Consider the following 48,946-nt stretch of genomic DNA (forward strand, 5'->3'; position numbering starts at 1 on the left):
TGCCGATTTATTTCCGACCCTGCCGCATCAAAGCCAATTCAATCGTCATGCTCGCCGCCTGTGTGGCCTGCTTGAACCATTACGCCAGTCGTGGCTCCGCTCCTGGGCAACCATTACTCGTCCGCAGGTCATTCTGGATACCAAACCGATTCCCGTGGTTGGGTATGCCCGCCCCAAAACCCGCAGCGATTTTGCTGGCAGTGCCAGCTATGGGTACTGTGTTAGCCGCAAATTGCATTATTTTGGCTATAAACTGGTCATGCTCACGACCCTGGATGGCATTCCCGTCGCCTATGATCTCGTTCCTGCCCATACCGATGAGCGAGCCGCTGCGGACGAACTACTCGACCGAATCACGAATGCCGATGTCTGGGCGGATAAAGGCTTTCTTGGTCAACAATGGCAGCAGGCGGTGCGGAACACGACTACGAATCGCATCTGGACGGCCAAACGCCACAATCAACGACGGAATCCCGCGCCATTTGATGCGCTCCTCGGGTCGATCCGTGAACGGATCGAAGGGACGTTTCATGAACTGCAAAACACCGGACGGCATGTCGAGCGCTTGTTGGCCAAAACCGTAGAAGGCTTGGCGACCCGTATTGCGAGCAAGGTGACCCATCTGGTCTTAAAAGCCGTGTTGCGTGCACGCTTTGGGATCGATGTGCTCACCTTCACCATTCTTAAAGAAGCCTAACTCACATCAAGCGTACCATATGCTGCGCAATACGAACCACGCTACGCCAAGCCATAGCCCAATAATCAAGCCCGCAGCAATATAACTCACGGGCTTGGTTGGTACTTGGCTTTGTTGAACTTTGAGGCTATATTCGTGCCAAACCTCGGTTGGAATCAGCTTGATTGTTAACATAATGCCGAGCGGCAGCAGCAGCAAATCATCCACATAGCCCAAAACCGGAATGAAATCGGGTATCAGATCGATTGGGCTGAATGCATAGCCAAGCGTGCAAAGCGCTAAGGCTTTGGCATACCACGGCACCCGTGGATCAGGCCATGCAAGCAGTAGTACGCTTAGTTGTTGTTTAAGCTGGCGCGCTCGCTGTTGCCAGGTGGCAAATTGCTGCTTCATTCTTGGGGTTGCTCAGGGTGCACATTCAGCAAATTGAGGTAAATCTGCTCATCAAGTCGAGCTTGACGTAACTGATCGCCCCAAAGAATTGGCTGAATGCCCCGCCAACGCTCCTGCAGAAAAGCTTCAATAGCGGCAACGCTCTGTTGTGGGTCGGCAACCTTGGCTTCGTAGGCCAACGCGGCAGTGCGCATGGTGCAAAATCCGCCTTGGCATGGCCCCATGCCAATCCGCGTATCGCGGCGCAAATCGTCGATGCTGGTTGCCCCTGCTTGCCATGCATCAAGCAGCCGTTGGCGCGTCACCAACTCGCATTCACAAATTAAATCGCCATAGCTTTGTTCGGCTTCGATAGTTGCCAGCGGGGCGCCAACCGTAAACAAGCGGCGTTGATCAGGCGCTGGAATCGCTTCGTCGGCAGTACGACATGGCATCGTATTGCCAAGCTGCTTGGCAACTACATCAACCGTGCGTTCGGCCATCATTCGATAGGTTGTGTATTTGCCGCCCACGATTGAGACAAAGCCAGCCACGCCGTCGCGTTGGACATGATCGAGCACCTTGAAATCGCGGCTAAGCTCGCGATCATCGGTGGTAATTTGTTCGCGATAGAGTGGGCGCACCCCAGCCCAAGCGCGGAGCATGCGGGCCTGAGCCAAGCCAGGAATCAAAATCTCGCCTTCATCTAAAACGGTGGCAATTTCATGGGCCAACATCGAGCGATCATCAGGGTCGGGCACGCTTTCATCGGTGGTGCCAGCAACGCAGACCGTGCGCACTGGCACAATAATATCGCCATCGCCTGGCTGCTTGCAGCGATTGATCACACTATTAACCAGGCGATGATTGAAGGCCACCATCACGCCTTTGCCCGCCACAATATCGACCGCAACCCCAGCCATTGCGGCGATGCGCCCAGCCCAAGCTCCAGCAGCATTAATCACGGCACTGCAAGCTAGATTAAATTCCTCGCCAGTCAAATTGTTGCGCAAGCGAGCGCCAACAACTGTGCCTGCCTCGACGATTAAATCAACAACTTCGTGATAGAGTAAGGTCTGCCCACCATACTCACGCGCTGAACGGACATTGGCCTCGACGGTCAAAAAGGCATCAGCTGAGCCATCGGCAACCTCGAACGCATGCGAAATGCCGCGATTGAGTGCTGGCTCGCGTTGCAAGAGCGTGCTGACCCGCACTTGTTGGGCTGGCACACCTGCGGCAAAACACAAGCCCAAAAATTCCTCTGCATAGCGTTTGGGGTCGTGGGGAGTTGACACAAAATAGCCACTGGTATCTTCGATGCAATGCGGAATAATGCGGCGCAAAATCTGGTTTTCGATCGCGCAATCGCGGGCGGCTTCGCGGTCGCGGCCAATATAGCGTGCCCCAGAGTGGAGTAAGCCGTGGTAGCGTCCGGTTGTGCCATCGGCCAAATCGCGGCGCTCGACCAATGTGCAGCGCAAGCCACGCATTGCCAAATCGCGCAAGACCCCAGTGCCAGTTGCGCCGCCGCCAATGACTAAAACATCAGTTGAACTAGGCATGATCGAACATCCTTGTAGCAGGTTAAACACCACGAAGATTTAAAGCAGCAAGCGCGTTAAATCTTCGTGCGAAGCAGATTAATTGGGTAATTAAGCCTTACCAGCGGCCAATTTGTGGGCCAGCAGGGAACATCGCGCCGACCGAGATCCCAGTGTGAATCCGTTGAATGACTTCGCCCAAGAGCGGCGCAACCGATTTGACTACCAAGGCTGGCCAGCGTTTTTCTGGCGGCAAGGTGATGGTGTCGGTGGTGACAAAGCGCTCAATTGGGCTATTTTTAAGCCGTTCAACCGAATCGCCATAGAACAATGGATGGATACAGCAGGCCCGAACCGAACGGGCGCCGCGCTCCATCAACAGCTCCGAAACTCGAATCATGGTGTGGCCAGTCGCAACTTCATCATCGACGATCACACAATCGTGGCCTGCAACATCGCCCAAAATTGCCAAATGGCCAACCGTGCCATCGTGGTGGTTGATGCGGCGTTTTTCGACCAAGGCAAGGGGCATATTAACAGCTTCGGCAAAGTTGCGAGCTTTTTTGGCAAAGCCCAAGCCAGGCGAAACGATGATGCCATTTTCCAAGCCCCACGATTTGACCTCGTTGGTCAGTAAGTGCATGGTGCTCATTTCATCGACTGGAACGCTGAAGAAGCCTTGAACTTGGCCTGCATGCAAATCGAGGGTCAGCACCCGTTGCGCGCCAGCAGCTACAATCAAATCGGCCAACAAACGGGCGGTAATTGGCACCCGAGGTTGGTCTTTTTTATCGGTACGGCCATAGGCAAGGTAGGGAATAACGGCGGTAATGCGACCAGCAGAAGCCCGTTTGAAGGCATCGAGCATAATCAACATTTCCATAATCAGGTGGTTAAGCGGAGAACCTAACGATTGCACCACGAACACATCTTGTTCGCGGACACTCTCTTCGATTTTGACAAAAATATTTTCATTAGGAAAAGTATGGATGCTCAGTTCACCGTGGCGGATGCCAATGTACGAGCTGATCGCCTGCGCCAGGGTTGGGTTGCCCGACCCACTAAAAATGCGCATTTCATCAAAACGGCTCACGCGGTGTTCTCCTTATACTTGCAATAGCTGCTGGCTGGCTGCATTGCCAACCAGCAATCTGCGAGAAATGCTATAACGTAATAGCGTGTTCAAACTCAGCGGCCTCTGCATGAGGGCCAATAATTGCTAAGTATAAGTTATCTGGGCGAATTAGGCGCTGCGCCACCCGTTGAATGTCTTCCAAGGTCACGGCCTCGATCCAAGCAACAATTTGCTCGACGGGAATAACTTCGCCGTAGCGTAGTTCGTGGCGGGCATTGCGATTGGCAACCGACCATGTATCCTCAAGCCCAAGCAACATGCCACCTTTAACTTGCTCTTTGATGCGGTGCAATTCTGCTGGCGTAACCCCGTTATCGCGTAATTTGCGCAACTCTGCGACGACGGCGCTAATTGCATCGACGGCCTTGCTGACTTCCACGCCACCGTAGATGATCCACTTGCCAGCGTCGTCGTATTCGGCGGTGTAGGAGCCGACGCTATAGGCCAAGCCGCGTTCTTCGCGAATTTCTTGGAACAAGCGCGACGACATGCCGCCGCCAAGGATACTATCGAGCACGCTCAAGGCCCAGCGGTCGCTATCGCCATAACCAAACGATTTCAGCCCGAGCACAAAATTGGTTTGTTCGGTCGGTTTATTCAACAGATGCACAACTGGAGCGTTGCCAAAACTGTTGGTTGCAATTGGCTTGGGCACTTCAAGGCTGCGATAACTGCCAAAGAGGCTGGTTAAGCGATCGACAATTTCGGTGCTATTAAAGTTGCCAGCCAAGGATATGACCGTATTGCCAGCAACATAATGCTGATCGCGATAGGCTAAAAGATCCTCGCGGGTAAACGACCCAACACTTTCGAGCGTGCCAGCAATATCGCGGCCAATTGGCTGGTCGCCCCACATTAATTCATCGAGCAGTTGATGGACCCATTGGGCGGGTACATCGAGCGACATTTTAATTTCCTCTTGAATCACCCCGCGTTCTTTTTCGATTTCTTTTGGCTCGAATAAAGCAGCGTTGAGCATATCAGTTAATACATCGATGCCACGTTCGGTATGAATATTGGCAACTTTACAGTAATAACAAGTTGTGTCGTAGGACGTGGCGGCATTGATATAGCCGCCAATGCCTTCGATGGCATCGCTTAAATCTTTGGCAGTGGGATATTTGGCGGTGCCTTTAAAAAACATATGCTCTAAAAAATGCGAAATCCCAGTTAGGCGGGCATTTTCGTAGCGCGAACCAACTTGAGTAAAAATACCCATCGAAACCGAATGGGTATGAGGCATTTCATCGGTATAAATCCGCAGACCATTTGGCAAAACTACTTTTATAGGGGCCATGGTATACTCCTAAAACCTGGTTAAATCATCACATTTCGCAATGGTTTAGGTTAATCATAACACGGCATTTTGTGCCAAGAAACAGCTCTTTTGGTGGTGATATGCACCACCCTTGCATCCAGAAACGTAGCCATGGAAGAAGTTGCGCTATTGCCTCTTTTTGAATCAATCGCTCCATTGCAATAGCCAAGCGCGGTTTAACAAGGCTGCATAGCGGTCATGTCCTATCAATGGTTGATTGGTCATCCAACTGGATACACTGCGATTAACCTAATAATCACCCCTTAATCAGTTCTTCATCAAAGAGAGAGTGTGGTATAATACAGAGCATCAATCACCAATTAGTCCCGCTTTTTTAGTCCCAATCAGCGCCTTATGGGCGTGAAATCCCAAGCTCTCCCCACATCGGTTGTACTATTTTCAGCCACGGGGTTCTCTCTGCAATCATCTGCCAAACTCTGTTTTAGATGGGTTTGGTTCAGGCTATAGATTGATATGCGAATTAAGGCACTGTCGATAAGGAGGTTGATTTTCGTCGTTGTATTCCCAACTCGCCCAGGTCTGAATTCGATATAGCTGAAGGAGTAACTGGTAGTGAAACATCGTTACACTCGTTTAGCAACGGTCTTAGCGTTGTTAACCATGTTAGCGGGCAATTTAAGCGCTAACAACGTCACGCGGGCAGCAGAACCCCTCAAGCCCAGTGTCGAAACGGCAACTGATTCGCTGCAAGTGAATCAAAGCACTGCTAACCGTTCAAACAAACCCACTCTTGCCCCATTGTATGGTGAATTTGCCAAGTCTGGCTCGGTTAAAGTTATTGTTCAGTTCCACGAAGCTCCGTTGGCAACCTATGCTGGCGACGTTAATGGTTTGAAGGCCACTGCCAATGCGCAAACTGGCCGTAACAAACTCGATGTCAAGACGGCTGATTCCCAAGCCTACTTGAAGTATCTCGATGGCAAGCATGCAAGCTTCCTGAAAGATGTCCAAGCCAAATCAAACCAAATCAAGCAACTTGCCGATTATCAAGTAGCCTTGAACGGGATGTTCTTGGAAGTTGATGTTTCAGCAATTACCGTATTGCGCAATCACCCTGAAGTTGCTTCGGTTGAAGTTGCTCCAGTCGAAAAGCTCGATACCGATAGCAGCAACCAATTTATTGGCACTGCTAGCTTTTGGCAAAATCTTGGCGGTGGCAACACTGGCACCAATGCTGGTGAAAACATTGTGATTGGGGTTATCGATAGCGGTATCTACAACCCTTCAAGCACCTTTACCACCACTGGTATCCACCCATCATTGCGCGACCCATCACCAGTTGGTGGCGATTACAGCGCATGGCCAGGTGGCTACAAAGGGATTTGTGCTACCAATCCTCCTGCGAATCAAGTATCACCAGACAACAGCTTTGGCGCTTGTAACGACAAGCTGATTGGGGCTTGGTGGTACAACGGCGGTGGGATTGCTAACCCTGGTGAAGCGAAATCACCAATGGACCAAAGCGGTCACGGCACCCACACCGCTACAACTGCTGGCGGTAACGGTGGCACCGTTTCACCATTCGGCACCGTTTCTGGGGTTGCACCTCGCGCCCGCATTATCGCCTACAAAGTCTGTTGGGAAGAAGATCCAACCGATACTGAAGACGGCGGTTGTAACGGCGGTGACTCAGTTTCAGCTATCAACCAAGCCTTGATCGACGGCGTTGATGTGTTGAACTACTCGATCAGCGGCGGCAACTCACCATGGACTGATGGCGTTGAAGTTGCGTTCCGTAACGCCAACGCTGCTGGCGTGGTTGTTAGCGCCTCAGCTGGTAACGCTGGTACCGTTGGTAGTGTTGCTCACAACTCACCATGGTTGATCACCGTTGCTGCTAGCACCCAAGCTCGCGAATTCAAAGGCTATATTAGCAACTTAAGCGGTGGCACTGGTGCTGCTCCAACCCCATTGGTTGGTGCGTCACTCTACCCAGGCTCAGTTACTGGCCAAATCAAATTGGCTCCACCCCAAGCAGGTGAAACTGTTGCCCCAAGTTTGTGTGTATCGCCCTATGCCCCAGGCACCTTCCAAGCAACCGATATTGTGATTTGTCGCCGTGGTAACAATGCCCGCGTGCTCAAATACGCCAACGTGTTTGCTGGCGGCGCTGGTGGCGGGATTATCGTTAACGCTACCGACAACCAAGGGATTGTTGCCGACTACTGCGCCAAAGTCTGTGTTCACCTCGAAAAGAACGCAACCTTGGAAAGTGCAGCTGGCGAAGCTTTGGTAACCTACGTTCAATCAGGCACCGTCACCGGTAAAGCCGATGGTGGGGTCAAAGTTACTGGCCCTGGCGATAAGATGGCTGGCTTCAGCTCAATGGGTCCTTCGCCAGTCAAAAACTTGATCAAACCAGACGTAACCTTGATTGGGGTTGATGTTAACGCAGGCCATACTGCTGATGTTTGGGACAACGATTTCGTCGATGGCGAATTGTTCCAAGTTATCGGTGGTACCTCAATGTCAAGCCCGCACAACGCTGGCGTGACCGCCTTGATGCGCCAAAAATACCCAACTTGGACTCCATTTGAAATCAAATCGGCCTTGATGACGACTGCTAAGACCAGCGTTGTCAAGCCAGATGGCGTAACCCCAGCTGATCCATTCAACATGGGTGCTGGTCGCGTCGATTTGACCAAAGTATTCAGCGCTGGTTTGGTGCTGAACGAAACTGTTTCAAACTTCGTTGCAGCAAATCCATCAGCTGGTGGCAACCCTGCAACCTTGAACATTGCCAGCGCCGCCAACGACGCATGTGCAATTGAATGTACGTGGACGCGGACTGTCAAGAATACCTTGAGTGTTGCAACAACCTGGACGGTCAGCGGTTCAACCTCGCCAGTCACGGTTACTGCAACTCCTGCAAGCTTGAACTTGGCTCCAGGTGCAACCGGCACCATCACGATCAAGGCTAATGTTGCTGGCCGCCCAATCAATGGCAACTGGATCTTTGGTGAATTGCGCTTGACTGAATCAGCCAACCGCGCACCAGCAGTCCACTTCCCAATTGCAGTCAAGGCAACTTCAGGTGGCGTGCCCGCTAACGCTTCGGCAACCACCCGCCGCGATAGTGGCAAGGTGACTGTTGGTGGCTATAACGCTATCAATGTTACCAACTTGACCATCCGCGAATTTGGTTTGACCAAAGGTCTGCAGGTTACTGAAGTTATCACTGGTGACAGCGATGACGGTTCAGTCTATGATGACATCAATGATGGTACCTTCTACGAATCGTTTGTGATTCCTGCTGGCGCAAGCAAATTTGCCGCCCGCATCGCTGAAACGACCTCAGAAGATGTCGACATGTACATTTTCCGCGATACCAACGGCGATGGCATTCCTCAAGAAAGCGAAGAAATTGGTACCGCAACGACCCCATCAGCCTTAGAAACCTTCACGTTGGCTAACCCAGCTGCAGGGACCTATATTATCTTGGTGCAAAACTGGGCCGAATCAGTCAATGCTCCAGATCCAATTACGCTCGAAGCCTACTATATTCCAACCACCAACCTTGGTAACTGGGATGTTGTTGGCCCAGCCAACGTTTCAGGCAGCGCTCCATTCAGCGTTGATATTTACTGGGACGAGCCAGCTCTCGAAGCTGGTGATGTTTGGTTCGGCGAATTTGACCTTGGCACTAGCCCAGCCAACCCAGGTAGCATTGGCCGCACCACCTTCCGGCTCGAAGTCTTGGAGCCAGAAGTGAGCGTCAATGTGAGCGATACAACGGTTGATGTTGGCGAATACGTCACCTATACCTTGACGATTTCCAACGCTGCCGCGATGGACGATACCTTCTACATTACCAACACCTTGCCTGTCGGCTTGGAATTAGATGCAAGCAGCTTGCCTGCTGGCGCTAGCTACAACGCTGGAACCCGCACCATCACTTGGAGCGGCGTGGTCGAAGGTGCTGAAACAGGCTATACCTTCAGCGATAGCCGCAACGGTGGCATAGCATTCGATAACTTCGATGTTTCAGCCGATGCGAACGCTACCGCCGTTTGTGCCGAAGCTCCATTCGCCTCATGTGATGAAGCACTCATTGGCTTTGATATTGCACCATTCAATATTCGCGCCTTTGATGTCAATCACAGCGACGTGCTGATTAGCTCAAATGGTACCTTGCACCTTGCCGAGGTTGGGGCCAACGATGAGCTGTTCACCGCACAGCAAATGCCTGATCCAACCGCTCCTAACGGAACGTACTCAGGTTTGTGGACTGACTTGGACTTGAACGGTACCTCAGCATCCGATCCAGGCGCAGGCGAGTTCTATGTCTTGATTGTTGATGGGGTCAATCCAAACGAGCCTACCGCACCTTATGTCGCAATCGAATACCAAGGTGCTCAACAATTTGGTTCAGCCACTTCGAACCTTAACTTTACCAATTATGCCCGCGCTGATGGTGAAGTATCAGAGTTCTGTACTGTCTATGGTACGCTCACTGGCAACTTAACCACCTTCCCTGATGGTGTTGCAGTTGGGATCGAAAACCTTGATGGTACACTGGGCTCAAGCTACTACTACAGTGGCGATAGCGCAACTAGCGCCAACGTTCCAACCGCTGGTACAACCATCTGTACTTCGGTTGGCGCAGGCGAACCAGGTACGCTGACCTTGACCTACCGCGCTCGCGCAACCCAAGCTGGCACCTTAACCAACAGTTTTGTCTTTAGCTCAGCTGCTGATCGCAACCAAGCAAATGTCGACGTTGCAATCGAAGCAGTTCAAGCTGTGTTCAAGATGTTCTTGCCATTGGTTAACAAGACGTCGTAAGTTCTGACCAATTGTCGGTTACAATGCCCTCACTCATTGCGAGTGAGGGCATTTTTTATTTGAGATTGCTCAATGTTGTATGATCTTGCAGCGTTTTTTAGCCAGGCTGCTGCACCATTGCAGCAACGCATGACGTGGTTGATGCACTATGCAGCTGAGCAGCGTTTGGCCTGTTATGTGGTTGGTGGCTGTGTCCGCGATTGGTTGCTGGCGCGCCCAGTTGGCGATATTGATCTTGTGGTTGAGGGCGATGCAATTGCGCTGGCCGAGGCTTGGACCACAGTCTGGCCTGATCAGCTGCACACCCACCCGCCATTTGGTACCGCTACCGTGAGTTGGTTGGATGCTGGCGCGCTGGTCAGCTTGGATCTGATTTCAGCCCGTCGTGAATCCTATCCCCAACCTGCGGCCTTGCCAATCGTTCAGTTTGCGCGCTTAGCTGATGATTTGGCGCGGCGCGATTTTACCATTAACTGTTTGGCCTTGCAGCTTGCCAACCAACCAACCAACGTAATTGACCCACACAATGGGTTGGTAGATCTGCAACGTGGTTTGATTCGAGTCTTGCATAAGCGCAGTTTTATCGATGACCCAACCAGAATCTTGCGCGCCTTGCGCTTTGCAGCACGTTTAGAATTTAGGCTTGAGCCATCCACTGCCGAGCTGTTGCAGCAAGGCTTGCCATGGCTCGATCAGACCACGCCTGCTCGTTTGTGGAATGAATTGGGCTTGCTGTTAAGCGAGCCAAGTGCGTTCAAAGCGTTAAGTTTGGCTGATGAGTGGGGTGTGTTGCAACAACTATGTGGCTGTGCTTGGCCACAAGCCCTCAATCACCAAGCCCAATGCTTGCTTCCAAATTTGCCAAACGAGCAATTGGCCATTAGCTGGTTGCTGTTGATGAGCCAGCTTTCTCCAAACGCTGCTCAAGCTCAAACCAAACGCTTTGGCCTGCCCAAGCCCATTCGCCAAGCAGTTGGGCAATGGCATGCGTTAGCAACTACTGCTGCTATGCTGAACACTACGCTCTCTGCGGGCAAGCTTGATCGCTTGCTTAGCCCGTTTGAGCCGTTGGTTTTGCAGGTTTGGGCCAGTACCCAAACACCTCTCGTTCAACAGCAAATAGCCTACTATTTGCAGGCGTTGCGGCCAATTGCCAGCCAGCTAAGCGGGCGTGATTTGCAGGCCCAAGGGATTAAGCCAGGCCCAGAGTATAAAACGCTGCTTGCCGCTGCGCGTGAACGCCAACTTGATCAATTTGCAGCTGAAAATCCTAATCTTTGCTAAGATAGATGTGGATGAGCCAAGGCGATCATCAGCTGTTTCGGCCCGAGCAGAATCGCTCTTGAACTAGGAGTAATGCCAATGACGACATTCGATTTAAGTGGCAAGGTGGCAATTGTAACTGGTGCATCACGGGGAATTGGCGAGGCAATTGCCCACCATTTTGCCCAAGCAGGAGCCAAGGTTGTGGTTTGCGCGCGCAAATTAGAAAGCCTGCAAACCGTCGCCGATAGCATTAATCAAGCTGGTGGTACGGCGTTGGCCGTAGCATGCCACACTGGCAAGCGCGAGCAAGTGCAAGCGGTGGTCGCCCAAACCTTGGCCGAATGGGGCCGAATCGATATTGTGGTCAATAATGCAGCAACCAATCCGCATTTTGGCCCGTTGCTCAACTCCGATGGTGCCCAATGGGATAAAACCTACGAGGTCAATGTTAAAGGCTATTTTTGGTTGATCCAAGCGGCAGCTGAGGCCATGCAAGCCCAAGGCGGTGGCTCGATTATCAATGTGGCTTCGGTGGCAGGCTTGCAACCAGCAACCGCAATGGGAATTTATAGCATTTCTAAGGCGGCTGTGATTGCCATGACCAAGCAGTTGGCTCAAGAATTAGGCCCGTTCAATATTCGAGTTAATGCTTTGGCTCCAGGCTTGATCAAAACCAAATTTAGCTCAGCGCTGTGGGATAACGAGGATCTGAATCAGAAAATTGTGGCTGGCACCCCGCTAGGCCGAATTGGCACCGTCGATGAAGTTGCTGCTGCTGCCTTATATCTGGCCAGCGATGCCGCCGCCTTTACCACAGGTACCGTGATGACAATGGATGGCGGCAGCCTTGTTGGCGGGATTTTGGGCTAGCGATAGAACAAAGAACATAGAGTATAGAACATAGGGCAGAGATCAGGAGTTTGGGATAATATTTCAACCACGAAGGACACGAAGAGCGCGAAGAAAATGCGGCGTTAGGCTATCGGTGCTTGGTTTGAAATCTCAACAATTGTTCCGATAGCCCATAGCCTAGCCCCCGAATCCTGATCCCTAGCTCCTACTTCATCCTTCATCCCTCATCCCTCTGCCTTTACTCTTTGCCCCGAATATTTCCTTTATCCTTCATCCCTCCTCCTTCATACTTTTTAAATATCTGGCATTGGTTCTGGTTCGCCGAGTGCATCGCCATACCAGCGTTCGAGCCAGGCCAAGGCCTCGCTGAGCCGAGCTTGCGGCATGCGGCGGTAGGTTGTGATGCCCCATTGGCGATACAAGCCATCAAAAATTGCTGGGTATTCATTGCGTCGCGAGCGTTCGCCCACAACTTGGGCAACCCGCCGCACCGTTCTGGCCAATAACACCGCGTTGGCCTCAATTTCAGCGCTCATGCCGCCCATTTCGCGGGCCTCAACATCGGCGCTAAGCTGGCGCTCAAGCAACATCTGCTCGCGGGTTAGGTTGGCCACGGCCAACGCGCCACGATAGGCCACCTCTGCTTGGCTTTGCTCCCAACGATTGGGCAATAGTTGGTCGTTGGTTTCAAAGCCTTGCGGGCGAAAGCTCTGCCACAGCACCGAGGCCATTTCGTTGCTCAAGGCCTGAACAACTGGCGCCGCCTCTGCACTCACGCTCTTGGGATCAAGCCCTGCCACCCACAAGGGAATCAGATCGATCCGCAAACATGGCTGGCGCTCATCCTCGCCATCGAGATTGGGCACACTCAGTGGGCGTAAGCCCGTTGCCAAGGTGGCATGCGCTTTGATTCGCTTGAGCTGCGGTGCATGCGGAATCTCCAGCATGGCACAAACTACGGGAATCGAAGCATAGGTTTGGTTGGGATCAAGCGCGAGAATTTGGCCTAGCTCGCTATTATAAAAATGTTGCATGCAAATCCTTTATCTAGCCCTTGAGGCGTTCGAGCATCGTGTTGTGGGCGGCTAGTTCCAACTGATCGTCAAGTGGCTTGAGGGTGGCGTTTGAGCCATAGCGCCGTTGCAGCGCTAGCTCAAGCAAATGGTCGGCAAAATGCGGATTTTTGGGCAGCAACGAGCCATGCATATAACAGCCAATTACATTTTGCCAAACAGCGCCTTCGCTGCCATCTTTGCCATTGTTGCCATGGCCAGCCAGCACCTTGCCCAATGGCTTAACCCCCGATCCAAGGAAGGTGCCGCCGCTATGATTTTCGAAGCCAACTAAGGTTTGGCTGCCAGTGCCCCAATTGGCCTCGATCAGCAAATTGCCAATTAGGCGTTGGGTGCTGCCTACGGTATGCACATCCAACAAGCCGATGCCTGGTAATTTCTCGCCAGTGTGGGTCAAAAAATAATGGCCTAGTAACTGATAGCCACCGCAAATCGCCAACAGCACCATGCCAGTTTCGGCGGCGCGGCGCAATGGCTCTGCTTGCTGCTCAACAAAATCAGCAGCGATTAGCGCTTGGCCACTATCTTGGCCCCCGCCAAAAAATGCCAAATCGACACTCTGCCAATCGATGTTACTGCCAGGCATCACCGGAACGAGGGTTGTTGTAATATCGCGCCATGCACAGCGCTGGCGTAAGGTGATAATATTGCCACGATCACCATAAATATTCATCTGTTCAGGGTAAAGATGAGCAATTGTCAGGTTGTACATCGCATCCTCCACGTATTCGTGCTCATTGTACTACGCTCGGCTGCTTAACAAAACCTTGATACTCATCGCGTATAACTGTTACCTGAATTTGATGTTGTACTGCTCAAAGGATAATTTATGCAACCATTTTTACTTAATCCCAAGAATGCCGCTGTTGTGACGCGCCAAAAACCCTATGGCAGCGACAAATTTGTTTGGTTTATGTTGCTGTTTAGTATTCCGTTTTTGCTGGTTGGCTGTATCGCCTTGGGCTTTTTGCTGCGTGATGTTGGCGCTACTCAAGCGCTGATCAATGGTGATGATACGCAAGCAACGATCACCCAGCTTAGGATCGAGAATAGTGGCGATGATCCGAGCTATTTTGTCGCTTATCGCTTTGAGGCTCCGTTTAATGGCACTAGTCGCAGCTTTGAATCAAGCCATATCATTGATCAAGCAACCTATCGTAGTTTGAGCGAAGGTACTTCGGTGGCAGTTCGCTATGACCCTGCCAATCCAGAGGTTTCCAAATTAAGCGCGCTAGTGAATTGGAATAATGTGCTGATGCAGTTGGCGTTTGCAGTGATGTTTAGTTTGTTTGGCGGGCTTGCGTTAATCTTCTTTGTGATTCGGCCATGGCGTTTGACCAAAGCCTTGCGCTCACGCGGCCAAATGCTGCCTGGGCAAATTATTAATGCCAGCGCTGAGAAAGATGGCGATGGCGATTGGAATTTAGAAATTAAGTATTATTTTGTTTCGCCTTATGGGGTAGGAATAACCAAAACCCAAAGTGCTATTCGCAACGATTTGCGCAACACAGCCCCACCGCCAGCCAACACGCCAATTGTGGTGATGTTTGCTGATGAGCGGAATTTTACGTTGTTGTAAATTGGCTTTCCTCACCCGTAGCGTAGGCGAGGGCTTTAATTCCGTGGTTTTGTCGTGATCTCTTGATAATCCAATGAACCATTAGATATAGCCCATAACCTATAGCTTCAATGTTGGGTAATCTGTAGAATCTTTGGCAAAAAATAAGCATCCTTCGTGGTGTCTATAGCCAAGAGCCAAAAACCTGATCCGCTCTGCGCCGCTGCGTTAAATCTATTGTTTGGCTTTTACTGCTCAATCAGCTCCAAAGCCTGATGGCAAAACCGCGATCTGCTATATACTTATCCTAATATGCGGGAAATTTCATAGGCGCTTTGGAGGCTGCATGGCAACGCGGACAAGTGGGCAGGCTGTCGCTCTGACAGGCCTTTCGGTCATGGTGATGATGACGTTTTCGCATGCCATGAATGATATGTGGACTTCATTGCTTTCGCCATTGCTGCCAAGCATTAGCGATACCTATCAGGTGTCGATTGGCCAAACTGGAATTTTGGTGGCGATTTTATCGTTTGCTGGCTCGATGCTTCAGCCATTGCTTGGCGCAGTTGGCGATTATGTTGATCGGCGCTGGTTGGCGGCGTTTGGCCCGGTGCTGACGGCAGTTGGCCTGACCTTAATTGGCTATATGCCCAACTTTTTTATGCTCGGCGCATTAATTATGCTTGGAGGTTTGGGCAGCGCAATTTTTCACCCTGCTGGGGCGGCCTACATCGCTATGGGCGCGAACCCCAATCAACGCGGTTTGTTTGTTTCGATCTTCTCTGCTGGTGGAACCTTGGGTATGGCCTTTGGCCCCTTAATTGTTGCCCAGTTTGATTTGAATAGCTTGCCCTATTTGCTGCCAGCTGGCATGCTGATTGGGATTGTGACCTTCTTGCTGATTCCTTCGGCGGCCCAAAATCGCAGCCAACCAAAAACGCTGCGCGATTATATCAGCGTGTTTCAAGGGCCATTGCGTTGGCTCTGGTTTATGAGTGTGCTGCGCTCGCTTTCGAGCGTTTCGTATAGCAGCTTATTGGGCTTTATGCTACGCGATCGCTTTGATCAGGCGCTGGCTGATGCTCATGTTGGCCCAACTTTGGCGGTATATAACATTGCTTCGGCGGTTGGTGGCATCGTTGGCGGGCGAATTTCAGATCGAATTGGGCGCACAGTGGTGTTGCGTTCCAGCATTTTGAGCACAATTCCACTCTTTATTGGCTTGGTGTTATCATCGCCCTTGGATTGGTGGTATTACCCCTTGACGGCGGTGGTTGGGGCGATGGTGATGGCGAATATTCCGGTTTCGATTGTGACCGCCCAAGAGTATGCACCGCAACATATTGCAACCGCAAGCGCTATGATGATGGGCTTTGCTTGGGGAACCTCAGGCGTGCTCTACCCCATTATTGGCAGCCTCGCCGACTTAACCTCGCCAACTTGGGCGATGATTGCGGCAATTGGCTTGCTCTTGCCAGCCTTCTTTATTACGGTGCGCTTGCCAGAGCCTGAACGCACAACAACGATTGGCTAGAAGTTGAAAAGGATGAAGGATGAATTATGAGGGATGAAGTGAGGACAGAATATTAGGATGGCTATGGGCTAGAGGCTATTGACTATTGGAGATTGATTTGAATCCCAAACCAATGTTCCGATAGCCAATAGCCTCTGGCCTTCGTGCTCTTCGTGCTCTTCGTGGTTAAAAAAATATGCTCTATGCTCTATGTTCTATGTTCTTATTTTTCACATCGCGATATTGGCCGGAGAGGGCATTCCAGCGCACTTTGATCACATCGCGCAAGTTGCGCCACGAATCACGAATATTATCGACCTTGGTTTCCTCGCCATAGCGCCAAGTGACGGGCACTTCGGCAATTTTATAGCCACGGCGCAAGGCCAAATACAACACCTCAACATCAAAGGCCGTAACCGCAGCACCCTTGGGCGCTTCGGTCGTATCGTCATATAAGCGCATGCGGCCAAAAACATCGTGCGAGGCCTCGCGGCTGAAAACCTTAAAGCCGCATTGGGTATCTTGAAATTTGCCAATGCCCAAAACCCGTACAATCAGGTTGAACACCCGCCCCATCAGGTGGCGCATAAATGGCTCGTCGATGCGGCTGGCCCCTGCGCCCTCGCGTGAGGCGATCACAATATCATACTGTTGTTGCAGCTTGGCTTCGAGTTTGGGCCATTCGTTCATGGGCACTGCCAAATCGGCATCGGAAAAGAGCACATACTCGCCGCTCGCTTGGGTCATGCCAGTGCGCACGGTGTAGCCTTTGCCACGATGCGGATTTTGAATAACCCGCGCTTGCGCATACTCGCTGCACGCTGCTTCAGCAACCGCTACGGTTTGATCGCTACTGCCATCATCAACCACCAATAACTCCCATGACCATGGTTGGGCGGTGAGAAATTGCAAAACTAAAGGAAGGGTTTGCGGTAATCGGCGAGCTTCGTTATAGGCCGGAATTACCACCGAAAGATACGGGGCCATGGGGACTCCTATCGTCCAAGCCAAGCAAGCAGCCGCTGTGCTTCTGCTGTGGCTAGCTTTCGTTCACGCCAAATGCGCGGAATGAGCCGCAACCCAGCCCACTGACCACGTAAGCGAGCGCGGGCGGCCTCTCCCCTCCAATGGCGGAGTGCTTGCCCAAAAATTGTGAGTTGCGACCAGAGAAAGGCAGGAAGGGCATGCGGCCAGGCTTGAATTGGCATATGGCGTAGCCAAAGCACAATAAAATTACGGCCACAATAATAGCTGGCTCGCATACCGCCGCCAGTTGCACTAAGGTGATGCAAGACTCGCGCTTGGGGCACAAACAGCGTGCGCATTCCAGCTCGCCGCGCGCGTAAATTGAGATCAACATCCTCGCAATACATCACCAACAAAGGATCGAGCAAGTTGCCAGCGTTATCGACAAGTTGTTGCAAACTGGCGCGTTTGTAGGCTGCTGCTCCGGCGCATGGGCCAAAAACTTCGCTAATCGCATCATATTGGCCATGATCTGGCTGCCAAACCCCGCGACTCCATGGCACGCCATTCCAATCGTAGCCATCGCCTGTCGTGTGCAAATGGTCTGGTTGGCTGTAGAGCAGCATTTTGGCGGCAGCAAAATCATAGGCCGGAAAACGCTCGAGCGTGTCGATTAATGCAGCAACAAAATCTGGCCCAACTTCGGTATCGTTGTTGAGCAAAATGACCCACGGCGCATTGGTTGCCTGAAACCCACGATTGACTGCGGCTACAAAGCCTTGGTTGCTCGGCTGAATCAGCCAATTTACCTCAGGATAGGCCGCTTGCAACGCAGGAACGCTGCCATCTGGCGAGGCATCGTCGATCACCGTGATCAGGAAGTCGTTGCGGGTTTGTTGGCGCAAACTAGCGAGGCAGGCTGCTAATAACGTCTCCCCGTTATAATTGGGAATCAGAATGTCGATGTTATGGCTCATTCAGTTGGCTCGTCGATGGCTGCGACTGCGGCAATGACCGCTGCTTGCCAGCGCCGCAAGCGAATGCCCATGGCTGCTGCTGCATTATTGCTAAGCGCAGAAAAGGGCGGCGGGCTGCTTGGCCGACTAAATTCCGCTGAGCTAATTGGCTCTACTGGCAGGTCGATGCCCGCTGCTGCCAAAACCGCGCACGCCAGTTCATGGCGCGAACAAGCACCTTCATTGACCACATGATAAATGCCAGGAATATTGCTATCGACTAGTTGGCGAATTGCCCATGCGGCCTCGGCGGCATGGGTTGGCGTGCCAACCTCATCGGTTACAACCCGCAATGGTTCGCCAGTTTGCAGGCGCTCGCGGCCTAAACGAGCGATGGTCCGCACAAAGTTGCGCTGACCACCAAACAACCACGCAACCCGGGTGATAAAAACATTCGGCGCATGCTGCAAGACTGCTTGCTCGCCGCCCCATTTTGAGCGTCCATAGGCATTGATCGGCGCTGGCTGATCGTATTCGCTGTAGGCTTGTTGGCTATTGCCACTAAATACTTCGTTGGTGCTAACATACACCAACGGAATATCGCGATCGCGGCAGGCCAAGGCTGCATATTTTGGCCCCAGCGTATTTTCGCGAAAGGCCCGCGCAGGATCAATCGCACAGCCATCGACATTGGTAAAGGCTGCTGGCAACAACACCAAATCCGGGGCAAGCTGATTAATCGCAGCGCGTGCGGTTGGCTGGCTTAAATCAAGTTCTTGGTGGCTGGGTACGAATAATTGATGGTCGGCAAACGTTTTGGTCAGCTCGCTGCCAAGTTGGCCGCTTGCCCCAAGGATCAACACACGCATATAAACTCCTTTGCGCGGCGCATGGTAGAACAAGCCCTCGCATTCGTCAATTAAACTGGGCTTGTTTAGGCACTTGGGGTGATGCGATTGGCAGTTTCACCAAAATAATAGTGTTCGACCAAGCGTTTGAGCTCGGCGGTATCCAAGGCATCATAGGGTGTTAGCCGCGGCTCAGACCAACGGCTCAAAAACTCGCGGACACGCCCAAAGTGATAGCTTTCGCCTTCTTCTAAGACGCTGGTATCTTGCGAGCACAGCAATTGGCCCCGACTGTTGTAGATAAAAATATGCGGCACGCCATCGAAGCCTGGCAAATGTTCTAAAAAGGTTTTATTTTTTTGCTCATCATCGCCAACTAAGACTTTGACCGAAACATAATGGATTTCGCGCAAATAGCGTAATTGGGGATGGCCCTTGATAAACGCATCTAAGCGATGGCACCAAATACACCAATCGCCACCAAGCTCAACTAAAATATTTTTATGTTCACGTTGCGCAGTTTCTAAAGCGTTGCGCATATCGGCAAACGGATCACGTTCTGCATCAAAGAGCGAATCTGTCATGTATTAATTCCTCAACGGTTGTGATTTTGTGCTTGCTTCGAGCTTGCTCTCGGGACGCAACAATCAACAGGACTTTAAAGCTGCCCTTATTATAGCGGGTTCTTTTGAATTTGCAGCGCCATGCTCCACCAAAAATCACCCATAGCTTAATCGCACCCTAACCCCCTGATACACCCTTTGACCCATTGTTGCTTTAGGCCTAGGTTGGTATGCTTGTTAATGAGAGATTTGTCCGTAAGCCATAATCTCTTTGAATGAATTGCTGGGTACAAACTGAACTTAACCAGCGGCCTGCTAGTTTAGCCTATTGGGCTAAATCAACCAGTGTGTGCCAATAGCTTTAGAGCTGAAGGAGATGGATTTGAAGCGTTTTATGATTGAATTGTGCTCAGGATTAAGCAGCATTGCCCCAGCCGCAAGCACCCAACACCCTCAGATTGCTCAAGCAACCAAGCAAAATCAACCAGTGATTGAAGGCACGTGGAGCGATGAATTTGCGGTCTATGCCCGCTCCAAGTACCCGCTGCGCCCAATTGCCCTGCTGGATTTGCCTTCTACCAGCAAATAACCAAATCGAGCAGCGAGCGACCGTGTTTGCCGCTGTGCATCCAACCAAGGAGAGAATTGTATGTCGAAACTGCAAAAAATGGCCAGCCTGTGCATCCTGATAGTGCTTGGCTTGAGCATAAGCCACCAAGCGCCTGGCCCAGTTGCCGCCGTTGCGCCGCAACAGCCAATGAGTCCTGGCTCGTGGAGCCAAGCCTTTGCTGGGCCAATCAAAAACGATGCTGGCTATACGCCGTTGCGTCCGGTTGAATGGAATGGCACCCTGTATGCTGGAATTATCTCGACTGCGGTAAACACCTATGATTCAGGCGTTGGCTATTGGAACGGTCAACAATGGTTGAAACTTGATGGCGTAAGTGGTCAAGTTGATTCGCTTGCTGTGCACCAAAATCGCTTGTATGTAGCAGGCCGTTTGACCCTTGGAGCTAAAAATATCAGCCTTGCTGCTTGGGATGGCCAGTTCTGGACGGCGATTGCCTATCCGTTTAGCACTATTAATATTTTTCAACTGCTTAGCCACGATAATCAACTCTATGTCGGTGGCTATTCGGAGCAGGTTGCTGGTCAAGCATCTGGCTTACTCTTTCGCTGGGATGGAACCCAGTGGCATCGTGCTGCCGAAGGAATTTTTGGGGCTGTTTTGACGATGCTTTCGCGGCCCGATGGTTTGTACTTAGGTGGGAGCTTTATCCTGAATGGTGAAAAAACGGGCCTGCTGCATTGGAATGGTAGCCAATGGGGCCGTGTGGGCGCTGGAGTATATGGCAATGTCATTGATTTAGAATGGGCTAACAACCAACTGTATGTGAGCGGTAAATTTACCTCAACCGTCCAACCGCCGATCAAAAACATAGCGACTTGGAATGGCACAAACTGGAACCCGATTGGCAGGGGAATTTCCGACTCAATCCATAGTATGGCCTTTATCGATGGTGAATTGTATGCCTTAGCCAAGTCGAACAATTTCCACTTGCTCCATTGGGATACAACCCAGTGGAATACCCTTTCAAACTTCAGTCCCGCAAATTTTTATATTAGTTGGCAGCGTTACCCAGATGCTGTCTTGCTGAATTACAACCAAACATTGTATGCCTTTGGGCCACTCGCTTCAAACCAAGCTCTTCCCAATTCAACCCAGTATACCCAAGTCGATTCAGTCATGCGCTGGAATGGTGAGCGTTGGGAATCACCGACCCCGAATGGAATTGCTGCCTACAAGGCAGTTATAACCACAGCTGGTGAAGACCTCTATGCTGCTTCCGACCGAATGTATTGGGGTACAGCCTCATCGACCTTAGCCCATTTGAATTTCAATAATCAATGGCAATCCTTGATTGCCAGCGGCAATCAAAGCAGTATTTACAATGTTGCTGCACTCCAGAAATATCAACAAAGCTTATTTAGTATTTACAACGGGCAACTGTATCAGGCAGGCAGCAATACTTGGGACCAAGTTAGCAATGCCTATGTTAAAAGTTTAGCTCAAGCCAATAACCTGCTGTATGTGGCTGGTGATTTTGAGCAATTTAATGGGGTAAATGCTCACAATTTAGTTACTTGGAATGGCACGCAATGGCAAGCGCTCAATACACCTGTTACTTTTAATGAGGTAACCGTGGTTGAGGCTGATGCCAATTTTGTGTATATCAGCGATGGCAGCCAACTCGCGCGCTGGAATGGCACGCAGTGGACGACCCTTGCTACCAATGTGGTCAATATTGGGGAGATTGAGCCAAGCGCCGATGGTGTGTACATTGCAGGCACATTTAGCAGTGTCGCCGGAGTGAGCGCCCCCAAAATCGCCTATTGGAATGGCACAACATGGTCCAGTTTAGCTAGCGTGCTTGATGGCGGAATTAGTGATCTGGAAATGGGTGTTGATGGCTTGTATGTGGCTGGTGGTTTTCGTGGCCTGACCAACGGCATTGTTAGCCCAGGCATTCTACGCTGGGATGGCAGCGCATGGCATGGCCTCGCTGGTGGCGTGCAGCACGATCTTACATCTGGTCAACAAGGGGGCGTCATCCAACTGGCACCAACTCCAACCCGCATGCTGATGTATGGCTATTTCAATTGGGTTGGCAATCAATACGAATCGGCCATGATCGCTGCCTGGGAATATGGCAACGCACCCTTGATTCGCGCCAAAGCCGATTATGCAATTACTTATCGCCCGCAACCGGTGACGGTCAATGTGCTAGCCAATGATTGGAGCGATCAGCCCAGCCAACTACAATTGGTGAGTGTTACCCCTTCAAGCAACGGCACTGCGGTAATCAGCGGCACGCAACTGGTCTACACCCCTGCCACCGAATTCCAAGGCACCGCTACCCTGACCTATACCGTGCGCGACCCACTGAATGCGGTCACAGCTACAGCGCAGCTGCGGGTGCAGGTTTGGAACCACTTTCCAACCCTCGTTGATCAAGAGCGCCAAGTGCGGCCATTTGTCGAAACTGTGCTTGATCCATTGAGTGGCTTGGTCGATTTAAATGGTGATCTGCTGACAATTACCCACGCCAGCGTCGTCAGTGGCAGCGTGACGATTGTCAATAATCAAGTGCGCTATATGCCGCCAAATCAACAATATTTTGGCGATATGCTGACCTATACGGTGAGTGATGGCCATGGCGGCCAACAAACCGCCCGCATTAAGCTCTTGAGCACAGAGTCAAGTGTGATTGTGGTGAATGATAATGCCTCAACCTATCGTCCGCAGGCTGTGAGCATTGATGTGTTGGCCAATGATTGGGCAGTTAATAACGCGCCGCTGCAACTGGTCTCAGTTAGTAGCCCAGCCCATGGTACGGCGACGATCAGCGGCAACCAACTCCATTATCAGCCGTCACCGAGTTTTCAGGGTGTCGTATCAGTGCAGTATACGGTACGCAATATGAGCTATGGCACTACAGCATCGGGAGTCGTGCAAATTAATATCTTGAATCATGTGCCAACCGTTGCCCCGCTGACGCTGACGGTTGCCCCCAACAGCACCACCCTGATCGATGGCTTGGCGCAGGCCAACGATTTAAATGGCGATCCGTTGACGATTACGAGTGCGAGCGTTAATCGTGGCTCGGTTCAAGTCATGAATAACCAACTCCGCTATAGCGCACCAAATAGCACTCCGTTTACAGCCACCATCACCTATAGCGTGGACGATGGTTATGGTGGGGTGGTACAGGGAACGATTAGCATCAATAACGCCCGTTATCAACTTTTCTTGCCTTATACCAGCAAATAACCAGCGTGAGCGGCTTGCCGCTGCGCATCCAACCAAGGAGAGAATTGTATGTCGAAACTGCAAAAAATAGCCAGCCTGTGCATCCTAATCGTGCTTGGCCTGAGCATAAGCCAAAAAACGCCTGCGCCCGTTGCGGCGCTGGAGCCGCAACACCCAAGCAGCGCTGGCTCGTGGAGCCAAGCCTTTGCTGGGCCGTTTAAAGAACAAGCTGGGGCTATGCCGATTCGCCCGATTGAATGGAATAACACCCTTTATTCAGCATTTTATGATCTTAACACCATGCAAGTGGGTGTTGCAGCTTGGAGTGGTGAGCAATGGATAAAGCTTGAGGGTTTAAGTGGTCTGGCTGATTCCTTGGTTGGCTATCACGGTCGGCTATATGTCGCTGGAAATTTTAACCTTGGCGGTAAGAATATTCGCATGGCCTACTGGGATGGTACTTTGTGGACGGCCTTGCCCTATCAATTTAACCAAAATACCTTCTTAAATTTGGTTGTGCATGCCGATCAGCTGTATGTTGGTGGTTCAAGCTTGTTGATCGATGGTCAAACCTATGGTTCGTTGGCTCGCTGGGATGGTACGCAGTGGCACGCTGCTGCTGAAGGAGTTCAAGGCGCGCCTTTTAGTGTGCTCTCAACGCCAGATGGCTTATATTTGGGTGGTGTTTTCAGCTTAAATGGCCAAAATACGAGTCTAATTCATTGGAATGGAACTCAGTGGCAAAGCGTTGGCGGCGGGTTGCGCGGCTTGGTGATGGATTTGGAATGGGCCAATAACCAATTGTATATTAGCGGCGAATTTACCTCGACGCTTGAGCCAACCCTGAAGAATGTGGCAGCTTGGAATGGCACAAGCTGGGATACCTTTGGCACAGGGATTAATAAACCAACCCATAGTCTTGCTATGGTTGATGGCGAGTTGTACGCCCTCAGTAAATCATCAAGTTATGAAGGTTATCCGCATTTCCATTTGCAGCGTTGGGATACAAATCAGTGGACAACCCTCGCAAATATGCGCACATTGAATACTCCAATAGTCCGCTATCCCGATGCAGTTTTGGTTAATTACCAGCAACGCTTATTGGCCTTTGGGCCAATGTATTTCATGAATGGGCCAGTAGCAAGCTTTGCTTGGGGCGATTCGGCAATGGTTTGGAATGATACTGCTTGGCAATCAATGACTCCCAATGGCCTTGCAGTGACGAGTCATGTGGCTTTGGCAACCGCTGGTGACGATCTGTATGCTGCTTCTAACCAAATGCATTGGGGCACTGGCGCCGCGAAGTTGGCCCATTTGAATGCCCAAAACCAATGGCAATCGCTAATTGACTTCTCAAATGAAACCCCAAATACTCCTTTTGAAGAACTTGAAAAGTATCAGCAAACGTTGTTTGGGGTTGCAAATCGGCAGTTTTTTCAGACAGTCAATACTAATTGGAGCCGCGTCAGCCCAATCACGATTTCGGTTAATAGTTTGGCCCAAGCCAATAATCTGTTGTATGCGGCTGGTGATTTTGAGCAATTCAATGGAGTGACTGCCCATAATCTGGTCACATGGAATGGCACGCAATGGCAAGCACTTAACACGCCTGCTGCCTTCGATTGGGTCACGATCGTCGAAGCCGATGCCAATTATGTGTATATTAGCGATGGCAGCCAACTTGCCCGTTGGGATGGCGCGCAGTGGCAAATACTTGCAACTGGTGTGAATAGCATTGGCAGCATTGAGCCAAACGCCGATGGCGTGTATATCGCTGGGCCATTTAGCAGTGTCGCTGGCGTAAGCGCGCCCAAAATCGCTTATTGGAATGGCAACACATGGTCAGGGTTAAGTGGCGTGGTCGATGGTACGATTCATGACCTGGAAATGGGTGCCGATGGCTTGTATGTAGCTGGCAATTTTCGCGGCCTGACCAATAGCATTGTTAGCTCAGGCATTCTGCGCTGGGATGGCAGCGCATGGCATGGACTTGATGGTGGGGTTCAGTTTGGCTATGTTTCACAGCTTGCGCCAACTCCAACCCGCATGCTCATGTATGGAACATTCAAACAAGTTGGCAACCAAGTCGAATCAAGTTTGTTTGCAGCGTGGGCGTATGGCAACGCACCCTTGATTCGTGCCAAACCTGATTATGCGATTACCTATCGCCCGCAACCAGTGACGGTCAATGTGCTAGCCAATGATTGGAGCGATCAGCCCAGCCAACTACAATTGGTGAACGTTGCCCCTTCAAGCAACGGCACTGCGGTAATCAGCGGCACGCAACTGGTCTACACCCCTGCCACCGAATTCCAAGGCACCGATACCCTGACCTACACCGTGCGCGACCCACTGAATGCGGTCACGACCACCGCCCAAGTGCGGGTGCAGGTCTGGAATCACTTTCCCTTCATTGCCGACAAAGAGCGGCAGGTGCAGCCCGTTGATGAAACGATCTTTTTCCCCCTGAATGGGCTGGTTGATTTAAATGGTGATAGTTTAACGATCACCCAAGCCAGCGCTGTGAGCGGTACCGTGCGGATTGAGGCTGATACGTTGCACTATCTCCCTCCAGCGCAACAGCAATATTTTACCGATACGCTGACCTATACCGTGAGTGATGGCCATGGCGGCCAACAAACTGCTCGCATTAAGCTATACAGTACCAATGCAAGTGTGGTTGCGGTCAATGACAATGCCACTACCTATCGCCCGCATGCGGTCAGCATTGATGTATTAGCCAATGATTGGGCGGTCAATAATGAGCCACTGCAACTGGTCTCAGTCAGTAGCCCCGCCCATGGCACGGCGACGATCAGCGGCAATCAAGTGCAGTATCAGCCGTCATCGAGTTTTCAGGGTGTCGTATCAGTGCAGTATACGGTGCGCAATGTGACCCGTGGGACTATAGCCTTGGGCTTCGTGTTGGTTAATGTTCTGAATCATGTGCCAACGGTCGCCCCGCTGACGCTGACGGTTGCCCCCAATAGCACCACCCTGATCGATGGGTTGGCACAGGCCAACGATTTAAATGGCGATGCGTTAACCATTACTAGCGCGAGTGTTACTGCTGGTTCAGTCGACATAATCGCTAATCAACTACACTATAGCGCACCAAACAGCGCTCCATTTACCGCCACCATCAGCTATAGCGTGAACGATGGTCACGGTGGGGTAGCTCAGGGAACGATTAGCATCAATAGCGGAAACTATCAACTGTTCTTGCCCTATATCAGCAAGTAACCAGGATCGAGCGTCAATCACTAGCTAATGGGTGCTCATCTATTTACCTGCGGTCATTCGCTAATCCTGCTGTGGGTGCTGAAGCAGCGAGTTTCAGCACCCAATATTAATTTTATGCTCGAGAGGAGCTACTGATGAAAATTATTCGGCGTTGGGGAAGTGTTTTGGGCATCTTGGTCTTGTTTAGTTGGTTGGTGAGCGCCCAAAGCAGCCCAACTCATGCCATGCAGCCAAGCGAAGCTAATAATGGCGGCTCGTGGAGCAACGATTTTGCTGCCTTTGGGGCGAATATCAATGATTATGGGTTGCAACGCCCCTTGGTTTGGAACGATACGCTCTATGCGGGTGCTGTCACGAAGAGTTCTAACCCTACTACGTTAAGGTCACAGCTAGGGGTTGTTTATTGGGATGGCCGCCAATGGCTAAAGTTGGGGACTTTGAATGGCTATGTTGAAGCCTTAACAATTCATCAAAATAAGCTTTACGTTGGCGGCAAATTATCGCTTGCTGGCCAAAACGTTGATTTGGCCTATTGGGATGGCACAACCTGGACTGCTTTAGCCACGGTTATCAATAATAATTACCTTGTGGGTTTGGCAAGTTATCAAAACGAACTCTATGTTGCTGGCGACCCGTTGGTGATCGATGGTCAAACCTATCAAAATATTGCCCGTTGGAATGGCAGCCAATGGCGTGAAGTTGGTACTGGGATTGATGGGATTACCTTGAATTTGCTCAGCGCTGCTGATGGCTTGTATGCTGGCGGTGCACTTGATCCGATCAATGGCGAGAATCAAGGTGGGATTGTCCGCTGGGATGGCACCCAATGGCACGATGTTGGTGGTGGAGTAACTGGTTATGTGATGGATTTGCAGCTTGTTGATAATCAATTGATTATCGGCGGCGGATTTACTTCAACCACTAACCTGAGCATGCACAATGTCGCTGCTTGGAATGGCACAAGTTGGAATAGCTTTGGGACGGGCATTGATAATCAGATTGCCAGTGTGCTTATGCGCAGCGACGGTTTGTATGCCTTAGGTCGTTACAACGGTATCGGTGTGCCATTATATGTTTGGAATGGAACCAATTGGACGATTGCCGCTCAAGCAGAACCTGAAGATTATACGTTGATTAACCTTCCCCCATATTCGTTAGTTGATTTTGAAAATCAAATGTATGCCTTAGGCGATTTAAAGATCAGTGGTGAACATAATGGCTTTAATCGACTGGTCTGGCGCGCTGACCACTGGGAATCGATGACTCCCAATGGGGTGTATGGGTCGCTCATCCTCAGTAATCTCGGTGAAACAATCTATGGTTATGCCTCGCTGCGCGCAAACTGGGGCAGTGGGCGGAGTGCATTAGTTCGTTTTGATTCCGTGAACGGTTGGCAAGCGATCATTAAACAACCAATTGAGCCGAATAGTTCAGATATACCCCGCCAATTGGAAGTATTCAGCGATACAATCTTTCTCATGCAAAAACCTACGTTGTATCACACCGATTTAATTTCGCCAACTTGGAATGCTGTTAGTGATCAACCAGTTTTTGGGATCGCCAGCGACCAAACCAAGCTCTACGTTGCTGGTGATTTTAGCCAATTCGCTAGCGTAGACAGCGCTAACTTAATCATTTGGGACAACGGTCAATGGCAAGCCTTTGCTGCGCCCGCCTCATTTGATCAAGTGACTGTGGTTGAGGCCTTAAATGGCGTTGTCTATATTAGCGATGGCGCGCAAGTGGCCCGCTGGGATGGCACCCAATGGCAAACGATCGTCACTGGTGTAAGCAGCATCCAGAAGCTTGAAGCCAGCGCTGAGGGCGTGTATGTAGCGGGCACATTTAGTAACATTGCTGGTATAGATGCCCAAAAAATTGCTTATTGGAATGGCTCGCGCTGGTCGGCCTTGAATGGTGTGATTAACGGTACCATCCATGACCTGGAAATGGGTGCCGATGGCTTGTATGTTGCTGGCGAATTCAAAGGAATAACTGGTGGCGTGCTTAGCCCGGGCATCCTGCGCTGGAATGGCGTTTGGAACAGTGTTGGTGGTGGGGTCGATCGGCGCTATGAGGCCCCAGGCTATAGCTATGTTAAATCATTGGCCGCTACGCCAACTCGCATGTATTTGGGCGGCTTGTTTGATACAGTTGGCAATACCTATGAATCATCGAGTATTGCGGCGTGGAATTATGGCGAGCCAGGCTGGGTTGCGCCAACCTATATGGTCTTTGCGCCATTTGCTATGCGCTAAGCTTATCGATTAAAGCAACAGGCCGTTCGTTAGCGAACGGCCTGTTGTTCATTTTTTAGATCGAAAGAATCTTGAGGAAGTTGGTTGTGCCACGAACCGCCAAGGGGTGACCACCAGTGATGACCACCGAATCGCCTGGCTTGATCACTTGGCGTTCGATCATAATCGCGCGGGCCAAATTGCTCAAATCGTCAAGTCGCGTGACGAATGGGCAAAGCAGCGCTTCAACGCCCCACAGCAAGGCCAAACGATGGTAGACATCGTATTCGTGGGTCATGGCAATAATTGGCACTCGTGGCCGGTCGCGCGCCACCAAGTGCGCAGTAAAGCCCGATGATGTAAAGGCCACAATCGCTGCAATATCAATCGATTCGGCAATTGCGCAGGCAGCATGGCTAATCGCGTGCGAATAGGTTTCTGGCGCATCCGAAGCATTGCGTTGTTGAGCATCACGTGGTGGTGCGCCACGCTCAGTCACTTCGGCAATCCGCGCCATAATCGTCACCGCTTCAACTGGATACGCGCCATTTGCCGTTTCGCCACTCAACATAACTGCATCGGTGCCGTCGAGAATTGCATTCGCCACGTCGCTGGCTTCAGCGCGGGTTGGCCGTGGATTGACAATCATCGATTCGAGCATCTGGGTTGCCGTGATTACTGGAATGCCAACCCGATTGGCGGCGGCAATAATTCGTTTTTGAATCAATGGCACTTCTTCTGGCGGCATTTCCACGCCCAAGTCGCCACGCGCAACCATGATCCCATCGGCAACAGCCACAATTGATTCAATATTATCGACAGCTTCGGGCTTTTCGATTTTGGCGATAACTGGCGTGTGATAGCCAGCGCCAGTAATTTCTTGCTTGACTAATTGCACATCTTCGGCGCGGCGTACAAACGAAATCGCAACGTAATCGACGCCTTCGTGCAAGCCAAAGATCAAATCTTCACGATCTTTTTCGGTCATGGCAGGGGCGCTGACATCGACCCCAGGCAAGTTGATGCCTTGGTTTTCGCGCAACATCCCACCAGTTACCACTTCGGTAATAACCTCGGTGGCGGTACATTCTTGTACTCGTAGTTCAATCAAACCATCGGAAAGCAAAATCCGATCGCCTGGCTTACAGTCGCTGGGGAGGTTTTTGTAGGTGGTGTTGACCCGCCCAACCCGCCCAACTTCATTTTCAATCGTAATCACAAAGCTTTCGCCAGTTGTGAGCTTAATTGGTTGTTTATCAACTAATTTGCCAGTCCGAATTTTTGGCCCTTGCAAGTCTTGCAACACCGCAATTGGGCGATTGAGCTTAATTGAAATTTGACGCAAGAGCCGAATGCGTTCTGAATGGTCGTTATGAGTACCATGGGAAAAATTTAAGCGAGCAACATTCATTCCCGCTAATGCCAACGCTGTAATTTTTTCCTCGGTGTCGCAGGCAGGCCCGAGCGTGGCAACAATCTTGGTTCGGCGCATTGATGACCTCGTGTTAAGTGCGGAACACCGCGTCGGCATCTTTGGCGAAACAGTGACCTAAAGTTCTCAAGTGATGACTAATTCAATTCATCTCAATTATAAACGAAAACGCATCCACGGGGGATGCGTTTTTAGCCGATTCTAGTAAGCTATTGTGTAATGCGCTGCGTCAAATTTCCTGAAATTTAGTAATCCGACCAGCTGCGAAAATGCTCTTGCAAGCATGCAACGATCCGTTGGCCAACGCCGCGCTCACCATAGACCGCCGCAAATTGCTGGCCTTTTTTGGCGCGCTGGTTGCGCACCGCCGCCATAATTGCTTCAGGCTCAAAGCCTGTTACTACATTCGCGCCCGATTCGATGGTTTCTGGGCGTTCGGTGTTGTCGCGCACGGTCACACACGGCACCCCAAAAATATAGGCTTCCTCTTGAATACAGCCGCTATCAGTGATGATAATGGTGGCGTATTTTTCGTAGGCTAACGACTCAAATGGCTCAACTGGATCAATCACTTGCACCCGATTCAGCAATTCCATGCTCAAACCATACTGTTCCATCGCCGCTCGCGTGCGTGGATGCATTGGGAAAATCATGGCATCGAATTCGCGCGCTAGCTCGTTGATTGTGCTGAAAACCTGCTCCATCAGCTCGCGGCTATCGGTAAATTCTTTGCGATGCAAGGTGATGTAGGCATAGTGATCGCTGCGGCGGGGCGTAAGTTCATGGGCAAAATCGTGAATCAAATCAACAGTCGTGTTGCCAATGTTGAAAATGCGCCCGCGCAAATCGGGAATTTTGGCCAAATAATCTGCTTGATATTGGGTATACGAGAACAAATAATGGGCTGCGCCATCGACCATAATCCGGTTGCGCTCTTCGTACATGCGTTTATCGAAGGCCCGCAAGCCAGCCTCGACATGGGCCAAACCAACATCGGAATAGACTGCCGCAATTGCCCCAACCAAGGCCGCCGCCGTATCGCCATTGACCAAAATAAGGTCGATTGCATGGCGTTGAATTTGGCCGCGCACCCAGTCAATCGCTGCGCCAATGCTGTAATCGCCAGGAAAGATCTCGTCGGGCGTATAGCCCATTTGGCCAAAAATCGCTGCTTGCAATAAATGGTCGTGATGTTGATTGGTGTGCAGCACCACAAATGGCACTTCTGCTGCCCGCAGCGCTTGCACAATCGCATAATTCTTCATCACTTCAGGCCGCGTGCCAAGCACAATTCCTATTTTCATAAATGTACAATCACCTCACAGAATGATTCTGCTACCCGTCGATTGCCATCTTCGTTGAAGTGAACTGGATCGACATAACATTCGCGAGTTAAGCCAACCATCGGCACCCAAATTGCCTTGCTGAATTCAGCAACTACTTTGCCAATTACACTATTGTATTGCTTGCGCCGTTCGACGGTTTCTTTGGTAAAGAAAATATGCCCATCAGCATAAATTGGCGGAATCTCGCCACAAAATACTGCTTTATGGCCTTTAATCACTAATGTGCGAATAATTTGACGATAATATTCTTCAAAAAGATCAATTGGGGTATTATTGCCCACATCATTCGTACCAATTAATAAACACGATTGAAACGTATCGCTGATGGTATCAATTTCTTCATTCAATTTAAACCACAGGTTGCGCGCAGTATAGCCATTAACACTGCGATTAATCGTGCGCCATTGATAGGGCGTGCGCTGGGTTAACATTTGGGCCAAATGTAATGGATAACAACCATACGAACGGGCACCAAAGGTTTGGCTATCGCCAATACATAACATATTTTGGTAATGCATACAAATAAACCTAATAAGTAAAGAATAATTCCAGCTGCGATCAGTGGTACAGCATCCAAGCAAGATTGGACTGATCGTGCATGCCTCCCTCCGTCAACACACGCAAACATTATCCAGCTAGCCAGATATTAAATTTTTTATTAAAAAAAGCTCAGCCATCTTCAATCTTGTGGAGCGTCGTTGATTATAGGCCAACATGGCTAGAAATAAAAGAGCCAATTGGGCTATTGATTAAATCGATCGAGCTGGATTTGGCTGGCTCTGAGCCTGCTTTGGGCTTGCATGTCACAGATGATCATAAAATTGCTCGCAACAGCCCAATATTCCTATGGTATGGTTAAGCCAGCTTATTTGCCAAGGAGTCGCTATGGGTCAATCCACCTCGTTAATTCGAACTACCAAGCTCCAACGCACCTATCAAATGGGAAAAAATACTGTCCAAGCGTTGGCAGGCGTTGATCTGGAAATTGAACGCGGCACCTTTGTGGCGCTAGTGGGGCCGTCTGGCTCAGGAAAATCGACCTTATTGAATGTGATTGGTGGCCTCGACCGCCCAAGTTCAGGCGAGGTTTGGGTCAGTGATTTGGAGCTTGGCCAAGCCCCAGATAAAAAATTGGTCAGCTTTCGCCGCGATCGGGTTGGCTTTATTTTTCAAAGCTTTAATCTCTTGCCAACCAACCAAGCGTGGGAAAATGTGGCTTTGCCGTTGATGTTGGCTGGCCGCAGTCGTAGCGAACGTCGTAAGCGAGCAGAAAATCTGCTCGAGCAAGTTGGGCTTGGCGATCGCGCTGATCACCGTCCAGCTGAGCTTTCTGGTGGCCAGCAACAACGGGTGGCAATTGCCCGCGCCTTAGCTAATGATCCGGTGTTGATTTTGGCCGACGAGCCAACTGGCAACCTCGATTCACGCACTGGTCGCGATGTGTTGCTGCTGCTGCAACGGCTTGTCCGCGAGCAAAATGTGACCTTGTTGATGGTTACTCACGATATGAACGCAGCCTCGTATGCTGATCGGATTGTGCATATGCGCGATGGTAAGATTGAGCAAATTGAAACGATTGAACGAACGGCGGAGGCTGTAGCATGACATTTGGCGATATTTTACGCACTGCTTGGAGCAACTTAACTCGCCGCAAAGTGCGCACATCGCTCACCTCGCTGGGCGTGACGGTTGGCATTTTCACGATTGTGGTGATGCTTTCGCTTGGGGTTGGCGTTCAGCGCGTCATCCAACAACAATTTGATGCGATTGGGCTAGAAAATGTGGTGGTTCAGCCGCGCGATGCAGAGCGCAACCCCTACACGCGCTATGTGCGGCCCGAACGCGAGGTCGTGATTTCGCCCGCCAAAATTGCCGAGTGGCAGCAAATGGACGATATTGTCAGCGTTACGCCGATTGTCGATGTTAACGAATCGATCTCCAAGCGCTTAGTGTTGCCCGGTGATGCAGCCGCAACTATCGCTGTTGGCGTTGATCCTGGCATTGGAATCAATAATCCGTTTGAAACGCCGCCAACCGCTTTGGCCGGAGTGTTGCGCCCAACCAAAGATGGCGAAATTGTAATTTCGCAGCGGGCCTTGCGCCGTTTGGGCCTTACCGCCGAAGTTAATAATTTGATTGGTCAAAAAGTCCAGTTAATTATGGAAACGCCACGCGGCGAATCGCAAAGCTTCGACTATACCTTGGTTGGGGTTTCGAGCGTCGATAATAACTTGGTTGCATTAACTCCCAACGATAGCATTGCACTCAAAGCTTGGTGGTTTAACGAACCTGATCTGCTCGACAAAGAAGGCTATGATTATGCCCTGATTCGGGCCAAAGATTTGAATGTAGCCCGTCAATTGACCACCCAGCTGCGCGCCGAACGCTTTAGAGTGCAATCGGTCGAAACCGTGCTTGAATTGGCCTCGAAAATCTTCTTGGTGATCAATATTATGCTTGGCTCGGTTGGTGGCTTGGCGCTGTTCGTCGCCACCATCGGGATTATGAACACCATGATTATGGCGATTTACGAACGGACGCGCGAAATTGGTACGCTCAAGGCCATCGGTGCTTCGCGCAGCAATATTCGCACGCTCTTTATGACCGAGGCTGGCCTCATTGGCCTCTTTGGCGGGATTGTGGGCTTGCTTGGCGGTTGGGGCGTTGGCCGCATCCTCAATCGGGTTGCGCTTGCCTACCTCGAACGCGAAGAAGTGCCAATTCGCGGCGATTTCTTCTATATTCCGCCTTGGTTGATCGGCTTGGCAATTGGCTTTGGTTTGGTGGTGGGGATTGTGGCTGGCTTGTATCCCGCTGCCCGTGCTGCCCGCCTTGATCCAATCAAAGCGCTGCGGCACGAATAAACTAAATCAATGTGGCAACCAAGAATCCCCTCGCTTAATCAGGAGCGAGGGGATTAGTGTTTAATCGGCGTGTTTGATAAATTCGGCCATTTTGAGCGGAATCAGCTCGGCCTTAAACTCGCCATTATCCTGAATATCCAGAAAAACCACAGTTGGCTCGCCAAGTTGGCCGCGTGGCTGCGAAGCCGAACCAGGGTTGATGAACAGCACCCCTTGATATTCCTCAATCAAGGCAATATGGCTATGACCACAAATGGCGATCTGCGGCGTGGGCTGGGGCAGTTGGCGCTGCCAGCGCTTAGGAATATCGCCAATGTGTTGCAGCATAATCCTGATACCTTGAACCTCGATCGTTGTGTTAATCGGGTAAATATCGAGCGCCGTATTCCAATCGACATTGCCTGTAACCGCCGTAACTGGAGCAATCGCGCTCAAGCGATCGATGATTGGCGGTTGCGCCCGCCCAATATCGCCTGCATGCAAAATGCGGCTTGCACCCATAAACAGCTGCTCGACCCGCGGGTCTAATTTGCCATGTGTATCCGAAATAATACAAATTCGTTGCATCGCGTACCTCAGCACAATCCACAAGAATCCTAGCTCATCATACCATAGCTAAAAATACTTCATCAAAATTGTAATGACATATATTGACATCTGTCATTCAATACTTTATACTCAATTTTAGTTACTGATTAGTTGGAGTTGCAGCTATGCAAAAGCGTCAATTAGGCCAAGATGGTTTAGTAGTTTCGGTAGCAGGTTTGGGTTGTATGGCCATGTCGGGCATGTATGGCCCATCGGATCGAGCTGAAAGCATCGCCACGATTCATGCAGCGCTCGATGCTGGCATCAATTTGCTCGATACAGGTGATTTTTATGGGATTGGGCATAACGAACTGTTGATTAGCGAAGCCCTGCGCGAACGCTCACGCACCGATGTTGTGTTGAGTGTTAAGTTTGGGGCGATGCGCGGGCCAGATGGCTCGTGGCTTGGTTATGATTCACGGCCTGCCGCAGTCAAAAATTCCTTGGCGCACACCCTGACCCGCTTGAATACTGATTATATTGACATTTATCGACCTTCGCGGCTTGACCCTGCTGTACCGATTGAAGAAACCATTGGCGCAATTGCCGAGATGATTGAAAAAGGCTATGTACGGCATATTGGCTTGTCGGAAGTTGGGGTTGAGACGATTCGACGGGCAGCGGCAGTGCATCCAATTGTCGATTTGCAAATTGAATATTCCTTAATGTCGCGTGGCATTGAGGCCGAAATTCTACCAACTTGTCGTGAACTCGGCATTGGGATCACTGCTTACGGGGTGCTTTCGCGGGGCTTGTTAAGCGGTGCTTGGTCGAAAGAGCGGGTATTGGCTGGCTCAGATTTCCGTGCTCATGGCCCGCGCTTTACTGGCGAAAACCTTGATCGCAATTTAGATTTAGTGGCTGCGTTGCAGACAATTGCCGATGCCAAGGGTGCAAGCATCGCGCAAATTGCGAGCGCATGGGTTGCTGCGCAAGGCGCCGATATTATTCCGTTGTTTGGGGCGCGGCGCTTACACCAACTGCATGATTCGTTGGCCAGCCTTGAAATTGGCTTGAATGCCGATGAATTGGCCTCGATTGAGCGCGCGATTCCCAAAGATGCAGTTGCTGGCGAGCGCTATAACAGCGCGTTGATGCAACATCTCGATAGCGAACGCTAAATAACTTGCGATGCTGTAGCAATCGCTTAAAATGAAACAAACCACTTTGCTACAGGATGGACCCGTATGAACACTGAAATGTTGACCCCTGAACGAATTTTGAATGCTACCGTTGATGTGCTGCGGCGCTACGGCCCCAATAAGGCCACGGTGGTTGATGTTGCGCGTGAACTGGGGGTCAGTCATGGCAGTGTCTATCGCCATTTTGCTAGCAAATCAGCCTTGCTTGATGCAGTCGCCGAACGCTGGCTGGCTGAAATTTCGCATCCCTTAGCCCAAGTATTGCAACGCCAAGAGCCGAGCGTTGCCAAATTGCGGGCTTGGCTGGAATGTTTGATGCAAACCAAACAACAGCGCGCGCGCCAAGATCCGCAGCTTTTTGCAACCTATAGTGGTTTGGTCCAAGGATTGCGCGAAGTGACCGACCAACATGTGGCCCATTTGATTGCCCAGATTGAGCAATTGGTCAATGAAGGGGTTGCAAATGCTGAGTTTGTGGTCAATGATGCTCATGCCACTGCAACCGCAATTTTGTATGCTACCGCTCGTTTTCACAATCCGCTGTTTGTGGGGGCGTGGAACGAGCCAAGCCTTGCAGCTGAATTCGAAGCAATTTGGGAATTGTTGATTAAGGGCTTGCTTGTGCGCTAAGCATCAACGTTAATAACGAATGCAGGATGAGCTTTTGCGCACCATCCTGCATTTTTGGTTAAACGAATTTTTCTACTCCGCGTAAACCGCTTATTTCTTTGAGGCAGCCAGACCTGCAATTGCTTGGGCGATCAAGATAACTTTGTGTTCGGCCAACTGACGAATTGTTTTGATTCCAAGGGCTTGTTTGAGGGCTTCGGCATCGCTTTTGCTAATTCCGGCGAGGGCATCGACTGGGGCATCAGCAAGCTCTTCAAAGCTGGAATTCTCGAAGGCTTTGTCAAGAAAGGCTGAGAGATCGGCCATGAGCAGCGTCCTCCAAATCAAAGGCGTATCGTGGCTATCATAGCAGGCTAGCTAGCTAGTGTAAATGATTTTTTGCTTTAAACTCAAAGACGCTGCTGATCACCATCAGCAGCGTCTTTGGCTGATTTTGATTTAGGCGAACTGCTCAAGCTGCTGCTTGACCGTGGCCAAGAATTTATCAGCGGTTGCGCCATCGATCAAGCGATGATCGAAGGTGAAACTGAGATAACACATTGGCCGAATTGCAATGGCATCAGCGCCATTCAGCGTAACCACAACTGGGCGTTTTTGAATTGCGCCAATGCCCAAAATTCCCGATTGAGGCTGATTGATGATTGGCATGGCAAATAACGAACCGCTCACCCCGTGATTGGTAATCGTGAAGGTGCCATCTTTGACCTCATCGGCGCTCAGGCGGCGGTTTCGGGCGCGTTCAGCCAAATCGTTGACCGTGCGTGAAAGCCCAAGCAAGCTCTTTTCATCGGCGTTATGCAGCACTGGCACAATCAAGCCATCGGGAATTGCGACCGCCATACCAACATTAACCGATTTGTGTAGCAAAATGCCCTCATCGGTGTAGGTTGCATTGACAATTGGCACTGCTCGCAGCCCAGCCACAGTTGCTTGCACAAAATACGGCGTAAAGGTTAATTTTACCCCTTGGCGCTCAAAATCGGCCTTGTGCTGCTCGCGATGGGCGATGATCGTGCTCAGATCAACTTCCATCACCGTGGTAACGTGGGGCGAAGTTGCCTTAGAACGCACCATATGCTCGGCAATTGCCCGCCGCATGCCGCTCAACGGCTGCAACTCATCGCCAGCAAATTGCTCGATGCTTGGAGCTGCGGCTGCTGGTGGCGTATAGGCCACTGGTTTAGCCAGCAAACTGCCTGTGATGGTCGGCATGGGCACTGGGGTTGAGCTTGGCTTAATCACTGGCATGGGCGCTGGGGTTGAGCTTGGGGTTGGGGTTGGCATAGGTGCAGGCGCTGGCTTAGCAGCATCACGTTGGGCCACAAAGCGCTCAACATCTTGCTTGGTTACGCGGCCATCTTTGCCAGTGCCAGCAATTTGTTTAATATCGAGGTTGTGTTGGCTAACCAAGCGCGCAACCACTGGCGACATAAAACTATTGCTGCCACCATTATTGCTACTGACTGGGGCGGCGACTGCTGGAGTGACAGGCGCTGCATCGGCGGCAACCGTGGCGCTGCTACTATCTTCCAACACCGCAATTACCGTGCCAACTGGCACAGTATCGCCTTCATTGACCCGAATTTCGAGCAAGCGGCCATTAACTGGCGCAGGAATTTCGGTATCAACCTTATCGGTAGTAACTTCGAGCATTGGCTCGTACAGTTCAAGGCTATCGCCTGGCTGCTTCAGCCAGCGGCCAACCGTTCCCTCAGTGACGCTCTCACCAAGTTTTGGCATCTTAAATTCGACGGACATTCTAGTCCTTTCTATGCTAGCGAAGGCTATGGGCTAGAGGTTTTTGACTACAGGCCAGCGATTAAGCTGCAAATTCATGAGCGATAGCCTAGAGCCAAAAGCCATTTAATAATTCACTAAATCGCGCAGCGTATCGGCAATTTTGCTGGGCGTTGGCAAAAACTCATTTTCGAGCGGCGAGCTATAGGGCATTGCTGGAATATCCAAGCCTGCCAAGCGTTGCACTGGCGCATCGAGATATTCAAAGCCATCTTGGGCAATAATTGCTGCCACTTCTGCGCCATAACCGCCAAACAAATTATCTTCGTAGAGCACCAGCACTTTGCTCGTTTTCTTGACCGAATTGATAATTGTTTCGCGATCAAGCGGCACGAGCGAGCGCAAATCGACAACTTCGACGCTAATATCTTCGCCAGCCAGCATTTCGGCAGCTTCGACCGCGTAGTGGCGCATCATGCCATAGGTAATAACCGAGACATCGCTGCCTTCGCGGGCAATATCTGCTTTGCCAAGTGGCACGCTGTAGTGCTCATCGGGCACATAGCCTTTGATCAAACGATAGCATTTTTTGTGCTCCAAAAAGAGCACCGGATCGGGATCATCGATTGCGGCCAAGAGCATGGCCTTAGCATCGTAGGGCGTTGATGGCGCAACAACTTTAAGGCCTGGAATATGGGCAAAAAAGGCCTCGATGCTTTGCGAGTGATAGAGCGCGCCGTGAATCCCGCCACCATAAGGAGCGCGAATAACCAGCGGCACTTCCCAGGTATTGTTTGAGCGATAGCGCATGCGCGCTGCTTCGCTAATAATTTGGTTGAAGGCTGGAAAGATAAAATCGGCAAATTGAATTTCGGCAATTGGCCGCATGCCATACATTGCTGCGCCGATTGATGAACCAATAATAATTGATTCAGCGAGTGGCGCGTCGATCACCCGTTTTTCGCCATACTTGGCGTGCAAACCATCGGTAACCCGAAACACCCCGCCGCGTTGGCCGACATCTTCCCCGATGATATAGACGCGCTCATCATTGGCCATTGCTTGGTCAAGCGCTTGGTTGATCGCTTCTAAAAGATTTAATTCTGCCACGTGATACCTCTATGATACAGAGCGAAACTGCCTGCTGGCAACCGTCAGCTTATTCTGCAAAGACATATTTTTGGACGGTGCTTGGGTCGGGCAAGGGTGCTGCTTCAGCATAGGCTGTTGCATCATTGACAACTTCTTTGATTTCGGCCCGAATTGCCGCAACTTTGGCATCATCGAGCATGCCTTCATCGCGCAAGAAATGCTCGAAGCTGGCGATTGGGTCGCGAGTCCGCATGGCCTTAATATCTTCAGGTGAGCGATAGGTGCGGTCGTTGTCATCAGAGGAGTGGGCAGTCAAACGCACACATTTGGCCTCGATCAAAGTTGGGCCATCGCCGCGGCGCGCCCGTTCGACCGCAGCAGTCATTGCTTCGTAGACCTCAAGCACGTTGGTGCCATCGACGGTAATCCCAGGAAACCCATAGCCTGGGCCGCGATCGGAAACATTTTCAACACCCATTTGTTTGTGCTGCGGTACGGAGATGGCGTAGCCATTATTTTCGCAGAAGAAAATGACTGGCAATTTCATCACGCCTGCTAAGTTCATGGCTTCGTGGACATCGCCCTGTGATGATGTGCCTTCGCCGAAGGCTGTCCAAACCACAATATCATCGCCGCGCATTTGGGCGCCCATGGCGATGCCAACGGCGTGGGGCACTTGGGTGCCGGTTGGCGAAGAATGCGAAACGATATTCAAAGCGCGATGGCTATAGTGAGCTGGCATTTGGCGACCGCCGCTGCTTGGGTCTTCAGCTTTGGCCAACAAGCCAAGCATTACTTCGCGCGGGGTCATGCCCATGGCCAACATCATTGCTAAATCGCGATAGTATGGCACGATCCAGTCGTGTTTGGGGCGCATTGCAAAGGCTGCGCCTACTTGAGCAGCCTCGTGACCTTGGCATGAAATAACAAACGGGGCTTTGCCTTGACGATTCAATTGCCACATTCGCTCATCAAGCGAACGAGCCAAAACCATCGTGTGATACATTGCTAACAATCGCGATTGATCGCGTTCTTGCTCCATGAAGGCAACTCCTCATATGAAGGATTACTTTGTTTGTCCGTCGAACCCTGTTAAGCTAAAAACCTCGGTATAACGACCGAGGCAAGGGCAAGCAAGGAAAAACTGGCGTTGTCCTCGTTGACACGGCCTATATGACAAGTATAGCATAAAGCCTTGATTGCGCTGTCACCACTGTTGAGTGTTGGCACTAGCTCCAATCAAAAAGGGTAGCATTGCTGCTACCCTCGTTGCTGAAACGGCCCACTGGTTATTGGCTTAGCTCAATATAGGTATCTTGACCAAGCCGAATGGTGGTAGGCAAGCGCAATTGAATTGGTGTATTCGCTTGCTGGCGTTGTTCATTGATAAACAAGCCATTCTTGCTCAAGTCGGCGACATAGAATTGGCCACCGATCAAGCTAATTTCCACATGTTGGCGCGAGAGCAACTTATCGCCGGTGATGATCACGCTGGCTTCGCTGCGCCCGATGGTACATGGGAACATCGTAATCGTTTGATTTTGCAATTGGCTGCGGTCTGGCGTTTGGACAACCCGCACATTCAATTGTTGCTGGCGGCCTTGCGATACTGGCGGCGTATAAATCATGGTTGCGCCGTTATCGGGCATGCCACCATCGAAATGGGCCGTTGGAATGCTGGCGTTAGCGCTTGACGCTGGGTTGTTATAGCGCGCTGGCTGATTTGCCGCTGAATTTGGCGCTGGCCGAACCGCCGATTGTTGCTGCTGTTGCTGCGGCTGATTGGGATTTTGGCGCGCTGCTGGGTTTACGCCAGGCAAATCAATGCGATTAAAGGCTTGGGTTGGTGGGTTGTAGGGCATTGGCACATTGCTAGCCTTGGGCTTGCGATTACGCCACAAATACCAGAAACCAGCCCCAATCGCAATAATCACCAACGCAATCAGCACATAGACGCCATAGCGCTTGAGGAATGGCTCTTTTGGTTTGACTGGAAACAAGAAACTTTTGATCGGCGATTCGATTGGCCGAACATTTGATGTTTCCAAGATAATCTGCATGTTGAGCGTCGTCTGTTGCTCAGTTGGAATCAATTCTTGCGGGATAGTTGCAAGAGGGATCGCGATTTTAGGATTGGTTGGGTCAAGCGGAAAGCGATCTGATTCAAAGACTTGAAGATTTTCGCGTAACAAACGCACGCGATAAAAGGTAAATTTTGGATCGATAATTTTTTGCTCGTCGCCAATTTCAACGTCATCGATCCGAATTGTGTCTTGGGTATAATCAACAACTGGGTTTGAGCGAATGTCAAAGGTAATGGGAATGGGCACGTGATTAAAGGCTTCTGTTGCCAGCAGCTCGGTTTTACCTTCTTGGCTGGTAAATAAGAAGCCCTCGCTACTGTAGGCAAACACTTGCAGCGTATATTTACCTGCATCTTTCAACGCAGTATCGCTCATCTGCAAGGCAACATCTTGAGTTCCTTGTGATGGGATGCTCACACTGATAGTTTCGGTATGGGCAATAATCCCATTAGGATTTGAGGCTTTAACCTCAATTTTATTCATTTCAACCGGGCTATTGTTGGTAACCGTGAAATTGAATGAATATTTTTGCTCAAGTGGCAGCGCTTGAATATTGCTAATTTTGGCTTTGCTGGCAATTGGCAAATAACACTTGGTTTGACCCAAGGCAATCGTGTTTGCAACCTCGGTGCCATCGACCAGTTCGACGCGCAAGGTGGCTTGAGTATCGCCACAAGGCCGCAAATCGCCACGTGCCATCTTCTGATTTTTGATACTGTTCATAATTTGGAAGAATTTATCACCCATGGTATCGGGTGCCCCTTGAACGGCAAGGGCTTGGGTTTCGCTGGAAATTTGGTTAAGCACTTCAGGATTGATCCGGGCACAATTACCGCCAGCACAGAGCCCAATGGTGTAAATTGGCGTAATCGTTCCGGGCCGAGGATTGGCCTTAGTCGTTACATCAATCACGCTTTTGTCGCTACATTGGTTGCCATTGATATCTTCATCTTTACCATCGGTAAACAAGACGATTGCGCGCCGTTCTACCGGTTGCAAGCGATTGAGCATAAAGTTGGTCGTCAGATAGGCGGCGGTATACAAACACGTTTCGCCACCTGGTTCTGAAATGTAGCTATCACGGATGTAATTCTTTACTAGATTGCGATCCTCGGTAAAATCAACTTTCGGCAGATATTCTTGGTCGCTGCTGAGCCGAGTGAAGGTAAATAGCCCGATCAGCGCGCCTGCAGGAGCTTCATCAACCGCGCGTATTGCCGCTTCTTTGACAATCGGAACATAGTCGGCCATGCTACCGCTTTGATCAAGCACAATCGCAATTTTGATGGGAGTGGTTGGGTCGATTGGGGTTGCCGGGATAGTTTGCTGACTTACCGGCAAAACGATATTGGTTGCCGCAATCTTATCGACCGTGACAGCCTCGCCATTCGGAAAGCGGACGCTAAAATAGGTCTCAACCTTAAGCGTTGTTTCTTCCTTAACCACTGTGTGATTAATCACGACTTCAGGTTTATCGTCTTGGGAGTGGGCAGGCGCTGGCACAACCCACAAGAGGCTGAGCAACGCGATGATGGTGAACCAACTATGCTTTCTCATGGTTAACACTCATTCCAGCAACTAAAAACGGCTTACCAATTAAGGATACGGCGCAGTATACCATCCCTTAGTACTGTAGGCTAATTAGGATGGGGGTTGAACAAGATGCGCCTGGATTGTTGTATATAAAAGGTCGCTCAAGATTGCCTGATCAATCTGCTGCACTGGGGTTGTTTCTGGTTTGGCAGCTTTTGGGTTCGCCAGCCAAAGCGCGGCGTGGGCCATCAGCCATGAAAGGCTGGTTGGTTGGCTGGTTGCGGCAGCTGGCTCCTTGATGATCAGCAGGAGAGCGGCTTTTTCAGCCTCGGGCATTAATGCAGTGAGTTCGGCGGTGGGTGGTAAGTTAGCATTGCCCATGGTTGGCTGAGTTGTTAGTTCGATAATCTGTTTGATCACATGATCGAGTGTACCCAATTCGAGAAAGGTTTGCAAGCCTTGCGAATCGACATAATTGAGCACGATTAATTCATCGGTAAAGCTAAAGTATTTGGGTAAGCCTGTGCCTTCACGCTCGGTAATGCTCAAAATTGCCAGCGTGCTTGGTTGGAGGGTTGCCTCTAAAATGAGCGCTAATTCCCCCGTGATCGTGAGTTGGTTGCTATAGGGATCGCGCAGTAAAATCCCACGATCATATAGCTCATCCTCGGCAGTTTGGAGCTGTTCAGCACTAACTGCCAAATCATTGGTTGTATTATGGATGGCGAGTGCTTCGCCAACCAGATAATGCAGGATAATCGCTAACTCTGCCTGGGTGAGTACAAAACGATTCATTCGGGCCACCTCGATACTAGTTCAGACAACTCACTCAGGAATACGCGCTAGACGTGATGATGATGCGACCAGCTCTTCGGTAATATGACCATCCTCTATGAATTGTCATGGGCTGCTTAACGCTACGAGATTGGTTTTGATGCTGTGTGCCAATGTTTGGCATGCGTTTGCAATTCTAGCCTTGCTGGAATAGCCGCGATCAGCTTAGTTAAAGAGCGTTATAAGTTGGGCGAGCTTTCCATCAAGTTGCTTTGCCACCCATGCAAGATCGTTGGATTTATGGCGATTGAAGCTGTGCCATAAGCGTTGTAATTGGTTTGCTTGCTGATCAAGCAAATCGAGTACATTGTACCAACCTTGGGAGCCATCGAGTTTAAGGTGTTGGTTGGTCAGAAATGGGGCAGTATGGCGACCAAGCGCAAAGCTATATTCGCCATCAGAAAGCATCAGTAAGCCATTACACACAGGTGAACGGTATAAAACCAAACATTCTCTGCCACCATGCTGGGCATCGCACTGTTGGCGAACAAATTGATGGGCTTGTAAATGGCGCTGGAGCGCGTGCTCAGCGTAGTTGATAAAGCCCTGACATGTTGCACAGTTCGAATCCATCGATTTCCTTGAACACTTGCTGGCCCACAACCGTTTGCTTGGTTTGGAGGCCAGCAAGCAGGTTAGGCGCCGTAGTAGCGTTGCCGCTGCATAAATTGAATGTAATCAGCCAGCCATGTGGCTGGTGCGCCAGGCGCAAACATCGCCAACAGCTGCTCAAATTGGCCTGCGAGCAGTTGAGCCAGCCATTGATGATAGTCGAGGCTGCCATCCCAAAATTGTTCAATTACTCGTTGGGTCATGATTTTTTTGTTGGCCCGATATTCCAACAAATAGACCAGATTGAACCAACCTTGCGATCCATCAACTTCAAGAATTTGATCGGTCAGAAATGGCGCATCAAACGTGCCTAAAGCGCAATAATCAGCACCATCGCTGCGTTGAATCAACAGTTGGCAGCTTGGCGAATGATACAAGGCCAAACATTCCAAGCCGTTGTTTTGAGCATCACATTGAACGCGACGAAATTGACCAAACTCCAAATAGCTGCTCAATTGTTGTTCAACATAGCTGATATAGCCTTGGCACTGACCACAATCGTTGCTCACAAAAAACCTCTTAATCGTTCAAGGATTGGCTGGTTTGCAAAACTTCGCCACCTGGGCCAATACTTCCGCCTGCGACGCGTCCGCCAGTACTTGCCCGCCAGTCGCCAGTCTTGATCCAGCTATCACCAATTTGGCGATAACCATATTGGTAGGCTTGGCTTTGCATAAAGCGCACTTCCATCGCGCTATATGATTGGGGTCGCTTGGTCAAAATATCGTCAATCGAGCTGCCCTTAATATCGATGCGGCTAATGCCACTTTCAAGCTGCGATTGCAAAAATTCGCGGTTGACTGGCCAGATGCGATTATTGCCGCCTTCTGCAATGGGCTTGAGCGCATCCCACACTTCGGCGGTGGTGCTGAAATAGCGCCCGCCATGTGCATTTGCTTCGCCGATATAGCCAAGGAAGCCTGAGGCTGGATCAGCTTTGAACGCCCCTAGGACGACGCGATCGGTCAAGGCTGTGCCTGCGCCAACATGGCTTGATTGATTGGCAATATAGCGGGCCATTGCGGTTTCTGCGCCGCCGCCTTTGGCCAACATGCCAATATCGCCAGCTGCTTGGAGCGGGGTGCTGACGCGGGCAATATCCGCTGCCGCATCGGTAACGGTGGCTGCTTTGCTAAGCTTGGCTGCTTTCCCAACTTTATCAGCGCCTTTGGTGCCGATTAAGATCGAGCCAATAAACATGGTGCCTCGACCAATTGCTTCCCATGGGCGGCCATTTTCCCAAGCTTCAACATATGGCGCTTTGAAAGCTTCCCAGAATTCGCTTGGATGGGTGACTGCGTGCCAAATGCCTTTAACGGTTTCAACGGGATTGGTGACCATATTCCAGACGCCGACCACCATATCCTTGAGTTCTTTGCCTGCGCCAACGAAGAAATCTTTGACGCCATTGCCAACGCTGCTGAAGAACCCGCCAACGCTATCGAGCCAACTACCGCCGCCCTTGCCACCTTCAGCATTACCGAGCAATGAACCTTTGAATAAGCCAGCAGCTTCTTCTTCTGCTTGACTGAAGATTTTTTGGATTTCGAGGGTAACCTGCTGGGCCGTTTGGAATGCGTTAATCAGGCGATTGAAGGTTGGGAAGATTTCGTCGTTGAGTTCTTTGGCAAAGGCAACACTGGCATCGCCTTTCCAGCGGTCGTTTAATTGTTGGCCGGTGTTGCGAATCGTGGTTTGCAATTGTTCAACGGTTTGCTTGAGGCGACCGAAACGCTGAGCCACCTGTGCGGTTTGCTCATACTGTATCTGAACAACTTCCTTGCTCATGACACTGCTCCTAGGTTGTAAGGGGGTTGATAGTCGATTAGGGTGCTAGGGTGGGCCGCTCATGAGCTTGGGAGCTAATAAAAAGACCGAATTGATTAAAGAGAAAATAACCCATGAGGCGCAGCAACACGCTAATACTCCAATTTCAGTATACCAAAATCCTCCCTTTTGAACAACGATCAAAATTAAGAACCATCCTCAAACTGGCTACGAGCGCTCGTTTGAGAATGGTTCTTTGAATGGTTAGAATGGGTTACTTGAAGCCATCTTATAAGGCCGCAGTGGCCAATTGCTCAAACCAGCGCTGAATATGCTCGCGCAACCATGCTTGATCAATGGCCTGCACTTCAAATACATCAGGGTTGGTTTCGTCGAGCTGAATCGCCCACGCGCTGTTTGGCCCTTGCAGAATTGCTGGATTAATCGCATCGACGATTTCGGTATCTTCGCAACGTACAATTGCCAATGAAGCACTGAAGACTGGGGCTTGAATTGCTTCGATTAGGCTTTGAGCAGCTTGTTGGTCAAGCCCGGCAGCAGTTAAGCGCTTGAATGCTTCTGCATCAGCGCGATCTTCGGCCAAGCCTTTGATCGCCAAGAATTCGTCTTGGCTAATGCGCACACTGGCTTCGAAGGCTTTGCTTGGTTGTACTTCCAACAGAAACGCCAAGCGATCAAACAATACCAGCATATCCGGCAAAAACGCCAAGCGATGTTGATTCTCGGTTGGCAGAGTTTGCTCAACAATGCCTAATTGATTGACATAGTGTAAAAAGAGCTGGCTGCCAGCCTCAGGCATATCGCGGGTTGTGATGAAGGCAATATCGGGAAATGCCATAATTTGCGAGAATTCTAAAATTTCGCGTTCGATCATGACGGTTTCATCGGCGCTGATCGTGGCTAATTCTTTGGCTACTAAGCCTTGAACCCCTTGATTCAAAGCTGCCAAATGGCTTGCCTGATCGTGGGGAATCAAGCTATCATTATCTAAGCCAATAATTTTATTGGTGCGCGCAGCTTCGAGTAAGACCAAAAACTCGTTGCGCTCCAGAATAAGTCCGTCCATTGGTTAGAACCTCTCTATGTTACTTCGCTCCGCCAAACGAGATGCCAAATGAAACAAATGGTAATTTGACCTTCGTTTGTTTGCCAATGCTAAAGCCAAGCTCGGCCTTGAGGCCAACTTCGGCACTAACCCCAACGTTAACCCCGGCGACATTTACGCCTTTGCTTCCGGTAACCGAAACCAAGGTGCCACCAACGGTTGCGCCAAGTGAGCCATCTTTGATGCCAGCGAACCCTTCAACTGAAAGCGCTTTGCCTTCGATGGTTTCGGTATAGCCCAAGTTTTTGTTGCCATAGACATTGGTTAATTCGCCTTTGGCAACTGTTGCTTCGCCATATGGCCCAATGGTGAATTTTTTATCGCCATTCACACCTAAGCCGATCCCCACTTCGCCATAGCCAACTTGGTATTTGCCTTTGAGGGTATAGGGAATTGGGCCATCGACTTTAAGTAAATCGCCTTTGCCTTCGAGCAAAGCGCCACTTACCCCAAGCTTCAATTGCGGCTTAGTTTCGCCGGTTTTGGTTTTGTAATCATAGGTATGGATTTTAACTTTGCCCTTGACGGTTGGGCCGCTGCCTTGTTTATCGCCATTGCCGGATTGGCCACTGCCATCGCCGGATTGGCCGCTGCCGCTCCCATTGCCGCTCCCATTGCCGTTGCCATTGCCACCGCCCATCAATGAGCCTTTGAACAAAGCCGCAGCTTCTTCTTCTGCTTGTTGGAAGACCTTTTTGATTTCAATGGTCGTGCTTTGGGCTTGGTTAAATAAGCTTGTTAAGCGATTGAAGGCAGGTTGAACTTCGCCACGAAACTCAGCGCTAAATGCCTTTTGCGCATCGCCTTGCCATTCACCAGCTTCTAAGCGAGCTGCGATATTTTCAATCGATTTGAAAATCGCAGTTGTTGTATCGGCTGCCTTGCCAAAACGGCTGGCAACCTGATCCAACACATCGTACTTTGCCTGAACGGTTTCTTGAGGCATGACATAAACTCCATCGGGTATAAAAAGAACGGAAGTTTTATCATTGCTAGAAATACTAGCCAATGATTATGCTTGATGCTTGATCAGGTTAAACCGTGATTAAGCAGCTATGCTTCTCAGTTAAGACTGCAATAAAAGGCGCAGCCTTACCAAGCAAATACAATTGATCTCTGCAAGCATACTCGATGGATTGTTGGTTTACAAGAGGGGCTTTTGATGGATTTCGCACCGGAGGCTTAAACGGAATTAAGTATCCGGCGCATGGGCTACGAGTGGTTATTGCAACCAAGAATTTGGGTTTAGTGCCAAGCCATACTTAGCAGCTACCTGTAATGGTTCATAGCATTAACAACCGGACGCTGGCATCCCGCGCATACTCGCGACGAAACACCGCATCGGGGGTTTCGCCCCCAAGCCCCTGATGCGGTCGCCGCGTGTTGTAGCTCATTTCCCAC

At 50.5% G+C, this 48,946-nt stretch carries 39 protein-coding genes; 14 read left to right on the forward strand and 25 right to left on the reverse strand.

Annotated elements, in window-relative coordinates:
* Window positions 1–697, forward strand: a 697-nt coding sequence (locus SE18_RS20575) for an IS982 family transposase (protein WP_054532803.1), incomplete at its 5' end; no start/stop codon positions are given.
* A 6-nt stretch (window positions 698–703) separates the two neighbouring features.
* On the opposite strand, the gene SE18_RS20580 is transcribed toward SE18_RS20575, so the two are convergent.
* From SE18_RS20580 to SE18_RS20595, 4 genes are all read right to left on the reverse strand, one after another.
* On the reverse strand, window positions 704–1,090 hold the full coding sequence (locus SE18_RS20580) for a YkvA family protein (RefSeq protein WP_054536357.1): 387 nt from the start codon (window positions 1,088–1,090) through the stop codon (window positions 704–706).
* The gene (gene glpA, locus SE18_RS20585; RefSeq protein WP_152976705.1) at window positions 1,087–2,634 is read right to left on the reverse strand and encodes an anaerobic glycerol-3-phosphate dehydrogenase subunit GlpA; all 1,548 of its coding nucleotides are present in this window, start codon (window positions 2,632–2,634) and stop codon (window positions 1,087–1,089) included. Before glpA ends, SE18_RS20580 begins: the two co-directional genes overlap by 4 nt.
* Window positions 2,635–2,731: 97 nt before the next feature.
* Window positions 2,732–3,706 (reverse strand): ribose-phosphate diphosphokinase, encoded by a 975-nt coding sequence (locus SE18_RS20590; RefSeq protein ID WP_152976706.1) that lies wholly within the window; start codon window positions 3,704–3,706, stop codon window positions 2,732–2,734.
* A 70-nt stretch (window positions 3,707–3,776) separates the two neighbouring features.
* Complete coding sequence (locus tag SE18_RS20595; RefSeq protein WP_054536358.1) at window positions 3,777–5,045, reverse strand: M16 family metallopeptidase; 1,269 nt, start codon at window positions 5,043–5,045, stop codon at window positions 3,777–3,779.
* Between the two features lie 594 nt (window positions 5,046–5,639).
* Here SE18_RS20595 and SE18_RS20600 point away from each other — a divergent pair.
* The 3 genes from SE18_RS20600 (at window position 5,640) to SE18_RS20610 (ending at window position 12,008) form a co-directional block, all read left to right on the forward strand.
* A complete protein-coding gene (locus SE18_RS20600; protein ID WP_054536359.1) occupies window positions 5,640–9,872 on the forward strand; it encodes a S8 family serine peptidase in 4,233 nt (1,410 codons plus the stop codon).
* 72 nt (window positions 9,873–9,944) lie between these two features.
* Window positions 9,945–11,156 carry a CCA tRNA nucleotidyltransferase gene (locus SE18_RS20605; RefSeq protein WP_054536360.1) on the forward strand — a complete coding sequence of 404 codons (1,212 nt, stop codon included), beginning with the start codon at window positions 9,945–9,947 and terminating at the stop codon, window positions 11,154–11,156.
* 72 nt (window positions 11,157–11,228) lie between these two features.
* Window positions 11,229–12,008 carry a glucose 1-dehydrogenase gene (locus SE18_RS20610; RefSeq protein ID WP_054536361.1) on the forward strand — a complete coding sequence of 260 codons (780 nt, stop codon included), beginning with the start codon at window positions 11,229–11,231 and terminating at the stop codon, window positions 12,006–12,008.
* 275 nt (window positions 12,009–12,283) lie between these two features.
* Here the strand turns inward: SE18_RS20610 and SE18_RS20615 are convergent, their stop codons facing one another.
* Entirely contained in the window at window positions 12,284–13,024 is a 741-nt protein-coding gene (locus SE18_RS20615; protein ID WP_054536362.1) for a phage antirepressor N-terminal domain-containing protein, read from the reverse strand.
* A gap of 13 nt (window positions 13,025–13,037) precedes the next feature.
* Window positions 13,038–13,775, reverse strand: a complete 738-nt coding sequence (locus tag SE18_RS20620) for a type 1 glutamine amidotransferase (protein ID WP_054536363.1) — start codon at window positions 13,773–13,775, stop codon at window positions 13,038–13,040.
* A 117-nt stretch (window positions 13,776–13,892) separates the two neighbouring features.
* On the opposite strand from SE18_RS20620, the gene SE18_RS20625 reads away from it, so the two are divergent.
* Both SE18_RS20625 and SE18_RS20630 read left to right on the forward strand, forming a co-directional pair.
* Entirely contained in the window at window positions 13,893–14,642 is a 750-nt protein-coding gene (locus tag SE18_RS20625) for a DUF3592 domain-containing protein (RefSeq protein WP_054536364.1), read from the forward strand.
* 325 nt (window positions 14,643–14,967) lie between these two features.
* Window positions 14,968–16,155, forward strand: a complete 1,188-nt coding sequence (locus SE18_RS20630; RefSeq protein ID WP_054536365.1) for an MFS transporter — start codon at window positions 14,968–14,970, stop codon at window positions 16,153–16,155.
* Window positions 16,156–16,335: 180 nt separating this feature from the next.
* On the opposite strand, the gene SE18_RS20635 is transcribed toward SE18_RS20630, so the two are convergent.
* From SE18_RS20635 to SE18_RS20650, 4 genes are all read right to left on the reverse strand, one after another.
* Window positions 16,336–17,121 carry a dolichyl-phosphate beta-glucosyltransferase gene (locus tag SE18_RS20635; RefSeq protein WP_054536366.1) on the reverse strand — a complete coding sequence of 262 codons (786 nt, stop codon included), beginning with the start codon at window positions 17,119–17,121 and terminating at the stop codon, window positions 16,336–16,338.
* A gap of 8 nt (window positions 17,122–17,129) precedes the next feature.
* Window positions 17,130–18,077, reverse strand: a complete 948-nt coding sequence (locus SE18_RS20640; protein ID WP_054536367.1) for a glycosyltransferase family 2 protein — start codon at window positions 18,075–18,077, stop codon at window positions 17,130–17,132.
* On the reverse strand, window positions 18,074–18,925 hold the full coding sequence (rfbD, locus tag SE18_RS20645; RefSeq protein WP_054536368.1) for a dTDP-4-dehydrorhamnose reductase: 852 nt from the start codon (window positions 18,923–18,925) through the stop codon (window positions 18,074–18,076). The genes SE18_RS20640 and rfbD overlap by 4 nt, the downstream gene beginning before the upstream one ends.
* A gap of 65 nt (window positions 18,926–18,990) precedes the next feature.
* Window positions 18,991–19,488, reverse strand: coding sequence for a thioredoxin family protein (locus SE18_RS20650; RefSeq protein ID WP_054536369.1), 498 nt, complete (start codon window positions 19,486–19,488; stop codon window positions 18,991–18,993).
* A gap of 361 nt (window positions 19,489–19,849) precedes the next feature.
* Between SE18_RS20650 and SE18_RS20655 the strand changes: the two genes are divergently transcribed.
* From SE18_RS20655 to SE18_RS20670, 4 genes are all read left to right on the forward strand, one after another.
* Complete coding sequence (locus SE18_RS20655; RefSeq protein ID WP_152976708.1) at window positions 19,850–20,056, forward strand: hypothetical protein; 207 nt, start codon at window positions 19,850–19,852, stop codon at window positions 20,054–20,056.
* A 60-nt stretch (window positions 20,057–20,116) separates the two neighbouring features.
* On the forward strand, window positions 20,117–23,299 hold the full coding sequence (locus SE18_RS20660) for an Ig-like domain-containing protein (RefSeq protein ID WP_054536371.1): 3,183 nt from the start codon (window positions 20,117–20,119) through the stop codon (window positions 23,297–23,299).
* Between the two features lie 48 nt (window positions 23,300–23,347).
* The gene (locus SE18_RS20665) at window positions 23,348–26,521 is read left to right on the forward strand and encodes an Ig-like domain-containing protein (RefSeq protein WP_054536372.1); all 3,174 of its coding nucleotides are present in this window, start codon (window positions 23,348–23,350) and stop codon (window positions 26,519–26,521) included.
* A gap of 134 nt (window positions 26,522–26,655) precedes the next feature.
* A complete protein-coding gene (locus SE18_RS20670; protein WP_054536373.1) occupies window positions 26,656–28,779 on the forward strand; it encodes a hypothetical protein in 2,124 nt (707 codons plus the stop codon).
* A 55-nt stretch (window positions 28,780–28,834) separates the two neighbouring features.
* Here the strand turns inward: SE18_RS20670 and pyk are convergent, their stop codons facing one another.
* The 3 genes from pyk to SE18_RS20685 all read right to left on the reverse strand — a co-directional run bounded on the left by pyk (window position 28,835) and on the right by SE18_RS20685 (window position 32,054).
* The gene (gene pyk, locus SE18_RS20675) at window positions 28,835–30,250 is read right to left on the reverse strand and encodes a pyruvate kinase (RefSeq protein WP_054536374.1); all 1,416 of its coding nucleotides are present in this window, start codon (window positions 30,248–30,250) and stop codon (window positions 28,835–28,837) included.
* Window positions 30,251–30,435: 185 nt separating this feature from the next.
* Window positions 30,436–31,494: a non-hydrolyzing UDP-N-acetylglucosamine 2-epimerase gene (gene wecB / locus SE18_RS20680; protein WP_054536375.1), complete on the reverse strand. Its 1,059-nt coding sequence runs from the start codon at window positions 31,492–31,494 to the stop codon at window positions 30,436–30,438.
* Window positions 31,491–32,054, reverse strand: a complete 564-nt coding sequence (locus SE18_RS20685) for an SGNH/GDSL hydrolase family protein (protein ID WP_054536376.1) — start codon at window positions 32,052–32,054, stop codon at window positions 31,491–31,493. Before SE18_RS20685 ends, wecB begins: the two co-directional genes overlap by 4 nt.
* A 367-nt stretch (window positions 32,055–32,421) precedes the next feature.
* Between SE18_RS20685 and SE18_RS20695 the strand changes: the two genes are divergently transcribed.
* Window positions 32,422–33,141, forward strand: coding sequence for an ABC transporter ATP-binding protein (locus SE18_RS20695; RefSeq protein ID WP_054536378.1), 720 nt, complete (start codon window positions 32,422–32,424; stop codon window positions 33,139–33,141).
* Entirely contained in the window at window positions 33,138–34,400 is a 1,263-nt protein-coding gene (locus tag SE18_RS20700; protein ID WP_054536379.1) for an ABC transporter permease, read from the forward strand. Before SE18_RS20695 ends, SE18_RS20700 begins: the two co-directional genes overlap by 4 nt.
* 60 nt (window positions 34,401–34,460) lie before the next feature.
* Here the strand turns inward: SE18_RS20700 and SE18_RS20705 are convergent, their stop codons facing one another.
* Window positions 34,461–34,967: a metallophosphoesterase family protein gene (locus SE18_RS20705; RefSeq protein ID WP_054536380.1), complete on the reverse strand. Its 507-nt coding sequence runs from the start codon at window positions 34,965–34,967 to the stop codon at window positions 34,461–34,463.
* A gap of 146 nt (window positions 34,968–35,113) precedes the next feature.
* On the opposite strand from SE18_RS20705, the gene SE18_RS20710 reads away from it, so the two are divergent.
* Both SE18_RS20710 and SE18_RS20715 read left to right on the forward strand, forming a co-directional pair.
* The gene (locus SE18_RS20710; protein ID WP_054536381.1) at window positions 35,114–36,109 is read left to right on the forward strand and encodes an aldo/keto reductase; all 996 of its coding nucleotides are present in this window, start codon (window positions 35,114–35,116) and stop codon (window positions 36,107–36,109) included.
* 66 nt (window positions 36,110–36,175) lie between these two features.
* On the forward strand, window positions 36,176–36,760 hold the full coding sequence (locus SE18_RS20715) for a TetR family transcriptional regulator (protein ID WP_054536382.1): 585 nt from the start codon (window positions 36,176–36,178) through the stop codon (window positions 36,758–36,760).
* Window positions 36,761–36,850: 90 nt separating this feature from the next.
* On the opposite strand, the gene SE18_RS20720 is transcribed toward SE18_RS20715, so the two are convergent.
* From SE18_RS20720 to SE18_RS20770, 11 genes are all read right to left on the reverse strand, one after another.
* A complete protein-coding gene (locus tag SE18_RS20720; protein ID WP_054536383.1) occupies window positions 36,851–37,066 on the reverse strand; it encodes a hypothetical protein in 216 nt (71 codons plus the stop codon).
* Window positions 37,067–37,198: 132 nt separating this feature from the next.
* Window positions 37,199–38,518 (reverse strand): dihydrolipoamide acetyltransferase family protein, encoded by a 1,320-nt coding sequence (locus tag SE18_RS20725; RefSeq protein ID WP_054536384.1) that lies wholly within the window; start codon window positions 38,516–38,518, stop codon window positions 37,199–37,201.
* A gap of 105 nt (window positions 38,519–38,623) precedes the next feature.
* Window positions 38,624–39,607 (reverse strand): alpha-ketoacid dehydrogenase subunit beta, encoded by a 984-nt coding sequence (locus SE18_RS20730; RefSeq protein ID WP_054536385.1) that lies wholly within the window; start codon window positions 39,605–39,607, stop codon window positions 38,624–38,626.
* 49 nt (window positions 39,608–39,656) lie between these two features.
* On the reverse strand, window positions 39,657–40,631 hold the full coding sequence (locus SE18_RS20735) for a thiamine pyrophosphate-dependent dehydrogenase E1 component subunit alpha (RefSeq protein WP_054536386.1): 975 nt from the start codon (window positions 40,629–40,631) through the stop codon (window positions 39,657–39,659).
* 247 nt (window positions 40,632–40,878) lie between these two features.
* Complete coding sequence (locus SE18_RS20740) at window positions 40,879–43,230, reverse strand: FHA domain-containing protein (RefSeq protein ID WP_054536387.1); 2,352 nt, start codon at window positions 43,228–43,230, stop codon at window positions 40,879–40,881.
* An 84-nt stretch (window positions 43,231–43,314) separates the two neighbouring features.
* Window positions 43,315–44,001, reverse strand: coding sequence for a hypothetical protein (locus SE18_RS20745; RefSeq protein ID WP_054536388.1), 687 nt, complete (start codon window positions 43,999–44,001; stop codon window positions 43,315–43,317).
* A 204-nt stretch (window positions 44,002–44,205) separates the two neighbouring features.
* On the reverse strand, window positions 44,206–44,613 hold the full coding sequence (locus SE18_RS20750) for a hypothetical protein (protein WP_054536389.1): 408 nt from the start codon (window positions 44,611–44,613) through the stop codon (window positions 44,206–44,208).
* 62 nt (window positions 44,614–44,675) lie between these two features.
* Entirely contained in the window at window positions 44,676–45,161 is a 486-nt protein-coding gene (locus tag SE18_RS20755) for a hypothetical protein (RefSeq protein WP_054536390.1), read from the reverse strand.
* A 10-nt stretch (window positions 45,162–45,171) separates the two neighbouring features.
* On the reverse strand, window positions 45,172–46,440 hold the full coding sequence (locus tag SE18_RS20760) for a WXG100 family type VII secretion target (protein ID WP_054536391.1): 1,269 nt from the start codon (window positions 46,438–46,440) through the stop codon (window positions 45,172–45,174).
* 268 nt (window positions 46,441–46,708) lie between these two features.
* Window positions 46,709–47,506 (reverse strand): hypothetical protein, encoded by a 798-nt coding sequence (locus SE18_RS20765; RefSeq protein WP_054536392.1) that lies wholly within the window; start codon window positions 47,504–47,506, stop codon window positions 46,709–46,711.
* A gap of 19 nt (window positions 47,507–47,525) precedes the next feature.
* Entirely contained in the window at window positions 47,526–48,491 is a 966-nt protein-coding gene (locus SE18_RS20770) for a WXG100 family type VII secretion target (protein WP_054536393.1), read from the reverse strand.
* Window positions 48,492–48,946 lie beyond the last annotated feature (455 nt).

The sequence above is a fragment of the Herpetosiphon geysericola genome (genome assembly GCF_001306135.1).
In the GTDB taxonomy this organism is placed as follows: domain Bacteria; phylum Chloroflexota; class Chloroflexia; order Chloroflexales; family Herpetosiphonaceae; genus Herpetosiphon; species Herpetosiphon geysericola.

Coding starts and splice junctions, on each gene's coding strand:
- glpA (WP_152976705.1), bottom strand. CDS start 2,634: ATGCCTAGTTCAACTGATGTTTTAGTCATTGGCGGCGGCGCAACTGGC.
- SE18_RS20740 (WP_054536387.1), bottom strand. CDS start 43,230: ATGAGAAAGCATAGTTGGTTCACCATCATCGCGTTGCTCAGCCTCTTG.
- SE18_RS20635 (WP_054536366.1), bottom strand. CDS start 17,121: ATGGCCCCGTATCTTTCGGTGGTAATTCCGGCCTATAACGAAGCTCGC.
- SE18_RS20745 (WP_054536388.1), bottom strand. CDS start 44,001: ATGAATCGTTTTGTACTCACCCAGGCAGAGTTAGCGATTATCCTGCAT.
- SE18_RS20630 (WP_054536365.1), top strand. CDS start 14,968: ATGGCAACGCGGACAAGTGGGCAGGCTGTCGCTCTGACAGGCCTTTCG.
- SE18_RS20695 (WP_054536378.1), top strand. CDS start 32,422: ATGGGTCAATCCACCTCGTTAATTCGAACTACCAAGCTCCAACGCACC.
- SE18_RS20720 (WP_054536383.1), bottom strand. CDS start 37,066: ATGGCCGATCTCTCAGCCTTTCTTGACAAAGCCTTCGAGAATTCCAGC.
- wecB (WP_054536375.1), bottom strand. CDS start 31,494: ATGAAAATAGGAATTGTGCTTGGCACGCGGCCTGAAGTGATGAAGAAT.
- SE18_RS20640 (WP_054536367.1), bottom strand. CDS start 18,077: ATGAGCCATAACATCGACATTCTGATTCCCAATTATAACGGGGAGACG.
- SE18_RS20615 (WP_054536362.1), bottom strand. CDS start 13,024: ATGCAACATTTTTATAATAGCGAGCTAGGCCAAATTCTCGCGCTTGAT.
- SE18_RS20735 (WP_054536386.1), bottom strand. CDS start 40,631: ATGGAGCAAGAACGCGATCAATCGCGATTGTTAGCAATGTATCACACG.
- rfbD (WP_054536368.1), bottom strand. CDS start 18,925: ATGCGTGTGTTGATCCTTGGGGCAAGCGGCCAACTTGGCAGCGAGCTG.
- SE18_RS20620 (WP_054536363.1), bottom strand. CDS start 13,775: ATGTACAACCTGACAATTGCTCATCTTTACCCTGAACAGATGAATATT.
- SE18_RS20700 (WP_054536379.1), top strand. CDS start 33,138: ATGACATTTGGCGATATTTTACGCACTGCTTGGAGCAACTTAACTCGC.
- SE18_RS20715 (WP_054536382.1), top strand. CDS start 36,176: ATGAACACTGAAATGTTGACCCCTGAACGAATTTTGAATGCTACCGTT.
- SE18_RS20650 (WP_054536369.1), bottom strand. CDS start 19,488: ATGACAGATTCGCTCTTTGATGCAGAACGTGATCCGTTTGCCGATATG.
- SE18_RS20710 (WP_054536381.1), top strand. CDS start 35,114: ATGCAAAAGCGTCAATTAGGCCAAGATGGTTTAGTAGTTTCGGTAGCA.
- SE18_RS20725 (WP_054536384.1), bottom strand. CDS start 38,518: ATGTCCGTCGAATTTAAGATGCCAAAACTTGGTGAGAGCGTCACTGAG.
- SE18_RS20770 (WP_054536393.1), bottom strand. CDS start 48,491: ATGCCTCAAGAAACCGTTCAGGCAAAGTACGATGTGTTGGATCAGGTT.
- SE18_RS20595 (WP_054536358.1), bottom strand. CDS start 5,045: ATGGCCCCTATAAAAGTAGTTTTGCCAAATGGTCTGCGGATTTATACC.
- SE18_RS20685 (WP_054536376.1), bottom strand. CDS start 32,054: ATGCATTACCAAAATATGTTATGTATTGGCGATAGCCAAACCTTTGGT.
- SE18_RS20765 (WP_054536392.1), bottom strand. CDS start 47,506: ATGGACGGACTTATTCTGGAGCGCAACGAGTTTTTGGTCTTACTCGAA.
- SE18_RS20610 (WP_054536361.1), top strand. CDS start 11,229: ATGCCAATGACGACATTCGATTTAAGTGGCAAGGTGGCAATTGTAACT.
- pyk (WP_054536374.1), bottom strand. CDS start 30,250: ATGCGCCGAACCAAGATTGTTGCCACGCTCGGGCCTGCCTGCGACACC.
- SE18_RS20670 (WP_054536373.1), top strand. CDS start 26,656: ATGAAAATTATTCGGCGTTGGGGAAGTGTTTTGGGCATCTTGGTCTTG.
- SE18_RS20760 (WP_054536391.1), bottom strand. CDS start 46,440: ATGAGCAAGGAAGTTGTTCAGATACAGTATGAGCAAACCGCACAGGTG.
- SE18_RS20665 (WP_054536372.1), top strand. CDS start 23,348: ATGTCGAAACTGCAAAAAATAGCCAGCCTGTGCATCCTAATCGTGCTT.
- SE18_RS20705 (WP_054536380.1), bottom strand. CDS start 34,967: ATGCAACGAATTTGTATTATTTCGGATACACATGGCAAATTAGACCCG.
- SE18_RS20605 (WP_054536360.1), top strand. CDS start 9,945: ATGTTGTATGATCTTGCAGCGTTTTTTAGCCAGGCTGCTGCACCATTG.
- SE18_RS20750 (WP_054536389.1), bottom strand. CDS start 44,613: ATGGATTCGAACTGTGCAACATGTCAGGGCTTTATCAACTACGCTGAG.
- SE18_RS20625 (WP_054536364.1), top strand. CDS start 13,893: ATGCAACCATTTTTACTTAATCCCAAGAATGCCGCTGTTGTGACGCGC.
- SE18_RS20660 (WP_054536371.1), top strand. CDS start 20,117: ATGTCGAAACTGCAAAAAATGGCCAGCCTGTGCATCCTGATAGTGCTT.
- SE18_RS20580 (WP_054536357.1), bottom strand. CDS start 1,090: ATGAAGCAGCAATTTGCCACCTGGCAACAGCGAGCGCGCCAGCTTAAA.